54 protein-coding genes, 1 riboswitch and 1 other annotated feature are annotated in these 57,671 nt (G+C 48.4%); of the genes, 27 read left to right on the forward strand and 27 right to left on the reverse strand.

The window, feature by feature from the left end:
• Nucleotides 1-599 precede the first annotated feature (599 nt).
• The 3 genes from ACXAJH_RS18480 to ACXAJH_RS18490 form a co-directional block, all read right to left on the reverse strand.
• A complete protein-coding gene (locus ACXAJH_RS18480) occupies nt 600-1,400 on the reverse strand; it encodes an SDR family NAD(P)-dependent oxidoreductase (RefSeq protein WP_474970326.1) in 801 nt (266 codons plus the stop codon).
• Nucleotides 1,401-1,590: 190 nt separating this feature from the next.
• Nucleotides 1,591-1,746, reverse strand: coding sequence for a hypothetical protein (locus tag ACXAJH_RS18485; protein WP_169516172.1), 156 nt, complete (start codon nt 1,744-1,746; stop codon nt 1,591-1,593).
• Between the two features lie 250 nt (nt 1,747-1,996).
• Nucleotides 1,997-2,776 (reverse strand): 3D domain-containing protein, encoded by a 780-nt coding sequence (locus ACXAJH_RS18490; RefSeq protein WP_474970474.1) that lies wholly within the window; start codon nt 2,774-2,776, stop codon nt 1,997-1,999.
• 261 nt (nt 2,777-3,037) lie between these two features.
• Here ACXAJH_RS18490 and ACXAJH_RS18495 point away from each other — a divergent pair, with 261 nt between their 5' ends.
• The gene (locus ACXAJH_RS18495) at nt 3,038-4,090 is read left to right on the forward strand and encodes a class I SAM-dependent methyltransferase (RefSeq protein WP_474994896.1); all 1,053 of its coding nucleotides are present in this window, start codon (nt 3,038-3,040) and stop codon (nt 4,088-4,090) included.
• Nucleotides 4,091-4,132: 42 nt separating this feature from the next.
• Here ACXAJH_RS18495 and ACXAJH_RS18500 read toward each other — a convergent pair whose 3' ends face one another.
• Nucleotides 4,133-4,897, reverse strand: coding sequence for a MerR family transcriptional regulator (locus ACXAJH_RS18500; RefSeq protein ID WP_474994898.1), 765 nt, complete (start codon nt 4,895-4,897; stop codon nt 4,133-4,135).
• Nucleotides 4,898-5,085: 188 nt separating this feature from the next.
• On the opposite strand from ACXAJH_RS18500, the gene ACXAJH_RS18505 reads away from it, so the two are divergent.
• Complete coding sequence (locus ACXAJH_RS18505; protein WP_027953246.1) at nt 5,086-5,556, forward strand: DinB family protein; 471 nt, start codon at nt 5,086-5,088, stop codon at nt 5,554-5,556.
• A 222-nt stretch (nt 5,557-5,778) separates the two neighbouring features.
• Here the strand turns inward: ACXAJH_RS18505 and ACXAJH_RS18510 are convergent, their stop codons facing one another.
• Nucleotides 5,779-6,684, reverse strand: a complete 906-nt coding sequence (locus ACXAJH_RS18510; protein WP_474970323.1) for a formate/nitrite transporter family protein — start codon at nt 6,682-6,684, stop codon at nt 5,779-5,781.
• Nucleotides 6,685-6,804: 120 nt separating this feature from the next.
• On the opposite strand from ACXAJH_RS18510, the gene ACXAJH_RS18515 reads away from it, so the two are divergent.
• Complete coding sequence (locus ACXAJH_RS18515; protein WP_474970476.1) at nt 6,805-6,981, forward strand: hypothetical protein; 177 nt, start codon at nt 6,805-6,807, stop codon at nt 6,979-6,981.
• Nucleotides 6,982-7,011: 30 nt separating this feature from the next.
• On the opposite strand, the gene ACXAJH_RS18520 is transcribed toward ACXAJH_RS18515, so the two are convergent.
• From ACXAJH_RS18520 to ACXAJH_RS18530, 3 genes are read right to left on the reverse strand one after another with little or no spacing between them, the layout of a single operon-like run.
• Nucleotides 7,012-7,458 (reverse strand): DUF4064 domain-containing protein, encoded by a 447-nt coding sequence (locus ACXAJH_RS18520; protein ID WP_474970322.1) that lies wholly within the window; start codon nt 7,456-7,458, stop codon nt 7,012-7,014.
• 18 nt (nt 7,459-7,476) lie between these two features.
• Nucleotides 7,477-8,427, reverse strand: a complete 951-nt coding sequence (locus ACXAJH_RS18525; protein ID WP_474970321.1) for an ABC transporter permease — start codon at nt 8,425-8,427, stop codon at nt 7,477-7,479.
• Entirely contained in the window at nt 8,420-9,337 is a 918-nt protein-coding gene (locus ACXAJH_RS18530; protein ID WP_474970320.1) for an ABC transporter ATP-binding protein, read from the reverse strand. The genes ACXAJH_RS18525 and ACXAJH_RS18530 overlap by 8 nt, the downstream gene beginning before the upstream one ends.
• A gap of 180 nt (nt 9,338-9,517) precedes the next feature.
• Between ACXAJH_RS18530 and ACXAJH_RS18535 the strand changes: the two genes are divergently transcribed.
• Both ACXAJH_RS18535 and ACXAJH_RS18540 read left to right on the forward strand, forming a co-directional pair.
• Nucleotides 9,518-10,657: a conserved virulence factor C family protein gene (locus tag ACXAJH_RS18535; protein WP_474970319.1), complete on the forward strand. Its 1,140-nt coding sequence runs from the start codon at nt 9,518-9,520 to the stop codon at nt 10,655-10,657.
• A gap of 12 nt (nt 10,658-10,669) precedes the next feature.
• Nucleotides 10,670-11,098 carry a BrxA/BrxB family bacilliredoxin gene (locus ACXAJH_RS18540; protein WP_027953252.1) on the forward strand — a complete coding sequence of 143 codons (429 nt, stop codon included), beginning with the start codon at nt 10,670-10,672 and terminating at the stop codon, nt 11,096-11,098.
• A 137-nt stretch (nt 11,099-11,235) separates the two neighbouring features.
• Here the strand turns inward: ACXAJH_RS18540 and ACXAJH_RS18545 are convergent, their stop codons facing one another.
• Nucleotides 11,236-12,414, reverse strand: coding sequence for an MFS transporter (locus tag ACXAJH_RS18545; RefSeq protein ID WP_474970473.1), 1,179 nt, complete (start codon nt 12,412-12,414; stop codon nt 11,236-11,238).
• Between the two features lie 256 nt (nt 12,415-12,670).
• Between ACXAJH_RS18545 and ACXAJH_RS18550 the strand changes: the two genes are divergently transcribed.
• Nucleotides 12,671-12,883: a hypothetical protein gene (locus ACXAJH_RS18550; protein ID WP_474970318.1), complete on the forward strand. Its 213-nt coding sequence runs from the start codon at nt 12,671-12,673 to the stop codon at nt 12,881-12,883.
• Nucleotides 12,884-12,922: 39 nt separating this feature from the next.
• On the opposite strand, the gene mscL is transcribed toward ACXAJH_RS18550, so the two are convergent.
• Entirely contained in the window at nt 12,923-13,414 is a 492-nt protein-coding gene (gene mscL, locus ACXAJH_RS18555; protein WP_474970317.1) for a large conductance mechanosensitive channel protein MscL, read from the reverse strand.
• Nucleotides 13,415-13,471: 57 nt separating this feature from the next.
• Nucleotides 13,472-14,596 (reverse strand): IscS subfamily cysteine desulfurase, encoded by a 1,125-nt coding sequence (locus ACXAJH_RS18560; protein WP_474970316.1) that lies wholly within the window; start codon nt 14,594-14,596, stop codon nt 13,472-13,474.
• 98 nt (nt 14,597-14,694) lie between these two features.
• Here ACXAJH_RS18560 and nadB point away from each other — a divergent pair, with 98 nt between their 5' ends.
• The 5 genes from nadB (at nt 14,695) to ACXAJH_RS18585 (ending at nt 19,094) form a co-directional block, all read left to right on the forward strand.
• Nucleotides 14,695-16,251, forward strand: coding sequence for an L-aspartate oxidase (gene nadB / locus ACXAJH_RS18565; protein WP_474994900.1), 1,557 nt, complete (start codon nt 14,695-14,697; stop codon nt 16,249-16,251).
• Nucleotides 16,226-17,077 carry a carboxylating nicotinate-nucleotide diphosphorylase gene (gene nadC / locus ACXAJH_RS18570; RefSeq protein WP_474970314.1) on the forward strand — a complete coding sequence of 284 codons (852 nt, stop codon included), beginning with the start codon at nt 16,226-16,228 and terminating at the stop codon, nt 17,075-17,077. The genes nadB and nadC overlap by 26 nt, the downstream gene beginning before the upstream one ends.
• Nucleotides 17,074-18,180: a quinolinate synthase NadA gene (nadA, locus tag ACXAJH_RS18575; protein WP_474994902.1), complete on the forward strand. Its 1,107-nt coding sequence runs from the start codon at nt 17,074-17,076 to the stop codon at nt 18,178-18,180. The genes nadC and nadA overlap by 4 nt, the downstream gene beginning before the upstream one ends.
• A gap of 74 nt (nt 18,181-18,254) precedes the next feature.
• The gene (locus ACXAJH_RS18580; protein WP_474994904.1) at nt 18,255-18,851 is read left to right on the forward strand and encodes a TetR/AcrR family transcriptional regulator; all 597 of its coding nucleotides are present in this window, start codon (nt 18,255-18,257) and stop codon (nt 18,849-18,851) included.
• Nucleotides 18,852-18,908: 57 nt separating this feature from the next.
• Nucleotides 18,909-19,094 (forward strand): H-type small acid-soluble spore protein, encoded by a 186-nt coding sequence (locus ACXAJH_RS18585; protein WP_474970311.1) that lies wholly within the window; start codon nt 18,909-18,911, stop codon nt 19,092-19,094.
• Between the two features lie 113 nt (nt 19,095-19,207).
• Here ACXAJH_RS18585 and ACXAJH_RS18590 read toward each other — a convergent pair whose 3' ends face one another.
• From ACXAJH_RS18590 to ileS, 4 genes are all read right to left on the reverse strand, one after another.
• The gene (locus ACXAJH_RS18590) at nt 19,208-19,822 is read right to left on the reverse strand and encodes a PH domain-containing protein (RefSeq protein WP_474970310.1); all 615 of its coding nucleotides are present in this window, start codon (nt 19,820-19,822) and stop codon (nt 19,208-19,210) included.
• Between the two features lie 119 nt (nt 19,823-19,941).
• Nucleotides 19,942-20,652 carry a nitroreductase family protein gene (locus tag ACXAJH_RS18595; protein WP_474970309.1) on the reverse strand — a complete coding sequence of 237 codons (711 nt, stop codon included), beginning with the start codon at nt 20,650-20,652 and terminating at the stop codon, nt 19,942-19,944.
• Between the two features lie 360 nt (nt 20,653-21,012).
• The gene (locus ACXAJH_RS18600) at nt 21,013-21,432 is read right to left on the reverse strand and encodes an RrF2 family transcriptional regulator (RefSeq protein WP_474970308.1); all 420 of its coding nucleotides are present in this window, start codon (nt 21,430-21,432) and stop codon (nt 21,013-21,015) included.
• A gap of 103 nt (nt 21,433-21,535) precedes the next feature.
• Nucleotides 21,536-24,625: an isoleucine--tRNA ligase gene (gene ileS / locus ACXAJH_RS18605; protein ID WP_474994906.1), complete on the reverse strand. Its 3,090-nt coding sequence runs from the start codon at nt 24,623-24,625 to the stop codon at nt 21,536-21,538.
• A 100-nt stretch (nt 24,626-24,725) separates the two neighbouring features.
• Nucleotides 24,726-24,954: a binding site (T-box leader), on the reverse strand.
• A 248-nt stretch (nt 24,955-25,202) separates the two neighbouring features.
• Here ileS and ACXAJH_RS18610 point away from each other — a divergent pair.
• The 9 genes from ACXAJH_RS18610 to metH all read left to right on the forward strand — a co-directional run bounded on the left by ACXAJH_RS18610 (nt 25,203) and on the right by metH (nt 37,838).
• Nucleotides 25,203-25,979 (forward strand): class I SAM-dependent methyltransferase, encoded by a 777-nt coding sequence (locus ACXAJH_RS18610; RefSeq protein ID WP_474994927.1) that lies wholly within the window; start codon nt 25,203-25,205, stop codon nt 25,977-25,979.
• 70 nt (nt 25,980-26,049) lie between these two features.
• Nucleotides 26,050-27,375 carry a cytochrome ubiquinol oxidase subunit I gene (locus ACXAJH_RS18615; protein WP_474970306.1) on the forward strand — a complete coding sequence of 442 codons (1,326 nt, stop codon included), beginning with the start codon at nt 26,050-26,052 and terminating at the stop codon, nt 27,373-27,375.
• A 24-nt stretch (nt 27,376-27,399) separates the two neighbouring features.
• Complete coding sequence (locus tag ACXAJH_RS18620) at nt 27,400-28,425, forward strand: cytochrome d ubiquinol oxidase subunit II (protein ID WP_474970305.1); 1,026 nt, start codon at nt 27,400-27,402, stop codon at nt 28,423-28,425.
• Nucleotides 28,426-28,519: 94 nt separating this feature from the next.
• A complete protein-coding gene (gene glsA / locus ACXAJH_RS18625; protein WP_474970304.1) occupies nt 28,520-29,488 on the forward strand; it encodes a glutaminase A in 969 nt (322 codons plus the stop codon).
• Nucleotides 29,478-29,924 (forward strand): DUF4385 domain-containing protein, encoded by a 447-nt coding sequence (locus ACXAJH_RS18630; RefSeq protein ID WP_474970303.1) that lies wholly within the window; start codon nt 29,478-29,480, stop codon nt 29,922-29,924. Before glsA ends, ACXAJH_RS18630 begins: the two co-directional genes overlap by 11 nt.
• A 108-nt stretch (nt 29,925-30,032) precedes the next feature.
• Nucleotides 30,033-30,143: riboswitch (SAM riboswitch) on the forward strand.
• A gap of 103 nt (nt 30,144-30,246) precedes the next feature.
• Nucleotides 30,247-31,362, forward strand: coding sequence for a methionine biosynthesis PLP-dependent protein (locus ACXAJH_RS18635; RefSeq protein ID WP_474994908.1), 1,116 nt, complete (start codon nt 30,247-30,249; stop codon nt 31,360-31,362).
• Nucleotides 31,359-32,540 carry a cystathionine beta-lyase gene (gene metC / locus ACXAJH_RS18640; RefSeq protein WP_474994910.1) on the forward strand — a complete coding sequence of 394 codons (1,182 nt, stop codon included), beginning with the start codon at nt 31,359-31,361 and terminating at the stop codon, nt 32,538-32,540. The genes ACXAJH_RS18635 and metC overlap by 4 nt, the downstream gene beginning before the upstream one ends.
• Entirely contained in the window at nt 32,537-34,396 is a 1,860-nt protein-coding gene (locus tag ACXAJH_RS18645; RefSeq protein WP_474994912.1) for a bifunctional homocysteine S-methyltransferase/methylenetetrahydrofolate reductase, read from the forward strand. Before metC ends, ACXAJH_RS18645 begins: the two co-directional genes overlap by 4 nt.
• On the forward strand, nt 34,377-37,838 hold the full coding sequence (gene metH / locus ACXAJH_RS18650) for a methionine synthase (RefSeq protein WP_474994914.1): 3,462 nt from the start codon (nt 34,377-34,379) through the stop codon (nt 37,836-37,838). Before ACXAJH_RS18645 ends, metH begins: the two co-directional genes overlap by 20 nt.
• Nucleotides 37,839-37,978: 140 nt before the next feature.
• On the opposite strand, the gene ACXAJH_RS18655 is transcribed toward metH, so the two are convergent.
• On the reverse strand, nt 37,979-38,965 hold the full coding sequence (locus ACXAJH_RS18655) for an NAD(P)/FAD-dependent oxidoreductase (RefSeq protein WP_474970589.1): 987 nt from the start codon (nt 38,963-38,965) through the stop codon (nt 37,979-37,981).
• Between the two features lie 174 nt (nt 38,966-39,139).
• Between ACXAJH_RS18655 and ACXAJH_RS18660 the strand changes: the two genes are divergently transcribed.
• The 5 genes from ACXAJH_RS18660 to ACXAJH_RS18680 all read left to right on the forward strand — a co-directional run bounded on the left by ACXAJH_RS18660 (nt 39,140) and on the right by ACXAJH_RS18680 (nt 45,785).
• Nucleotides 39,140-39,478 (forward strand): PadR family transcriptional regulator, encoded by a 339-nt coding sequence (locus ACXAJH_RS18660; protein WP_474990797.1) that lies wholly within the window; start codon nt 39,140-39,142, stop codon nt 39,476-39,478.
• On the forward strand, nt 39,456-40,637 hold the full coding sequence (gene chrA / locus ACXAJH_RS18665) for a chromate efflux transporter (RefSeq protein WP_474994916.1): 1,182 nt from the start codon (nt 39,456-39,458) through the stop codon (nt 40,635-40,637). Before ACXAJH_RS18660 ends, chrA begins: the two co-directional genes overlap by 23 nt.
• Nucleotides 40,638-40,767: 130 nt before the next feature.
• Nucleotides 40,768-43,581 carry a sensor domain-containing phosphodiesterase gene (locus ACXAJH_RS18670; protein ID WP_474970295.1) on the forward strand — a complete coding sequence of 938 codons (2,814 nt, stop codon included), beginning with the start codon at nt 40,768-40,770 and terminating at the stop codon, nt 43,579-43,581.
• 4 nt (nt 43,582-43,585) lie between these two features.
• Complete coding sequence (locus ACXAJH_RS18675; RefSeq protein ID WP_474970294.1) at nt 43,586-45,217, forward strand: thiamine pyrophosphate-binding protein; 1,632 nt, start codon at nt 43,586-43,588, stop codon at nt 45,215-45,217.
• A gap of 94 nt (nt 45,218-45,311) precedes the next feature.
• A complete protein-coding gene (locus ACXAJH_RS18680) occupies nt 45,312-45,785 on the forward strand; it encodes a PCYCGC motif-containing (lipo)protein (RefSeq protein WP_474970293.1) in 474 nt (157 codons plus the stop codon).
• Nucleotides 45,786-45,970: 185 nt separating this feature from the next.
• Here the strand turns inward: ACXAJH_RS18680 and ACXAJH_RS18685 are convergent, their stop codons facing one another.
• From ACXAJH_RS18685 to ACXAJH_RS18705, 5 genes are all read right to left on the reverse strand, one after another.
• Nucleotides 45,971-46,489 (reverse strand): RNA polymerase sigma factor, encoded by a 519-nt coding sequence (locus ACXAJH_RS18685; RefSeq protein ID WP_474970292.1) that lies wholly within the window; start codon nt 46,487-46,489, stop codon nt 45,971-45,973.
• A 13-nt stretch (nt 46,490-46,502) separates the two neighbouring features.
• Nucleotides 46,503-48,515, reverse strand: coding sequence for a DUF6449 domain-containing protein (locus ACXAJH_RS18690; RefSeq protein ID WP_474970291.1), 2,013 nt, complete (start codon nt 48,513-48,515; stop codon nt 46,503-46,505).
• Nucleotides 48,490-49,389, reverse strand: a complete 900-nt coding sequence (locus tag ACXAJH_RS18695) for an ABC transporter ATP-binding protein (protein ID WP_474994918.1) — start codon at nt 49,387-49,389, stop codon at nt 48,490-48,492. The genes ACXAJH_RS18690 and ACXAJH_RS18695 overlap by 26 nt, the downstream gene beginning before the upstream one ends.
• Nucleotides 49,382-49,759 carry a GntR family transcriptional regulator gene (locus ACXAJH_RS18700; RefSeq protein ID WP_474970289.1) on the reverse strand — a complete coding sequence of 126 codons (378 nt, stop codon included), beginning with the start codon at nt 49,757-49,759 and terminating at the stop codon, nt 49,382-49,384. The genes ACXAJH_RS18695 and ACXAJH_RS18700 overlap by 8 nt, the downstream gene beginning before the upstream one ends.
• Before the next feature lie 177 nt (nt 49,760-49,936).
• Nucleotides 49,937-50,527 carry a flavin reductase family protein gene (locus tag ACXAJH_RS18705; RefSeq protein ID WP_474970288.1) on the reverse strand — a complete coding sequence of 197 codons (591 nt, stop codon included), beginning with the start codon at nt 50,525-50,527 and terminating at the stop codon, nt 49,937-49,939.
• 136 nt (nt 50,528-50,663) lie between these two features.
• Here ACXAJH_RS18705 and ACXAJH_RS18710 point away from each other — a divergent pair, with 136 nt between their 5' ends.
• The gene (locus ACXAJH_RS18710) at nt 50,664-52,079 is read left to right on the forward strand and encodes an alanine/glycine:cation symporter family protein (RefSeq protein ID WP_474970287.1); all 1,416 of its coding nucleotides are present in this window, start codon (nt 50,664-50,666) and stop codon (nt 52,077-52,079) included.
• A 189-nt stretch (nt 52,080-52,268) separates the two neighbouring features.
• A complete protein-coding gene (locus ACXAJH_RS18715) occupies nt 52,269-52,850 on the forward strand; it encodes a CDP-alcohol phosphatidyltransferase family protein (RefSeq protein ID WP_474970471.1) in 582 nt (193 codons plus the stop codon).
• A gap of 186 nt (nt 52,851-53,036) precedes the next feature.
• Here ACXAJH_RS18715 and uvsE read toward each other — a convergent pair whose 3' ends face one another.
• From uvsE to ACXAJH_RS18745, 6 genes are all read right to left on the reverse strand, one after another.
• The gene (gene uvsE / locus ACXAJH_RS18720) at nt 53,037-53,993 is read right to left on the reverse strand and encodes a UV DNA damage repair endonuclease UvsE (protein ID WP_474970470.1); all 957 of its coding nucleotides are present in this window, start codon (nt 53,991-53,993) and stop codon (nt 53,037-53,039) included.
• 134 nt (nt 53,994-54,127) lie between these two features.
• Nucleotides 54,128-54,952: an aldo/keto reductase gene (locus tag ACXAJH_RS18725; protein WP_474970286.1), complete on the reverse strand. Its 825-nt coding sequence runs from the start codon at nt 54,950-54,952 to the stop codon at nt 54,128-54,130.
• A 75-nt stretch (nt 54,953-55,027) separates the two neighbouring features.
• Entirely contained in the window at nt 55,028-55,864 is an 837-nt protein-coding gene (locus ACXAJH_RS18730) for an SAM hydrolase/SAM-dependent halogenase family protein (RefSeq protein ID WP_474994920.1), read from the reverse strand.
• Between the two features lie 79 nt (nt 55,865-55,943).
• Nucleotides 55,944-56,432, reverse strand: a complete 489-nt coding sequence (locus tag ACXAJH_RS18735) for a DUF1189 family protein (RefSeq protein WP_474970593.1) — start codon at nt 56,430-56,432, stop codon at nt 55,944-55,946.
• A 14-nt stretch (nt 56,433-56,446) separates the two neighbouring features.
• Nucleotides 56,447-56,695 (reverse strand): YuzB family protein, encoded by a 249-nt coding sequence (locus ACXAJH_RS18740; protein WP_027953290.1) that lies wholly within the window; start codon nt 56,693-56,695, stop codon nt 56,447-56,449.
• Between the two features lie 25 nt (nt 56,696-56,720).
• Complete coding sequence (locus ACXAJH_RS18745; RefSeq protein WP_474994921.1) at nt 56,721-57,659, reverse strand: bifunctional riboflavin kinase/FAD synthetase; 939 nt, start codon at nt 57,657-57,659, stop codon at nt 56,721-56,723.
• Between the last annotated feature and the right edge of the window lie 12 nt (nt 57,660-57,671).

Here is a 57,671-nt window from a genome sequence, read left to right on the forward strand (position 1 = left end):
CGAATGTGCTTGTTTCAAATTTCTTCATTAAAGAAGAAATGTTTTGACGTACTGGTTGGTTCGTTCAGTTTTCAAAGATCAAATGTTGTCGGCCGTTTGAAAACAGCGACTCAATCATCTTAACATGTGTTGTTTTTCGTGTCAACAACTTTTTTCATTAAGTTGAGAAAGCGTTTGGCTGTCGTTTTCGGCGACAAATACTAATTTAACACGCATGGTCATTGAAGTCAACAACTATTTTTGTGTTTTTCACGGCGTATTTCTTTCCGTTGAGTCGCTCTTAATGCGACGTTTAATAATATACCATGGCTGTCCTTTATTACACAAGTGGTATTTTCATATTTTTTAAGATTAGGATGAAGAATACCGTATACATGGTGATCTTCCTACAAAAAAACGCGCTGGTATCAGCACGTTTTAATATCTTCCTTTTCTTTTTCTCATAAACTTCTTAATCAGTGGATAGACAATGGGTCCATACTTGGCTACTTTTCGAATCAACCGTCCCATCGAAATCACTCCTTTCCTTATAGAATAGGCGAATAGTTATCTTTTCCCTGTTTGAGTCTTTGGAAAACAAAAGAGTGGGAAACCGTTCCTTATCTCATGACCGTCCCACCTGAAACTTTCAATGATTCTCCAACAATGTTTTCTGAAGCAGAAGAGAGCAAGTAAACGATTGAACGTGCGACTTCTTCCGGGCTGCTTAACCTCCCAGACGGGATGCCCTCTTCAGCGAGTGCCCGCTGCTCCTCGTAGCTTCTTCCTTCCCTCTCTCCTTTTGTACGGATGGCTTCCTGCCCCATTGCTGTATCCACGTACCCCGGGCAGACCGCATTTACACGGATCCCATGTTCAATGGCCTCAAACGCAAAAGACTGTGTAAAGCCGGTGATCGCGAACTTCGAGGCACTGTAAGCTGTATTGCTGTGCGTTCCTCGCAGACCAGAAAGTGAAGACAAATTTACGATCGAACCTTTCCCGTGTGCCTTCATCATTTGAAAAGCTTCCTGAGTAAAAAGAACCGTGGAAAAATAGTTCAATTCCATGACCTTCCGCATCTCCTCCTCTGTGAGGTCTTCCAGCGGCCCGCCGCCAATGATCCCCGCAGAGTTGACAACTCCGGTAACGGGCCCGATGGCCTGTGCTGCATCGTGGACAATTTTCTTTCGGTCCTCCGTCTTGTTCAGATCCGCTACACTTACATAAATCTGTGCCGCCCCATTGATGCTGGCGCAATCCTCTCTCAATGAAGAAAGCTTTTCCTCGTTCCGGCCGGTAATGGTTACATGTCCTCCTGCACGGACAATTTCCTTCGCTGCTTCATATCCAATTCCACCTGTTGCTCCCGTTACGATGATATGTTCGCCCTTCAGAGCTTCTTTAGAAAAAATGGTCATCCTTGTCCGCCTCCTTGTGACTACACCATTACCGCAACGAGGACGACCTAAACCTTTGCATAAAAAAATCAGCGCCTATTGACTGATTCCGTCAAATAAGCGCTGATCCATGGGACTCTATTTTTTAAATAGTCGGCCATGTTTATTCGTCTCATATTTCTTCTCATAGCTGGCTTCACCACGTCTAAAGTTATTTACGTTTGTTATTCTGCTTACGGAAAGAGAAAAGAACCTTTCCACTCCGTGTGCGTTTTACCCCTTTACCTTTTTCCTGTGCCTGACCTTCAGGGCTGTTTTTGTAGTCCTGATCGAACAACTCACGGGCTTTTGAATAGAGCAGAGTCATCGTGGTGTCCTCCTTTTCTTTTTAGGATATGAAATGATTCCTCTTGATATTATTAGTAAAACGACGTTAATGCAAGCAAAATTTATGTTTTATAGCATTTTTTCTATTACATCCTTTTATATCAGGAATCATCCTTACTCAACGGTTTCCGCTGTGTTTGATTTTTAAACGTATTTTCGTTAATTGGAGAGCATTTCTCAAACAAATGTAAAAAAAGACGGCCCCGGATCAGGGCCGTCTTTCTTCTATATTATTCATAAACTTTTACTTCTACAGATTTACGTCCGAAATCAAGCGCGTCAGAACGGTCTTCCATATAAACATCAATACGGTTCCCTTGGATCGCACCACCAATATCGCCGGCTACAGCCTTGCCGTAACCTTCAACATAAACTTCTGTACCTAGCGGAATCACATCAGGGTCGACAGCGATCACTTTCTGGTCCGGGTTGGCTCTAAGGTCAATACCGGTTGCTGTCGTACCGGAGCAGCCTTCACAAAACGCTGTATAAGCTGTCGCTTCCATTGTCATTGTTTTAACGGCTTCGTCCCCACCGGCAGGATTTGCTGATGTCTGTTCAGCTTCTGCCTCTTGATCAGATGAATGGCTTTCAGGAGCGCTCTGCTCTGTAGACGTTTCTACAGCCGAGCCTTGAAGAGAAAGCTCTTCGCCAGGGTAGATTAAATGGGAATCAATGTTGTTCCAGGCCTGAAGCTGTTCTACACTCACGCCATTGTCTTGACCAATACTGAATAGTGTGTCGCCGGAAACGACTTTGTGGACATCGCTGGATGAGGAAGCTTGTCCATTATTGTTGCCTCCGTTTACGGTCAGCGTTTGATTCGGGAAAATTAAGTTAGAGTTTAATCCGTTGTTATTTTTTATATCTTGCACAGACACATTATGGTTTTGAGCAATGCCCCAAAGTGTGTCTCCTTTATTCACTGTTACTTCTTCTGCACTTACTGCTGTTGCTGTTACTGCCGAAACCGATGCGACCGCCGCCAAAGAAACGATAGTTTTTTTCATCATGATTCAATTTCCTCCTTGGTAAACAGTCTCGCTCAGCTCTCGGCTAAGCGCTGCTTTAAAATCACAAGACCTACTCTAACATGTACAGCGAGGATTCCAATAACAGAAGAGCAACAAATACGTTTCATACATTACAAGGACTTTACCAGTCTGTAATATATAGAAGAAAGAAGGATGCCCATATAATGAAGCGAAATATTGTAAACGTTTACAAAAATAAGTATAGTGAACCTAATAAAGGAAAAGGTGGGATCGTTGATGAAGGAAGCCGTACTCGAAAACCAGTCATCCAAACCTTACCGTGAAGAGGATGTCGGAAATACAGTTGTCCTCCCCCGGCATCGCGTTGACCTCAGGAAATATTCGGAAAAGGAATACAATAAGTTCGTCCGCGTCAATACGGTGTCCGACTGGTCACTGTTGTCCTGGAAAGACGTCGGAAAACCTTTCGAAGTAAAAAGGTACGCCAAAGAACGGAAGGAATGGGAACAATCCAACGAAGTAACGATGGATCCTCACACCTCATGGACCTATTTCAACAGAGCCTTTCATGAGTGGTTCATGAAAGATGTACCCGAGGAAAAAGACCGGACCAAACAGGAATTCCTGAGCAGTCTTCGTTCGTTTCAATCGTCTGAAGTAAATCAGGCACTCGGAAACCTTGTACGACTGCACTTATGGAACTACGTGCACCGAATCCAGGACGGCATTTGGGATCCACGGGGAAAAAGAGCCCTGTTCCAGGGACTGCTCGTCCACCGCCCCCGTATTCTTTTTCTCGGAGCTGCGGAAGGATATGAAGCCATGCAGCTCGCTGCCATGTACCCCGGTGCAGAAATTGTCATGGTTGATTACGATGAATACTGCAAAACGACACGTTTTGCTGAGTTTCCGGAAAGCTACCCTTTTCTCGGACACAACCCAAAAACTGGCCAGGATAAAATCGTCTACAAGGATGACTTGAACATTGAATATGTGGTGAACGATATCCGGAACCTTCCTTATGGGAAAGAATTCGACATCGTACTTTCGGTAGGTCTGCTGGAGCATTTCCCTGATGAGTATAAACAGGAAGCGGTAGACTGGCACAGGCGTTTTTTGAAGGACAACGGCTATGCCGTTCTTACAACTCCGAGGAACCAGCTCCGGTCCCGCCTGTATTACCATGTAATGGCTGATGTGATGAATCATACTTACAGAGAACTGATGACCGTTGAACAGATGGGTTTATATATGTATGAGAACGGCTTTGATATCCTCAGGCACGGTTATATCAAAGTTCATAACGGACTGATCTGCCGCCCGCGGTAAAAAAAGATGGAGGCCGCCCATACGGGCCGCCTCCACCTTTTTTCACGAGGACACTCGGTCACAATAAATGTCGATGGCTTCATGAAGAAAAGCGGCATACCCTTCTCCCCACTGCTCCAGATTTTTCTTGAATCGCGGATCGTGCACATACATGCTTCCCAGTCCCCTGAATATTTCCAGTGTACACGGATAAAAATGATCGGTTATATGTCTGCGCTTTTCACCAATCAACCGCTGCACCTCTGAATTAGCGGGTCCATCCTTCATTCTCGCCGAGAGGCTCCGGTCAATAGCCATGCTTTCTTCCTGGATTTTTTTCCAGTCCTCGTCTTTATACTGATCTGTTCTTCTCTTCGACTCTTTGTAGGCATAAGTATGCCCCCACCGCTCCTCTACCTCAGCAGTATACTGCTGCTGGTGCTTTTCGATTTCCTCTTTGTTAAAGGGCGTGAATCTGTCTTCATGTGTCATCTCTTTTCCTCCTTGCAGGGACTGAAGGGATTGATCGACAGACGAGATCAGTTTTTCCAGTCGTTCTTTTTTCTTCATGAGCACCGTTCTATGCTGGGACAGGGCTTCCGCTTCATTGAAATCCGGATTTTCGATAATCTGCTGAATCCTGGCAAGCGGTAAGTCCATCTCTTTGAAAAAAAGAATCTGTTGAAGTTTTTTCACTTCATCCTCTCCGTAAAACCGATAGCCTTTCTCGTTTGTCCATTTGGGCGTGAGCAGGCCGATCTCATCATAATGATGGAGCGCCCGGATACTGGTGCCGGCAAGTTCCGCCATTTCCTTCACTTTGTACATCGATCATCACCTCCTCTTTAACCATAAGCGCTCACGCAGCGTAAGGGTCAATCCTTTTTCACGAAACAGGGCATTGAAAAAAAACACTTATTTCGTCGTTCTATGTAGTTTTTCACCTCAAAAAGGAATTCAGACAGAATCCGCAGAAGTAAAACATGAAATACCATTATAAATGAGGTTGTGTTCTTATGAATATGTATTGCCAAAGTGCGTTTCATCAGTTGGAAGTAGTCATCGCCTCCCTTTCTGAAATTATTGGTCAGCTGACAGAAGAAGATATGCAGTTAAGGCCGACCCGGGGCAAATACTCCATCGGCGAACTGCTGGCCCATATGGCCACTATTCCGGCGGCCGACGGATACATAACAGAAGGGGCCTCAAAAGAAAAGATGGAGAGGTTCTATGAAACGGTCAACATGAAAACGAAAGAGGAAATTCTCGATCATCTTTTTCATAACTTTGCCCAGTTGAAAGCCCAGTTTGAATATTATACAGAAGAAGAACTCCAGGAAGAGACGACCTCCTGGTGGGACGTACGCTACACCCGGTATGAATGGCTCGTCCAGATCGTTGCTCATATGTACCATCACCGCGGGCAGCTGCAGGCTATGCTGGTGCATTCCTACAACAAAGACCTTGAAGTGCTGCTGTTTGAATGAAAATAGAGACCTGTTTTCATAGTCATCATCACCAAGCGCCTCTAAACATCGAAGTCTCCACGGAAAAAAGTCCGTGTTATCCAGGTAGAGTTGGCCGTATGTCGTATGGAGGGGCACGTTCTGCTTATCAGTGGATGCCTAAGGTACTTTCAAGAAGTGGTGCTCCTGACGGCAAGAAAAAAAGCCTGCGGGGAAACAGGGGTTTCTCCGCAGGCTTTTGTCTTATTTTTTCTTTGAACCATTGGTTCTCCCGAGTGTGGTCTGGATATCTTCCTTATAGGCGTAGGAAAACAGCAGGGAAACGAGAATCCCTCCTCCAATCAAGTTCCCGATACTGGCGGGAAGCAGATTAAGAAGGATGTATTCATACCATGTGTATTGATCTGAAATTAGAAAACCCATGCTGAAATAGCCCATATTTGCTGCACTGTGCTGGAAGTTACCAGCAACAAACAGGATAACCGGCAGCATCGTTCCCAGTATTTTCCCTGTAATATCGCGGGCAGCCGTTGTCAGGAACGCGGCCATACCAATCAGCCAGTTGGCCAGCACCCCGGAAATCAGAATCTGGAACCAACCTTTCCATCCATGATCAAGAAATTTCATTTTGTGATCCAGATACATGGATAGTTCAGTATTGAACGTAGTGGATAAAGAGCCGGACATATAAATGAGTACAGCTACCATAAAGGCACCAAGAATGTTACCTACATAAGAGGACAGCCAGAATTTATAAATATTCCTGCTCATTAATCCCTGCTTGTTAAATAAGTAGGAGGGCAGAAGAACGTTGACTTCTGTAAACAAAACCGCTCCCGAAATGAACACCATCGAATACCCGGCGGCGAATCCGAGGCCGGATAGCAGATGGTAAAGTCCTTTCGTCTCCACTCCAACAGCAAGAAGGATGGAGAACACCGCCCCGAAGGTCATAAAGGAGCCCGCTGTCAAAGCCAGCAGAAACTGGGCCCTGAACGGTTTATTTAAGTGATCTCTTCCCTTTTCCCCGAATTCGTCGACGATCTGGGATGGAATATAAAACTGCCGGCCGGGCCGGTCTATTTTTTTTCCGTTTTTTATCTCTTCATGCTCTTCCTGTTCTTCCACGTAATCCTCTTCCCTGCTCATGACTCATCCCTCCAATGATTACTGCATTCCCCGTTCTGAAAAAACATAATCCCTGCATAACAAATTCTCCCTGTGAAAAAGTAAGAGCAGGAAAGCAGGAGAAAGGAAGGATGGATCTGAGTGATGACACAGGACAAATTGTGCCTCGCCTGTAACGGCGAAGGATTATTAATGGACGATGAGGCATGGCGTTACACGTGCCGGATTTGTGGAGGGAGTGGATTCCAACCCCAGTACGGGCGTGTGTATGACCGCCAGGCTGCCGAAGTGGACGAGCAGAACCGCTACATGGATTAAAAAAAGCACAGCCGCGGCTGTGCTTTTTCCTTAATAATCGATTGTGCCTCCATCTTCTACGGTAGATTTCTTCTTACGAACAAGAGCGACGATTCCTGCAATCAGGAAGGCTGCCGCTCCGAAAAGACCCATGCCGAAGGTGGCAAAGGTGAAGATGACAGCGGTAATGATCAGAATGATACCCGCGGCTTTCGGCTTTTTATCCCCTTTAAGGAAGACGATTGCCAGTATTCCCAAGCCGATGGCAATCAGCGAAGCGATGAGGACAAACATTGCAAAAGATCCCATAGCGTCTACAATTTGATTGATGTTCATTTGACCTTCCATCTGCATTTCCGGAGAATTCATAAAGCTCTCTAGTTCCTGACGCACCTGCGGATTATCCTTTGCATTCAAAAGGACCCCGCTCAAAATAACAGGCAGTCCAAACAAGACAATACCGATAACCGTAAGTACAATTTCTGCTGTTCGTTTCATATCCAATTCCTCCTTTAATTATGATCCAGCGATGTCGCGCTTCGTGAAAAATACCCAGGATAATAGCAGGAATACTATATAATATACCGCTAAAACCGTTACAGAAAACCCAAGAGTCAGATCGGGAATGATCGGTGATCCCTCGAAAAACTGGTTCAAGTTCGTGTTAGCGAAAAGAATAAACTTCGCCCATTCCTTTTCAATAAGGAAGAAAATGATGGAACTTCCGGCCATCATCAAGAAAATGCTTAAACCGATGGCAAGCGATGTGTTCCGGAATATAGCAGCAATCATGAATGCAAAAGTCGTCATAATGGTTAATTCTATAAAGCTCAAACCATATTTCAACAATGAAAAAGAAAACAACCCTGTGTTTTGATAGTCACCATTCTGTTGATAGACGTAAGTTTCTGAAAAACCTTCGAGACCGAACAGAGCAGCGCCCGTAATCAACGAGAACACATACAAAAACACCATCATGGCCAGCGCGTATGTAAGGACTGTAACGTATTTGGACAATAGAATTTTCAGCCGAGTAATCGGACGGATCAATAACAGCTTGATCGTTCCCCAGCGAAATTCATTTGCAACAATTCCCGCACCTACAATAATAGCAAACAAGCCGACAAGTGCAGAGAGTCCCAGATTATCTCCGACAAAGTCCCAGCCGTTATATGCGGTCGGTGCAAGATCGTTATCAATCCGATACTGGTTCTCCTCCATATTCCGGTAGTTCGGATATTCTACTTCTCCTGTGGGATCCTCCATCAATTGTTCGTTCTGCTCCTGCAATTCCTGCTTCCAGTTATCCCCGCTCGGCACGTCGCCGTTCGTAAAGGCTGCATCCACTTTAAAAAGGATGCCCGCCCCTAAAACCAGCACGGCCAGGATTACCATCATAATCCAGGTGGATTTCTGATGGAGCAGCTTCATCCATTCATTTTTGACTAATTGAAAAAAATTACTCAATGGCTCCCTCTCCAATCAAATCTAAGAATTTATCCTCGAGTGTGGAGCGGTGGATATTTACTCCATAAATCCGGATCCCTTTTTGAACGAGCCCGGAAACGACGTCAGGGATCGCCTCTTTTGTCATCTGGACGGTCAATGTCTCTTCCCCGGCCTCTACGTCTTTACCCGTCAACTCTTTCAAGGCTGCGGCACTCTGACCGACCGGTGATGCCGTGAATACGACTTCGACATCCTCGCTCTGGTGTGCTTCGTGAACCATCTGGATGGAAATCAGCTCGCCATTTTTAATCACGCCCATCCGGTCACACATCATTTCCATCTCGGAAAGGATGTGACTGGATACGATGACGGCCACTCCTTCTTCTTCCGCAAGTTTTCTTATGTAGGCACGGATTTCCCTGATACCTGATGGATCCAGTCCGTTGGTCGGCTCATCCAGAATCAATACGGATGGATTATGGAGAAGGGCCTGGGCAATACCAAGACGCTGTCTCATGCCGAGGGAATACTTCCCTGCTTTTTCCTTGATCCGATTTTCAAGGCCGACAAGTTTGACCACCTCATGAATTCTCTCTTCTGTAATCCCCGGCATCATTCTTGCATAGTGAACAAGGTTTTTCCAGCCACTTAGGAACGGGTACATCTCCGGATTTTCAACGATGGCACCAACGTGGCGGACCGCCTGCTTGAATTCTCTGCTTATGCTGTGTCCCTTAATTACAACATCGCCTTCGGTCATTTCAATCAATCCGACCATCATTCGGATTGTAGTTGTTTTTCCAGCCCCGTTCGGACCAAGAAAACCGAAAACCTCTCCAGCATGGATATCAAAATCCAACCCTTTGATGATTTCTTTCCTGCCGATGGTCTTCTTAACATTCTTCAGCTGCATGACTGCTTCCGACATTTCTTTCCCCTCCTTTTTTCTTAGTCTCCAATATACATACGTCTTTATTTCACAAATGGTTTCATTTTTCGTTGTTCCCCCTTCATCCAAATGCCCGAATGGACAGAAGGAGGATTTTTGGATGCTGCTGCTTATCTTTGGTAAAATGAAAAGATAAGGAACGTTTAGGGGGAATGTTGAATGAGAATTGTTTCGATTGAACCAACACCCAGTCCGAACTCCATGAAGATTAACTTAAGTGAGACACTCCCGGACGGCGAAACGCATAACTACAAAAAAGGGGACGACCATGAACAATCCCCGAATTTCATCCAGCAGCTCTTTGCTGTGGAAGGCGTCAAGGGAGCCTATCATGTGACCGACTTCATAGCCCTCGAGAGAAATGCCCGTGTGTCCTGGGAAGCTATTCTTCCCCAAGTACGTGAAGTCTTTGGCGAGGCAGAAGCGGCAGAACAGACGGAAGAACCCGTTCAGCCGGACGAGCATTTCGGCGAAGTACGCGTCTTCATCCAAATGTTCAAAGGACTTCCGATGCAGGTGAAACTCGAAGAAGGGGACGAGGAGACGCGGGTAGGACTTCCTGAACGTTTTATGGAAGCGGCTATGAAAGCCTCTCCTGCCTCTCCAAACATGATTATGGAACGAAAGTGGGTCGAGCAGAGCCCGCGTTACGGTGATGTCCAGGAAATCGGGGAACAGGTAAAAGAAGAGATTTCCGCAAGCTATGATCAAAACCGACTGGAAACGCTCGTTAAACAAGCGTTTGATGAGGAGATTCCTGTCGAAGATAATCAGGAAAAACAAGCCTCCATTACCTTGGAGACTCTGGATCATGACGATTGGAAGGTCCGGTATGCCGCTCTGGATCAAATGGATCCGACAGCTGAGGATTACCGGATTCTCGATAAAGCGCTTGATGACGGGAAAGCTTCGATCCGCAGGCTTGCGACTGCTTATCTCGGCATGATCGAAGAGCTGGAAACCCTTCCTTATTTGTACAAAGCATTGAATGATAAGACAGTCACTGTCCGGCGCACAGCCGGCGACTGCTTATCCGACCTCGGCTTCAAGGAAGCCATGCCCAAAATGATGGAATCTCTAAGTGATTCCAACAAGCTTGTCCGCTGGCGTGCAGCCATGTTCCTTTACGAACTCGGAGATGAATCTGCTCTGCCTGCCTTAAGAAAAGCGGCGGATGACCCGGAATTCGAAGTACGCCTGCAGGTGAATATGGCTATAGAAAGAATTGAAGGCGGAGAAGAAGCCAAAGGATCTGTGTGGCATCAGATGACACAGGCCACTCAGCAAAAACAACAATAGGAGGTCCACCCCATGAACCCATATGAGCAGTATATGAAAGAAATCTCCCAGCCGATGCGTGATGAATTAACGAACGCCGGCTTTACTGAATTAACAACACCGGAAGAAGTCGATACATTCATCGGCGAAACGAAGGGAACATCCCTCGTTGTCGTCAATTCCGTCTGCGGCTGTGCTGCAGGACTTGCGCGCCCATCTGCAAGAGAATCATTGAACAACGAAAAGGCACCGGAACACCTTGTTACCGTATTTGCCGGACAGGACCGCGAAGCGACTGCGCGTATGCGTGATTACTTCGAAGGGTACGAACCCTCCTCTCCTTCCATGGCTTTATTGAAAGACGGACAGGTCGTCCACTTCATTCCAAGAGAAGACATCGAAGATTATGAGGTCGAGGAAATTACCGCGAACCTGACGAAGGCCTACAACGAATACTGCTGAAACCTTTCAGCCTGCAGAGAAAACCGCATGTTTTCCTGCAGGCTTTTTTCATCCTTCCAGAAAGGATGACTTTTAAGGGCGGGGCCGGATGATCTCTATCAAAAAAAGACGGCCGCGAACACTATCGACCGTCTGGTTTATGCTGTTTTTTGGTTGTCAGGCTGCACAAGCTTCCATACGATGATAAACAACAAAGCCCCTGCTGCCCCTGCCGCCATATAGCTGACGTTCATATATTCTTTCATCAGAAGAGACATCAGCGGAGGACCTGCGGCTACTCCGATAAACCTTGAAGAGCTGTAAAACGAGGTGATGGTCCCCCTTTCCTCCTTCTCAATCCCTTCTGTAATCAAAGCATCCAGCGTAGGCAGCATCGCCCCGATAGACGTGCCGAGGATACTTGTTACGACAAGCAGCCATACCAGCCGCTCATGCATATAGCCTGTAAATACGACACTACCAGCGGCCGTCAGCAGAGAAAAAAGGAGCACCTTTTTCATGACGTCAGTATCTCCCTTAATCTTTCTCCCTGTGATGAAAGCAGACATACACAAGGTGAATAAAGGAATGGCCAGCACAAATCCTTTTTTTACTCCTTTAATATCATGGACCTTCTCCAGCATATCCGACATAAAAAACAAGACGGCAAATAAAACGAGCATGGCATAGGCACCAATAAGAAAAACAGGATATAACCATGCCCCCTCCCGCTTAAAAATTTCTTTCGTTTTTTTAATAAACTGCTTAAAAGGCCGGGGTTTTTCTTCCCCGCCTTTTGGCACCTGAATAAAGAAAAAGACTAAAACAATTGAGATGAGGCTGAAAAAAGAGATCGAGAAAAATGGTAAAAACCATAAGACGGCTGCAAAAGCTGCTCCCAAAATAGGACTGAGCACTTTCCCGAACGTATTGGATGTTTCAATGATCCCCAGGCATGAGCTTGCCTTTGCATCATCATCCTTGTACAAATCCCCCACAAGCGGAAGGATAATGGGCGTTGCTCCCGCTGCTCCCATTCCCTGAAGGACGCGGCCGATGGTGATCCATAGAAACGGCTCCTCCAGCTTCCAGGATGCAAAACCAGCAATCAAACCCCCGATAAAAGCCAGTACGAGACTGGGCAGGATGATCATCTTCCTCCCGAAGCGGTCCGATAAATAACCGGCAATAGGGATGAGAATAATAGCAGCAATGGAATAGCTGGTAATGATCGTACTGGACTGGAAAGACGTAATGCCTACCTTCTTTTCAAAAATCGGAAGTACAGGAATCAACATGGAATTGCCAAGCGTCATCACAAGAGGTATAGAAGCCATACTGACGAGACACCAGCCGCTGACTTTGTTATCCAAAGCGGCACCTCCTACATCTTCATAGTTGTAGGATGTCCCAAATCATTGAATCTCTCCCTCCACTCCTCAGGAAATAAATCCCTCCTAAAGTCACCCGACCAATGAACCAAATCTTTTTAAATTATCAGACTTTACCATAATATAACAAGTTATTCAATTTATCTTAACAATGAGGAGGTATCTTGTGGACGTACCTCAATTTTGAAAGGGGAGTTTATTGATGTTGAAGAAATGGTTACTGGCTTTAGGTATGGTTTCTGTTTTAACACTGGCAGCATGCGGCGGAGAAAGTGAAGAGGAAGGCAACACAGAGGAAGAGCAGACAGAAGAGCAGGAATCCGGTGATACAGAATCAGAGGATTCCTCTGAAATGGAAGGCGAAGATTCCGAAGAGGGTTCTGAAGAAGAATCTGAGGAAGAATCAGCTGAATAACGCACATAACCAAAGGCGCAGTGTCATCACTGCGCCTTTTTATTTGATTCTCCACGTCGTGCCATGTGTCCGGGAGGAAATTTTCTGCTCTTCCAGCGAGGATGAACAATGCGGACAGATGACTGCCCGGGGCGGAATAGGAAGACAACAGTACGGACACTCTTTTTTTGTCAGGCCGTCCAGCGGGTGCTGGTGTGGTTTCTTCCAACGATTCATCTGCCTTACAACGAGGAAGACAGCAAATAGAATAATGACGAAACGGATGAAAGCGGTAAGAAAAAGTCCATAATTGATGGTTGCCGCTCCTGCTTCCTTCGCTGCCGCGAGGGAAGGGTAAAACAAGCCGTCCAGACTGATGAACATATTTTCGAAATTCATACTGGAATACAGAACACCGATGGGAGGAAGAAGCAGGTCGGTGACGAGGGAGTCGATAAAACCGCTGAATGCAGCTCCAAGCACCATTCCAACCCCCATATCGACAGCGCTTCCCCGGATGGTGAACTGTTTGAATTCATGAAAAATCCCCATCCTATCCCCCCTTTCCCTCATTGTATGAAAGAAAAATAGGAAGCATGTCCCTGCCTTTCAAACGTGCTCCCGAGGCAGATACTGATTCAGATGATGGGCAAGATCGAGGATATCCGTTTTTGAATGGTGATGGCTGAAGGATATCCGAATAAAAGACTTCGCGTCTTCTTCTTTCACCCCCATGGCGCTTAACGTATACGATGGCTGCTGCGTATGGGTGCGGCAGGCGCTGCCCGTCGAAAAGAAGTACCCTTTCCGGCTGCCTTCCAGCATCATCCACTGCCCCTGATGGTTATCGATCATCAGACCTATGATGGGCACAGGCTGATGTTCGGTGTCTCCGGCCAGCTGCCAATATCCAGTTGTTAACTCCTCAAGAAAAGATGTTTTTAATTGTTGATGATAAGCAGCACGTACAGGGAGGTGCTTGACTGCTTTTTCCGCAGCCGTAACGAATCCGGCGGCCCCCGGTACATCCACGGTTCCCGGGCGTACCCCTTTTTCATGGGTCACGTTTGGGGTAAGAGGCTGAAAGGAAAGATCAGGACGTATGTATACAGCCCCTGTCCCCTTGGGCCCGGACACTTTGTGGCTGGAAACCGATAAACTGTCCACAATGGATCCGATGGTGCTTAAGGAAATTTTCCCAAAGGACTGTACGCAGTCACAGTGGAGCAGAGATCCATACTTCCTTGCCGTATGGACAGCTTCTTCCACTGGCTGAATGGACCCGATTTCTCCATTGACATGGTGAAGAGCGACGACAGCAGGTTCATCATACAGGGCTTTTTCCAGTTTTGTAAGATCGACCTGCCCATTTGGATGCAGCGGGATGATCGTCACTCGGATGCCCTGTCCTTTCATCCGCTCTGCCAGATTGTGAATGGAAGAATGTTCCCCTCCGGAAATGACAAGATGCTGACTGTTAAGTGCCCTTATTAATGCCGATACAGCCAGTTCATTACTTTCTGTTCCTCCACTCGTAAAAGCAATTCCTTCATACGGGACGTGAAGGAGTTCCCCAAGCTTCTTCCGGCAGTGTTCCAATAATGAGGAAGCTTTTGTTCCTGCATCGTGGAGACTTTGCGTATTTCCATAGTAGTGAGTGGCAGCATGGACATAAGCCTCCAATGCCTCTGGATCCACCGGACTTGTGGCCGCATAATCAAAATATCGATTCATGATCGATCCCCCTGTTCAACAAACGCTTGCCTTCAGTTTAAATTTATGTGAACATTAGTGTCAATACATATGTATATATATTAACAGGAGGGAACGACATGGATGCAGATGTTTTGATCATTGGAAGCGGCGCTTCTGCTTTACAGCTTGCCAGACACCTTCGTCCGACAATGAATGTGATATTACTCACAAAGTCTACATTACAACACAGCAATTCTTTCTTGGCGCAGGGCGGAGTTGCGGCAGCACTTGGCGGGGATGACAGCCCTTCCTCCCATTACAACGACACCGTTAAAGCCGGCCGCTTTACCAATGCATCGCGGCCCCTTCACATTATGATCCGGGAAGCGAACTCCGTCATCCATGATCTGGCTTCTATCGGCTGCGCATTCGATAAAGATTCACTGGGACAGTTTCAGCTGGGACGGGAAGGCGCCCATGGACAAAGCCGCATTGTCCACGGAGGGGGAGATCAAACCGGCAGGAGGCTTGTGGAATGCTTGGCAGATGTGCTGCCGCCAAACGTAACTGTTCTGGAAAATCAGTTCGTTTTTGAATTACTTATCAACGATCAGAGAGAATGTTTTGGTGCACGAAGTAAGGATGCATACGGGAAGATCCATACCTTCCTTTCTCCCCATACCGTCCTCGCTGCAGGAGGGTGCGGCCAGGTGTATGCCTGTACTTCCAATGCAGCATCCGCTGAAGGGGACGGCATCGCTCTTGCTTTTGAGGCTGGAGCGGAGTTGATTGATATGGAGTATATCCAGTTTCACCCCACCCTTCTTTACATTAACGGGCAGGGCGCCGGGTTAATTTCCGAAGCTGTACGAGGAGAGGGAGCTGTGCTTGTCGATGAGACCGGCAGAAGAATCATGAAAGGGATCCACCCGATGGAAGATCTTGCCCCGCGCCATGTGACGGCTCAGACCATCTTTCACCACCGTCAAAAAGGCCGGCCGGTCTTTTTGGACATCCGGCACGTGCCTCGTTTTCAGGAACGGTTTCCTTCCATCACCGCCCTCTGCCTGAAGCATCAGGTCGACCTTCAGCAAGGTCTGATTCCTGTGGCACCTGGGTGTCATTTTATTATGGGAGGGGTCAAAACAGATGACAGGGGCAGGACGAACGTTCCCGGATTATATGCTGTTGGAGAAAACGCCTGTACAGGAGTCCATGGTGCCAGCCGACTGGCGAGCAATTCCCTGTTGGAAGGCCTCGTTTTCGGCAGAAGAGCCGCACGGTTTTTGAACTCCCTGTCATCCTCTCTCCCCTCGCAGCGACGGAAAAAAAGTCCGCCGCCTGCCGTTCCCCTTCATCTCCCTGAACGGCAGGTTATTCAGAAGCGGACGATGGAAGCAGCAGGAATTGTAAGAAACCATAAGGATCTGCATGCCCATAAAAAATGGCTGGACTCTTTCCCAACGGGTCATGGTTTTGATAAAGGGATGTTGACGAAGGAGCAGGTAACGGTTTTATTCCTGCTCCATACAGCCCGGTTGATTACGACCGCTGCTTTGGAACGAAAGGAAAGCCGAGGCAGTCATTTTCGTTCTGACTATCCCGAAGAACAGGCAGAGTGGAAGGACCAGACCATCCTGCTTCAATCCCACACAAAGGAGACGAATGATGAACCGCATCAAACGCTTGGATAAACTGAAGGATTTCTTAATCGAGGATATTGGAGATTACGATGTCAGTACGGATCTGCTGTTTCCTGCCGATCAGCACGGCATGCTGCGCATCACCGCTAAAGAAAAAGGAATATTCTGCGGAGGATGGGTGGTTACAGACAGCTACCATCTCCTCAACGAAAAGGTTAGAACAAAGGTGCTTGTCCAGGACGGAGACGAATTCCAGCCGGGCACCTGTCTGGCTGAGGTTTACGGACCGATGACGGATCTTCTGAAAGGGGAAAGGGTCGTCCTTAACTGCATTCAGCGGCTGAGCGGCATCGCCACTCTGACCAGGAAAGCTGTCCGGACCCTCGGGAATCCAAAGATCCGTCTTTGTGACACGAGGAAAACGACGCCGGGGCTGCGGATGTTTGAAAAGGAAGCCGTCCGCGCCGGTGGCGGATACAATCACCGCTTCGGACTATATGATGCTGTCCTGTTAAAAGACAACCACATCGCTTTTTATGGATCTCTTACAAACGCCGTCCAGCATATCAAAGCAAAAACCGGCCATATGGTGAACATCGAAGTGGAAACCGAGACAGACGAACAGGTGCTGGAAGCGGTGGATGCGGGGGTGGACGTCCTTATGTTTGATAACCGTCTTCCTGAAGACATTGAACGGATGCTTCCTTCTATTCCAGAGACCATCACGACCGAAGTTTCCGGCGGCATCCATCTGGACAACCTTTCCACTTACCGCCATTTGAACGTGGACTACATTTCCCTCGGCTTTTTAACCCACAGCGTCCGATCGCTTGATTTCAGCGCCCGGGCGGTTTTAATGAAGGAGGAGATGTTATGAACCTTTTTGAAACTTTGAATTCGACACGCCCCTCCCTGCCTGAACGGTACAAGAGGATGGCTGATGAAGAGCTTGAAGAGATGATTATACGAGTGAAACAAGAATGGGGTCCTCGGTTATTCATTCCCGGACACCACTACCAAAAAGATGAAGTCATCCAATTTGCTGATGCCCGCGGAGATTCGTTAAAGCTTGCCCAACTATCCGCCACTCAGCACGAGGCGGAAGCCATCGTTTTTTGTGGTGTTCACTTTATGGCGGAAACGGCGGACCTTTTAACAAGAGAAGATCAGCACGTCTTCCTCCCCGATATGCGGGCAGGGTGTTCCATGGCTGACATGGCTGATATCCGCCAAACGGAACGGGCATGGGAGCAGTTGACGGCTTTGTTTGGAGACACGATTCTTCCTCTCACCTATGTAAATTCCACAGCTGCGATTAAATCGTTCGTCGGGGAACATGGTGGGGCGACAGTCACGTCATCGAATGCAGCGGATATGGTGACGTGGGCGTTCAACCAAAAACCGCGCCTGTTATTCCTCCCTGATCAACATCTGGGCAGGAATACAGCCTTCGAGCTTGGAATTCCTCTAGAAAAAATGGCCGTATGGGATCCGGTTCAGGAAGAGCTGGTGGGCAGCGGCCCCATGGATGAGGTCCAGGTTATCTTATGGAAAGGACACTGCTCTGTTCATGAAAATTTCACCACCGTGAATGTGGATCACATTCGTGCGGAATATCCGGATATGAAGATCATCGTCCACCCGGAGTGCTCAAGAGAGGTTGTCGAAGCGTCTGACATTTCCGGATCCACTAATATGATTATCCAGTCTATCGAACAGTCTCCTCCGGGCAGCGCATGGGCAATCGGAACGGAAATGAACCTCGTAAACCGGATCATCCAGGAGCACCCGGACAAGCATATCCTTTCACTTAACCCAAGGATGTGTCCATGCTTGACGATGAATCGGATTGACCTCCCCCATTTGGCATGGGCTCTCGAAACGCTGGCTGAAGGCCAACCTCCGAACCGGATCAAAGTGGCCGAACAAGTGGCCGGGCCGGCACGTCTTGCCTTGAACCGGATGTTGGATCACGCTTAGATTCCGTTGCATTTCCTGCAAAAGAGCGTACACTCAAAAGGAGAGTACTTACTGTTTTGAAGGAGCTGATCCCTATGCACATGAACGAAGAAGAACAGCAGCGGATGCTGAAGGCGGCCTACAGCCTCTTTTCCACCAAAGGATTCAGTGGAACGAGCGTAAAGGAAATCGCCGGACAAGCGGAAGTTTCTGAAGTGTCAGCTGCCCGTACCTACCCATCCCTGATGGATTTGTTTATTGATTCCTTTTCTGAAAGCTTTATTCAGCAGCTGGAGACCACCTCTGTAGAGGTCCATCCATCGACGAATCAAGAGCCGGCGGAAATGATTTATATGTACTTATGGAACCGGATGAAGGAGTTCACGTCGATGGATAAATCCGTGTTCAAAGAAATGATGAACAGCCTCTTCCCCGTGATGGAAGGCGACGCCGAAAATCGCAGAAAAATGATCGGTATCGACTTCATGCTGGTGGACGAAATGATCGTTCTTTTGAATGAGATGAAGGAAAAAGAGCTGCTGCCCGCGGATTTTAACGCCAATCAGGCTGCCGAAATCATGTACAGTTCCCTGGCTTTCGAGTTTCTATTGTACGTGTATGAAGAGGAAGTTTCCCTGGAGATGTTTTTGAACGGAATCAAAAGAAAGCTCGATTTCATTATCGGGCGGTGATGCATATAAACCGTCGTGGAGGCAGACAGTAAACGTAAACGACAGGAGGTCTCCATGATGAACAAAGAACGCGCCAAAGAAATCTTTCATTCCCCTGATAGGATCCAGGTCCATCATAAGGACCGGGAAATTTATATTGAAGAAGTGATAGAACGCAGTGAAATGGCGAGGATTCACCCGACGGATCAGCCGAATATCGTTCAGAAAGTTCCGTTGTACGAACTCAAAGAACTGGATCAGTGAACGGGATGAATAACTAAATATACAAAAAGCCTGTAAAGACACGATGTCTTTACAGGCTTTTTTATAACCAGGATCATCAGAGGACGGCCCTCTTATTATACTGCGCAGAGAACTTAATTCTGGATGTACTTTTCGAAGATCTCCCTGAAATCCTTGCGTGTATGCTCGGTGTGCTTTTGAGCGAGCCAATCATAGGTGAACGTTACGGATTCCTTAAACTCAGAGGAGACTTGATTGTCATGGAACCTGTTTTCGCGCAGAAGATCACGGGCAGCCTCCAGACTTTCTCTCGCATATTCCGCATGGAGCTGATGGTCTTCCTGAATCTGAGAAATCGCTGTAAGGGATTTATAAAGATCGGCAATGGCCTCGCCTTCATCTTTAGCAATATCAATACTCATGGACTGACTGCCGATGGCAAATTTGATTTCCAGATCAAGGTCGATGGTTCCTGCGGTTTCTATGGTTACGTTTCGAATCGGATTTTTGTAATAGTCGTAGCGCAGAATATTCCGTTTGCTGCTGGAGGCTTTCTCCCCGTCCAGGTGAATGAGGGCCCGGTTGGTAAAGCAGTACTCATCACTTTTTGATTTGATCAGAAAGTGGATCTTTTCTCCATCTTCCGTCAGGACAAAATCATCCGACTGGGTCTTATCAAAATCTTCTTTAGAAATAATTCTCCCGATATCACTCAACCCGAGGGCATCACTGGCCAGCTTTTTAAACATAGGGAAACCTCCTTTAAATTCTTCTTCTACATCATTCGACAGACAACGTCCATTCCCTTCCGTGGATAGAAAATTCCCGAAAAGAAAAGCCGTCCCCATATCGGAACGGCATGCTTTATTTATTCGTAACGGTTCCACTGCACCACTTCGTCCAATGGAAGACGGGTCTTTTGAAAACCAGCTTTTGTACCTTTTCCAAGGGAAATCAGCATAACAGCTTCATAGTTTTCAGGAACATTGAAAGTTTCCAGGAACTGCGCTTCATCATAACCGCCCATCGGTACGGTGTCATAGCCTTTCGCTTTTGCTGCAAGCATCAGCTGGTTGGCCACGATTCCGCCATCAATGTGAGCGATTTTCGCAAGACGCTCTGTCGGGAAGTTTCCATAGTTATCAAAAATGCTGTTGACATACATGTTTTTCACATCTTCAGGCATGTTGCCTTTTTCAGCAATCTGGCTGTAAATCTGGTCTGCGTTTTTATAGGCCTCACGGTCACCAAGAACAGCCACAACGACGGATGCATCGACGATCTGCTGCTGATTGCTGGCGATAGGTAGAAGCTTTTCTTTTTCCGCCTGATCTTCGATGACAAGGAATCTCCACGATTGAAGGTTACTGGAAGATGGAGCCAGAACAGCTGTTTCCAGAATCTCACGGATTTCACTTTCTTCCATTTTGAATTCAGGATCATACTGGCGGACAGAGCGGCGTTCTTTGGCTACGGTTAGAAAATCCGTATCCTCCAGCTGCTTCGGTGCTTCTTTCGTTGTATCGATTTCTTTTACTTTATTTAGGTATTCTTCTTTACTCATTGTATTTTGAGACATGATGATGCTCCTTTAAACTGTATTTATCACAAGAACAGTATATGATTTAACTGTTCCTTTGTCAACTACAGTTTATGATAACCCAAGAAAAGCCCGGCATAACGTTTCGCTTCCATCCGTTTCTGTTCATAAGACCCTTTTTACGAATGGAATGGCGAGATCAACTCCAGCTTTCCGTAGTGACGCCTGTGGGAAAAAGATCCACCGATAAGCGGAACGTGACCTTACTAATCATGAGCTGAATTTGAGGGTGCCCTTTGTTGAATAAAAGGTCGTCCATTTTCCATACAAAAAACATCTCGGATTTTACAGAAAAAAAGGACTGCCGAGAATTCTCTCGACAGTCCGTCTAAAACAACATTACGATTCCTTTTGAATCAGGTCGGCAATGGTTTTCTCTTCAAGCCCGGCTACAACCCAGCTTTCCATATCATTACGGAGTTCAATCAAGGATTCCCTTGTAGAAGGCGCAAAGCATTCTTTGCCTCCGACATTAAAGAAACCCTTCGGAAAAGTTTCCGCTCTCATTGCTTCATAGACTTCTGACAGCTTTATATCTTCGGGGTCTTTCACTAAGGAATAGCCCCCTTCTCTACCTTCTTTGGCGTGAATCAATCCCGCCTTCACTAAGTGACGGAGGATCTTTCTTAAGAACACAGATTTGGATTCCAGCTTTTCGGCAAGCTTTCCACTCGGGCAGAGTCCTTCATTTTCAGCAAGGACGACAAGGGCCTGAACAGCCATCCCAAACCATCGTGTGCTTGATACCTTTTCTGCCATGATTTCACCTCTTCATCTGCTTCTTATTTTGGGACATCCTGCAAAAAAAGTCAAAACACCGGAACGGCAAAAAAGCCCCGGCCGGAGCCGGGACTTTCCATCCTTACTGTGTAAGAGCCAGTTTCAGTGTATGATCACCAACGGTATACTCTTTCATTTCCTCTTTTTCGCCGACCGTGAGCTCCTTAACGAGGACATTCTCACGAATCAGCTGTTCGTTCTGCTTAATGGCTTCCTGTACTTCTTCATCACCGGCAAGAGCGATGTCGACACGAAGATCGATCGGCAGGTCCTGCTGCTTCCGCTCATCCTGAATCACACGAATCACTTCACGGGCAAGGCCCTCAAGGCGGAGCTCTTCTGTGATGGATGTATCAAGAACGACGTGGAAGTCCTGGTTGGACCCCATGGACAGGCCGGCGTCGGCCACACGTTCCACGTTCAACAGATCCATCGGTACTTCAACCTCACCATCGGCTGTTGGCACGACTGCTTTTTCATTTTGGACAACGGTTGCGGCTTCTTCTTCCGACAGCTTTTCCAGATAGCCTTTGACGAGACCGACATTCTTACCAAGTACCGGGCCGGCTGCGCGGAAGTTCAGCTTCACTTCATAACGGACAAGATCCTCGGAAGACTGCTTAACAACAACTTCTTTGACGTTGATCTCATCACGGATGATGCTGCTGTATTCCTCCAGCGCCTTGCCCAGATCCGGGTTGACCGGAATGACGACAAGCTCAGAGAGCGGCTGTTTCGTCTTGATCGCTTCTGTATTACGCACACCACGGGCAAGCTCGACCACCTGCAGGACAGCGTCCATATCTTTTTCCAGCTGTTTATTGACGACAGCATCGTCCACTTTCGGGAAGTGGGCCAGGTGCACACTTTCACCCGTCAAGTTCTGGTAGATATCCTCAGCCAGGAACGGTGTGAACGGAGCCATCAACTGGCTCAGCTGCGTCAGCACTTCATGAAGCGTATGGTAGGCCGCTTTTTTGGACTCGGTCATGCCTTCTTCCCAGAAACGGTCACGGGAGCGGCGGATGTACCAGTTACTCACTTCATCGATATATTTCTCAAGAGCCTTCGCTCCTTTGGTGAAGTCGTAATCCTCAAGGGCTTCTTCCACGACAGCTGTCACACTGTTCAAACGGGAAAGGACCCAGCGGTCAAGCAGCGTCTTCTCCCCGGTTTCATCCTTATTGAACGTGTAGCCGTCGATATTCGCGTACAGCGTATAGAAACCGTGCGTGTTCACAAGGGTATCAATGACTTTGGACTTGGCTTCAATCACGACACGCTCAGAGAAACGTTTGTTGTTCCAAGGGGCACTGTCCGCAAGAAGCGCCCAGCGGAACGGATCGGCACCGAACTTATTGACGATGTCTGTCGGATTAAGGGCATTTCCCTTACTCTTCGACATTTTACGGCCTTCTTCATCAAGAATGTGGCCGGTGGAAAGGACGCGCTTATACGGTGCTTTGCCTGTGAACAGCGTAGAAACCGCAAGCAGGCTGTAGAACCAGCCACGTGTCTGGTCAATTCCTTCACAGATCACATCAGCCGGGAACTGCTTTTCAAACTGCTCCTGGTTTTCGAACGGGTAATGCTGCTGGGCAAACGGCATGGAACCGGAATCGAACCAGACGTCAATGACTTCCGGCACACGGTCCATCGTGCCGCCACATTTTTCACAGGAAACCTGAACACGGTCGACGTAAGGCTTGTGCAGCTCAACGTCTCCGATATCTCCGATCGCTTTTTCCTGAAGGTCCGCTTTACTGTGCGGAGCGTATTGGTGGTCACAGGAATTACACATCCAGATCGGCAGCGGTGTTCCCCAGAAACGGTTCCGACCGATGTTCCAGTCGACCATATTCTCGAGGAAGTTTCCGAAGCGTCCGTCTTTGATGTGATCCGGATGCCAGTCGACCTGCTGGTTGTTGGCAAGGAATTGATCCTTCAGCTCTGTCGTTTTGATGAACCAGCTTTCGATTGCGTAATAAAGCAGTGGTGAATCACAGCGCCAGCAGTGTGGATAGCTGTGCTCATATTTTTCTTTATGGAAAAGAAGACCTTCATTAGCCAGGTACTTCACGATATCTACATCACAGTCTTTCACGAAACGGCCTTCGAATGGAGGGATATCTGCTGTGTAGCGTCCCTGTCCGTCTACAACGTTAAAGAAGGAAAGATTGTGTTCTTTTACGAGGTTGTAGTCATCTTCCCCGTAGGCAGGTGCGATGTGAACAACACCCGTACCGCTTTCGGCGTTGACGAAATCTGCTTCGACAACGAAATGACCACGCTCAGGCTTTACAAACGGGAATGGTGCTTCATAGGATACACCGCTGAACTCGCTTCCTTTATGCTTGGATACGACCGTATAATCTTCGCCAAGATTTTTCTCAGCAAGAGCTTCAGCAACGATGTAAACTTCGCCGTCTTTTTCTGCTTTGATGTAATCGAGATCTGCATGGACAGCCAGGGTAACGTTGGCCGGCAGTGTCCAAGGCGTCGTCGTCCAGCCAAGGAAGAACTCATTCTCTGTCCCTTTGACCTTGAACTTCGCTGTCGCGGACAAGTCTTTCACATCTTCATAGCCTTGAGCCACTTCGTGGGAGCTCAAGGTTGTCTGACAGCTCGGGCAGTACGGAGTAACCCGGTGACCCTTGGATAGCAGGTTGCGCTTATGAAGGTCACTCAGGATGTACCAGACGCTTTCAATATAACGGTCCTGAAGCGTTACATACGGATCATCCATATCGAGCCAGTACCCGATGGATTCCGTGAATTCACGCCACTCTTTTTCATAGTTGAAGACACTTTCCTTACACTTCTCGATGAACTTCTCTACACCATATTCCTCGATCTGCTGCTTTCCGGAAATGCCGAGCTGCTTTTCAACTTCCAGTTCAACCGGAAGACCATGGGTATCCCAGCCGCCCTTACGCAGCACCTGATAGCCCTGCATCGTTTTGTAACGGCCCACAAAGTCCTTGATGACCCGGCCGAGGACGTGACCCGCGTGCGGAAGTCCGTTCGCTGTCGGAGGTCCTTCATAAAAAACGAAAGTTTCTGCGCCTTCGCGCTCATTCATGGAGCGTCGGAAGACATCTTCTTGTTTCCAGTAATCTTTGACACGATTCTCGCGGTCTAAAGCCACTTCCTTCGTATTGACACTGCGCATTTCTTCCACCTCTTACCCTTTTATTTTGTATAGATAATCACATGGGACACAACTGGATACAGTTCCCCTGAAAAAAACAAAAAATCCGCCCCTGTATGAAAACAGGGACGGATGTTCATTCCGCGGTACCACCCATATTCCGTGCAGGTTCAGCCGCACGGCACTCGGTAAAAAACGGATAACGGACGTCAGCCGGTTCCACCTACTCTCAATCATTTCAGCAGAACTTCTCAGGGATGATCTTCAACCGATTCCGCCGTCGCTTTCCACCAGCCAGCGACTCTCTACAGGTCAGGTGATCGATTTACTCTTCCCGTCAATGAAACTATACGTATCTTCTCTAATCGTACAATGGAACGTCAGGGATGTCAAAAAGTTTCTTACCCCCATCTTCGCCCATTCCCTCTCGGATTATACGTGTGGATTTCACTTTACACCCCCACTGATTTTCTGTCACTTTTTACGATTGGATCTTTGATTTGTTCTGGTGATCACGGCAGATCAAAGATTGGTATTATCCAAAACCAAAGCTTCGGATTACACTATAAACAACTCCATTGAAGGAAGGGTGTCTGTGATGAAAAACGAACAGAAACGGCGTGTACAGGAAACTTTCTCAAAAAACAAAGAGGCCTATGTCCAATGCACCACCCATAACAACCCTGATGATTTGAGACTGTTGGTCGAATGGCTGAAGCCGGAAAAACACTGGAGGGTGCTGGATACAGCTACAGGCGGCGGTCATGTGGCCAAGGCCGTGCAGCCGTTCGTGAACCGTGTCTACGCGGCGGATCTGACAAAGGAAATGCTTCAGAACACAGCCGCCCATCTTCCCGGCATGGCCAATATCGCGTTCATTATAGCGGATGCTGAAGAGCTTCCTTTTCTTGACGATTACTTCGATGCGGTCACCTGCCGGATTGCTCCCCACCACTTTCCTGAACCCGATACCTTTGTATCGGAAGTCTCCCGCGTCCTGAAACCTGGCGGCCGCTTCCTCATGATCGATAACACAGCCCCTGAAGATGATCGGCTTGACCATTTTTACAACGCTCTTGAAAAAAGGAGGGACCCCAGCCACGTCCGCGCCTTGAAGGTATCGGAATGGGAAGCCTTATTCAACGACCAATCGCTGATTGTGAAGAAACACTTGAAACGACAGAAGACCCTCCCCTTTTCGTCGTGGGTGGCCCGCACCCAGCCTTCTCCAGCAGAACAGCACGCCATAGAACAGGATTTATTATCGGCCGACAGCCATACGAAAGCCTACTTTTCGATTACATCATCAGATTCAGGTATTGAACACTTTTCCATCGACGAGTATATGGTTCTTGTAGAAAAAGGTTCCTGCTAACGAATAATCCTCCACCTCATAGGAAGAATAACCAAAGGATATTGAAACTTGTTGTGAGGTGGGAAATCAAATGGATATCGTCGTCATGGCCCGTGCCCTTTTCGGAACTTCCCTGGGCTTCCATATCATCTACGCCACTATCGGTGTAGGGCTTCCCGTGATGATCATTATTGCGGAAGTTATGTATTTCATTAAAAAAGACAGCGATTATGCCCTGCTGGCGCGAAGATGGACGAAGGCTTTCGCCATCCTGCTTGCTGTATCGATCGCATCCGGAACAATTGTCGGCGTAATGATTTCCCTGCTGTTTCCTGATTTCATGGAAATCGTCGGCCAAGTCATCGCCCTGCCGTTCCAGATGGAGATTTTCGCTTTCCTGATTGAAGCGGTTTTCATGTCGATTTATTTATATGCGGCGGACCGCCTGCCGCCGACGCTCCGTCTTGTGAGCATCATCTCTGTTGCTCTTGGAGCGACTGCGTCGGCCATACTGATTACGGATGTGCATGCCTGGATGAACACCCCGGCGGGATTCCGGATGCTGCCGGACGGGGAGATTACAGACATCGATACGTGGGCGGCCTTTTTCAACCCGAGCTTCGGCGTCACCGCCATTCACGTTACCCTTTCCGCCTACATGACGGTGGCTTTTCTTGTGGCTTCCGTAGCCGCCCTCCGCTTGATGAAATCAAAAATCACTGATCAGGAGCGGGCCTACCATAAAAAAGCGTTGATGATCGCCCTTTATTTCGGCGCGTTGATGTCTTTGGGAACAGCGATCAACGGCCACGAAACCGCTCAAATGCTGCATGAATACAACCCAAGAAAACTGGCAGCTGCCGAAGGGCTGTTCGAAACTCAGCGTTATGCCCCGCTTTCTGTCGGAGGCTACACATCCCTCGAGGACCAGCGGGTGAAGTACGCCATTGAAATTCCATACGGACTGAGCTTCCTTGCTGGTGACCGGTTTGATACCGAAGTGATCGGTCTGAATGAATACCCGCAGGAGCTGTGGCCGCCCTTGTATGTCCATATTCTGTTCAATGTCATGGTCGGCATCGGTACCGTCCTGATTGCCGTCGCTTTTGCCGCCTTGTTCTGGAAACTTGTTCTTAAAAAAGAGTTTCCCGGATGGATTCTCGCCATCCTTGTCGTCAGCGGCCCGCTGGCTCTGCTGGCGATTGAAGCCGGCTGGTGCTTCAGCTGTATCGGGCGTCAGCCGTGGACGATTACAGATGTCCTGAGAACAGGGGAAGCTGCAACAAAATCCAAAAGTGTCGGTTTTCTCTTTTACTTGTTCATGGGTTTGTACATCACTCTGTTGTTCGTCACAGGATTCGTCCTCCGGTTCTATTTCAAGAGAAACCCTGTCAGCCGGGACTTGAGCTCTCAATAAAGGCAGAGAAAGGAAGAACATTTCATGGAAGCTTCAACACTGGCCGTCACCATTTTGTGGAGCCTGCTGTTCATTTACGCAATGCTTGGCTCTCTTGATTTTGGAGCAGGGTTCTGGGGGATGATTTATGGAAAAAGTGAAGAGAAAAGCGCCTCCCAGATTGCGAACCGCTTTTTATCTCCGACGTGGGAGGTCACCAATGTATTCCTCGTCATCTTCGTCGTATCTGTGGTCACGTTTTTCCCTTATGCAACGACGCTTCTGAGCAGTGTCCTGCTTGTTCCTGTCGCGCTCGGACTGCTGCTCCTGACGATCCGCACCACCTTTATGGTGTTCCAGCACTATGCTGGGAAATTTGTCGGACTCCTTCGTGTCACCTCCGGGGTCACAGGGCTGATCATTCCTGCCCTGCTCGTTAGTATTCTCCCGATCACCCTCGGTGGGTTCATCAGTTTCGAAGATGATTATCCACGGTTGGAATACGGAGATCTTCTGACCCATCCGACGCTGTACATGCACGTATTGTTCGGCCTTTCGACAGAACTGTTCATTTCTTCCGTCTTCTTAATGGATTATGCCAAGGAAGCCGAAGATTGGGACGCGTATGATACCTTCCGGAAACATGCTCTTTGGCTCGGACCTGTCAGCATCGCCGTCGCTATGCTGACCATTGGAACGTTTCCTGAAGAAGCTGGTTGGATCGTTGATAATATTGAGCAGAACTGGCTCATCTTCGGTCTTTCCTTATTGTTTTTCCTGATCGGCTATGTTCTTTTGTTTTTGAAAAAACCGGACGGAAGAAAGGGACGGGCCCGACCTGCCGTCATCATGATCGTGCTGCAGTACGGATTCGCTATTTATGCCTACGGATCCGCCCACCTGCCGTACTTGATTTACCCGGATTTAACAGTCAGCGATGGGTTCACCAACGCGTCCACCTTCTATCCGATGCTGATCGTTTACGCCGTCGGGTTCGGAATTTTGATTCCAGCCTTCTATTTATTCTGGAGGTTGTTCCTGAAAGACCGGCGCTACTTAAAGCAGCAGTAAGCACATGCAGCCACTTCCCTGCGGGGATGGCTGCTCTTTTTTGTTTACCCACTTTCTGTAAAAGGGTACTGAACTACAAAAAAGGAGAAACGCTATGACAGAACTATCGAACTCCTATTTGGAAGAAGCCATTGAAGACAGCCGTCCCTATGCTTCTCAAGGAAAGGTGAATATGAACCTTCCTGATTACGGGGAGGCAAATAAAGACTACCTCGGCGTCAGCATCATCACGACAGACGGCTCGAGTTACAGCGCCGGGGATCATGATAAATACATTCCGATGCAGAGTACCTCAAAAGTCATCAGCTTGATGCTTGCTCTCCAGGACTTCGGAAAGGACCGTGTTTTTCAAACTGTAGGAATGGAGCCGATGGGAGATTTCTTCAATTCCATCAGCCAGCTGGAATCCTATGACACAAGCAAGCCTTTCAATCCGATGATTAACGCGGGCGCCATCGCTACAGCTTCCCTTATTAAAGGACAGAGCGTGGAAAACCGGTTCGACCGCTACATGAATTTCTTAAAGAAAATCACCAGCAACGATCATCTAGAAATGAGCGGTGAGATGTACGAAGCAGAAAAGGCGAACGGCTCGCGCAACCGTTCCCTCGCCTACTTTATGCACAGCACAGGAACCCTTGTGACCGATGTGGAAGAAGCGCTGGATTTATACTATCGTATGAATTCAGTCATGATGTGCTGTCATGACTTTGCCCGGGTCGGCTTGTTCCTTGCTAAAGGCGGTCTCGATCCAGATACGGAAGAAAGCTTGATTCCTGCCCACCACCTAAGAACCGTAAAAGCCATCATGATGACCTCCGGGATGTACAACTCCTCCGGTCACTACGCAGTCGAAGCTGGATTCCCGTGTAAAAGCGGAGTATCCGGGAGCATCATCGGTACGGTTCCTGGAAGAATGGGCATCGGTGTCGTCGGCCCTGCCATTGATGAAAAGGGAAACAGTACAGCCGGCGGCGCTTTGATCAAAAAAATGTCCAGGGACCTGAAATTAAATATGTTCGGCATAGAAAATACAGAAAGGACGAAGGACCATGCCTTTTGATTACGATCTGGATTTTGATTCCATTGATTTCAGAGAAGAACCCGGAAAATACCGCGTCGGGCGCGGAGAACAGGGGGTGCTTCTCGTCGAGCCCTACAAAAGTGAAATTCTGCAGCACTGGCGCTTCAAAACACCTGAGATCGCAAAAGAGTCGTCAGAAAAAATCTACGCCATGTTCGAAGAGTATAAGAAAAACGATGATTTTGTCGGCATGGATATGGCCCGTAAATTCCTCCAGATGGGGTATACACGCTCGCGACGGTACGCCAATTATAAAGGCGGAAAAAAATACGATGACGATGGAGATATCAATGACCGGGATATAGATGAGGAAAAAGCAGAATCAGCCCGGATTTTCGAAGAGAAATGGATCAAAGTCCGCGAAGATGAAGAATACCTTGAGAAAAAACGGGCCCACCAAAAGGAATACGGATAAAATCAGGACGTTCCGATTAAAAATTGGAAAATCTTCCGCATGCATATTGTCAAAACTTTCTGAGTAGTGTAGAGTAGTCATCAACATTTACATGAACTTACAATTATATTCTTATCAAGAGAGGCAGAGGGACTGGCCCTGTGAAGCCTCAGCAACCCCTGGTATCGACCAGAAGGGTGCTAACTCCAGCAAGTTGTTGATCAACTTGAAAGATAAGAAGAAGCCTTGGATATCCAGGACGCCTTCTTCTTAGAGAAGGCGTCCTTTTTGTTTTCACACTGCTTCCTCTCTTGATCGGTTCATAAACGAAAGGAGTATTTTTATGTGTCACACGGAAACAAAATTCGTCCAGACAGGAAACCAGCGGAACGAACCGTATGGAGCGATCAACCCACCGGTTTACTTTTCCACCCCTTACCGGCACCCAGGGCTCGGGGAATCTACAGGGTTTGATTATACGCGGACGGGCAACCCGACAAGAAAAATCCTGGAAGCCTCCATCGCCGATATCGAAGAAGGTGATGCAGGTTTTGCCTTCAGTTCCGGAATGTCCGCCATCCAGACCGTCCTCTCTCTTTTCCGCGAAGGAGATGAAATTCTCGTATCCGAAGATTTATATGGAGGGACCTACCGCTTATTTGAACATATGAAGGAGCGTTACCGTCTGCAGTTTACCTACCTGGAAAACGAAAAGCTGAATGACCTGCCTTCTTATGTGACCGAACGTACGAAAGCCGTTTACATTGAAACTCCGACAAATCCGCTCATGCACCAAACCGACATCAGGCAGATGGCCGGACTAGCAGAAAAACAAGACCTCCTGCTGATAGTCGACAACACCCTTTATACACCAGTTCTCCAGCAGCCGCTGAAGGAAGGAGCGGACGTCGTCATTCACAGCGCGACGAAATACCTGGCCGGACATAACGATGTTCTGGCCGGACTGCTTGTCAGTAAAGGCGCAGACATCAGCGAAAAGCTCGCTTTTCATCAAAATACATCCGGAGCTGTCCTGTCGCCGTTTGACTCCTGGCTCGTCATGCGCGGCATGAAAACCCTGCCTCTACGAATGAGGCAGCATGAAGGCAACGCGAAAGCCGTCGTTCAATTCCTGGAGGATCATCCATGTGTGAGTGATATTTTCTACCCAGGAAAAGGCGGCATGGTGTCCTTCCGACTAAAGGAAGAAGCCTGGATCGATCCTTTTCTAAGAGGATTGAATTTAATCACTTTCGCGGAAAGTCTCGGAGGTGTGGAAAGCTTCATCACCTACCCCGCCACCCAGACCCACGCCGATATCCCTGAAGAAGAACGCGTCCGCTACGGCGTGTGCAATAAACTGCTCCGTTTTTCCGTAGGCGTGGAGCACATCGATGATCTTTTGAGAGATCTTCAATCTACTTTGAGTCAATTACCTAAGGAGGAATCCGTCCAATGAATACCCATTCCCTGCAGACCCGCCTGCTTCACAACGACCAGAAGTTCGATCCGCAGACCGGAGCGGTGAGTGTCCCGATCCAACAGGCCTCAACCTTTCACCAACAGGATTTTGACACACCGGGGGATTACGACTACAGCCGGTCGGGAAACCCGACAAGAACAGCGTTGGAAGAGACGATCGCCGGCCTTGAAAACGGCACGAAAGGCTTTGCTTTCGCCTCCGGAATGGCAGCGATTTCCACAGCGTTCATGCTTTTATCCAAAGGGGATCACATCGTTATAACCAAGGACGTATACGGGGGGACTTTCCGAATGATCCACGATGTTCTCCACCGCTTTGGAATCGATCACACCTTTGTTGACATGACCGATCTTCATGAAGTGGCTACAGCCATAAAGCCGAATACGAAGCTGTTATATATTGAAACTCCTTCCAATCCAACACTTGAAATCACTGATATAAGGGCAGTGGCAAAACTCGCCAAAGCGAACAACTGCCTCACCTTTGTCGATAACACCTTTATGACACCAGCCCTGCAGCGTCCGCTCGACCTTGGCGCCGATCTTGTCCTCCATAGTGCAACGAAGTTCATTGCCGGACACAGTGATGTCGTTGCCGGCTTAGCTGTGACCAACAGGGAAGATGTCGCAGAGGCTCTTTCTTTTCTACAGAATTCTTTCGGATCTATTCTGGGCGCACACGATTGCTGGCTCGTGCTCCGCGGCCTGAAGACACTCCACTGCCGAATCACCCAATCATCTCAATCAGCGGCAAAAGTCGCAGAAGCTTTATCCAGTCACCCTCTGGTCGAGCACGTGTACTACCCAGGCTTCCGCTGTCATCCGGGGAATTCCACCCACACGTATCAATCCGACGGGTATGGAGCCGTTCTATCGTTCCGCCTCCGTGACGAGGAGGCGGTCCGCCAATTCACAAAAGCGGTCGAAATTCCGGTGTATGCCGTAAGTCTTGGAGCTGTCGAGTCGATCTTATCGTACCCGGCGCGGATGTCCCATGCCTCCATGCCTAAGGAGGAACGGGCCAAACGCGGCATCACGGACGGACTGCTGCGTTTATCGGTCGGATTGGAAAAGCCGGAGGACCTGATCGCAGACTTTTCGCAGGCTTTGAACCAAATCGAACGGACTACTGAAGACAAGAGGGTGAGTATATGACATTACGTGAAGCCCTCCATAGACAAACACTGGTCGGAGACGGGGCGATGGGAACTCTTCTTTATTCCTACGGGGTCGACCAGTGTTTCGAGGAACTGAACCTTTCGCATCCAGAAGAAGTGAAAAGCGTTCATGACGCTTACGTCCAGGCAGGAGCCGATTTGATTCAAACCAATACGTACGGCGCCAATTACATCAAGCTTGGCCGTTACGGCCTCGAGGATCACGTGAAGGAGATCAATACAGCCGCTGTCCAGCTCGCAAGACATGCCGCCGGCGACAAGGCGTATGTACTCGGAACGGTCGGCGGCATCCGGGGGGTTCAGAAACAAGCTGTTTCTCTTGAGGAAATAAAACGAAGCTTCCGCGAACAACTCTACTGTCTTTTGTTTGAACAAGTGGACGGCCTTCTTTTTGAAACCTTCTATGATCTAGAGGAACTCTCCACCATTCTGTCGATCGCCCGGAAGGAAACAGACCTTCCTCTGATTGCCCAGGTATCGATGCATGAACCCGGGGTGCTGCAGGATGGTACACCACTCCCTGACGCGCTCACTCATCTGGAAAAAATCGGAGCGGACGTGACAGGCATCAACTGCCGTCTCGGCCCGTACCATATGATCCAGTCCTTAGAAGAAGTGCCCTTACCCGAAAAAGCTTTTCTATCGGTCTATCCGAATGCCAGTCTGCCGGCCTTTCAGGATGGCAGACTGGTTTATGCGACAGATCCCTCCTACTTTCAAAAAAGCGCCCGGGCGCTTTACGACCAAGGGGCGCGGATCATCGGCGGGTGCTGCGGCACAACACCGGAGCACATTGAAGCCATCGCATCCAAAGTAAAAGGAAAAGCACCGATCAAAGAAAAGATTGTAGTTGTCCGACAAAAGACCGAAACAGCCGTCCAATCCACTAAAGATCAACGACCACACCTCCATGAAGCGGCGAAGAAAGGCCGGTCCATCATTGTCGAACTGGATCCCCCGAAAAAGTTGAACATCGATCGTTTTCTTAAAGGGTCCAAAGCGCTTCAGGAAGCTGGTGTTAACTCGATCACCCTTGCGGATAACTCCCTAGCCTCTCCACGAATCAGCAACTCTGTCATGGCTTCGATCATTAAAGAAAAATATGATGTCGATCCACTCGTCCATATCGCCTGCCGGGACCGCAATCTTCTCGGTCTGCAGTCCCACTTGATGGGTCTTCATACACAAGGCATCCGCCAAGTCCTGGCGGTCACCGGCGATCCCACGAAGATCGGGGATTTTCCTGGAGCGACGTCTGTCTATGATTTGTCATCTTTGGATCTCATTCACTATATTAAGCAGATGAACAGAGGCATTTCTTTTTCCGGAAATTCTCTCGGGAACCAAACATCATTCTCAGTCGCTGCAGCCTTTAATCCGAATGTAAGAAATTTGAACCGTGCCGTCGGAAGAATGAAGAAGAAAATTACCTCCGGCGCCGATTACTTTATCAGTCAGCCTGTGTTTAACGAAGAGCAGCTTCTCGAAGTCTATGAAGCGACAAAACAAGTGGAAGCCCCTCTTTACATCGGCATCATGCCGTTGACAAGCGCACGCAATGCTGAATTCCTTCACAATGAAGTGCCCGGCATCACCCTGTCTCCTTCCATACTGGAAAAAATGGAAAAAGCCGGACAGGACCGGAAACAAGCACAGGCCGAGGGCATCAGCATAGCAAAGTCCCTCATCGATACAGCGGTTGACCTGTTTAACGGCATTTACTTGATCACCCCGTTCCTCCGCTACGAGATGACGGTGGAACTAACGAAGTACATTAAACAGAAAACAAAGGAACAGGAAAGGAAGATGTCCGATGGCATCCACATGGTTTGACGAACAACTGAAAAAGAGGATTCTCATTTTGGACGGAGCCATGGGGACGATGCTTCAGGAAGCCGGCCTGAGCCCTGAGGATTTTGGCGGCGAGGACTACGACGGATGCAATGAATATTTGAACCTCACCTGCCCGGAGTTGATTGATACCATCCACACCCGGTATATGGAAGCGGGAGCGGACATTATCGAAACCAACACGTTTGGTGCGACGAGCCTTGTCCTCGATGAATACAATCTCGGTCACCTGGCTGAGGAAATCAATATCAAAGCAGCACAAATCGCTAAAACGGCTGCAGAACGAATGAGCACAGAACATCACCCCCGCTTTGTTGCAGGAGCGATGGGGCCGACGACGAAAACCTTATCCGTCACCGGTGGGACGACATTCGAGCAGCTGGCGGACACCTATGAGGAACAGGCACGCGGATTAATGAGGGGAAACGTCGACCTTCTGTTGTTGGAAACGTCCCAGGATATGCTGAATGTCAAAGCGGCCTATCTCGGGATTACACGAGCCGGTCATGCACTCGGAATCGAGCTGCCCCTTATGATTTCCGGTACGATTGAGCCGATGGGAACGACCCTTGCCGGACAAAGCATAGAAGCCTTTTATTTATCGCTGGAACATATGAATCCGGCTGTCGTCGGGTTGAACTGCGCCACAGGGCCGGAGTTTATGCGGGATCACCTGCGCTCTCTTTCGGATCTTGCTGCCACCTCCGTCAGCTGCTACCCCAATGCAGGACTGCCCGATGAAGAAGGACATTATCATGAAACCCCGGCTTCTCTCGCATCTAAAGTGGCAGGTTTTGCTGAAAAAGGATGGTTGAATATTGTCGGCGGCTGCTGTGGCACGACGCCGGATCACATTCGTGCCATAGCGGAAGCCGTCAAAGAGTACACTCCAAGAACCGCCCCGGAAGACCATGCCCACGCACTAGCCGGAATCGAGCCGTTGATTTATGATGACCCCGCTGACCGCCCGATCCTTGTAGGGGAGCGGACGAACGTAATCGGGTCCAGAAAGTTCAAACGGTTGATTGCAGAAGAAAAATACGAGGAAGCGTCGGAAATTGCCCGCGCCCAAGTGAAAAAAGGAGCACAGGTCATCGATATCTGTCTCGCCGACCCGGACCGGGAGGAAATCAAGGATATGGAAGCCTTCATGAAGCAGGTCGTCAATAAGGTGAAGGTGCCTCTGGTAATCGACTCCACGGATTATCACGTCATCCGGAAAGCACTTACCTTTTCCCAGGGGAAAGTGATCATTAACTCCATCAACCTGGAGGATGGTGTAGAGCGCTTCAAAGAGGTGCTTCCCCTAGCTAAGCAGTTCGGAGCGGCACTTGTTGTCGGGACGATTGATGAAACGGGGATGGCCGTTACGGCAGAGCGGAAACTGGAAATCGCCGAACGTTCCTTTGATATTCTCGTAAACGAATACGAAATCAACCCACGTGATATTATTTTTGACCCTCTCGTCTTCCCCGTCGGTACCGGAGATGCGCAGTATATCGGGTCAGCAGAAGCGACAATTGAAGGCATCCGGTTGATGAAGCAGCACCTTCCTCTCTGCCAGACTGTCCTCGGGGTGAGTAATGTATCTTTCGGGCTTCCTCCAGTCGGCCGGGAAGTGCTGAACGCTGTCTATTTGTATCACTGTACAAAAGCGGGTCTCGATTACGCGATTGTGAATACGGAAAAGCTCGAGCGGTACGCCTCGATCGGCGGGGATGAAATCTCCCTCGCCGATGAACTGCTGTTTCATACCAATGACGCAACACTGGCAGATTTCACAGCTTTTTACCGCGGAAAGAAAAAGGAATCCAAAACGCCGACATCAACCATGACTCTTGAGGAGCGGCTCGCTCATTATGTTGTGGAAGGTACGAAGGAAGGGCTGATCCCTGATTTGAACCTCGCCCTCCAACAGTATGACACACCTCTTTCGATTATTAACGGTCCATTAATGACCGGCATGGCTGAAGTCGGCCGCTTGTTCAATGATAACCAGCTGATTGTCGCTGAGGTTCTGCAGAGTGCCGAAGTCATGAAGGCTTCCGTCGCCTACCTTGAGCCGCATATGAAAAAAGGGGATGCTTCCAATAAAAAAGGCAAGGTTCTGCTTGCGACAGTCAAAGGAGATGTTCATGACATCGGCAAAAACCTGGTCGAAATCATCTTAAGCAACAATGGTTTTGAAGTCGTCGACCTCGGAATCAAAGTGACACCCGCAGAGCTGATTCAGCAGATACAGCAAGAAAAACCGAGCATTGTCGGACTCTCCGGTCTTCTTGTGAAGTCTGCCCAGCAGATGGTATTAACCGCTCAGGACTTGAAACAGCAGAACATCCACCTGCCGATTCTTGTCGGCGGCGCTGCCCTGTCGCGGAAGTTCACCCATACAAAAATTTCACCGGAATATGGAGGGCCTGTCTTATATGCCAAGGATGCCATGGACGGGCTGGCTATATCCAATCAATTAAGCAGTGAAGACTCCAGGGAACAGTTTCTGAGTGAACAGGCTGAAAGACAGGCAGCTGCAGTCGAGCGATCGAACCGTCCAGCCCCGGAAAAAAACAGAGGCGGAGGCACAACCACGGCTGTCCGCCCAGTCTCAACGGTTGCTGCAAATGGACCCGTCTACCAGCCACATGACTTTCAGCGGCATTTGATTAGCCGACACCCAGTCGCACACGTTGAACCGTATATCAATAAGCAGATGTTGATTGGACACCACCTCGGATTAAAGGGTAGATTCGAGAAGCTGCTGGCAGAAGGAAATCAAAAAGCCGTCCATTTAAACGAAGTCGTCAATCAACTGCTGACGCAGGCCAAACAAAACAATTGGATCGAACCTTCTGCCTTATACCAGTTTTTCCCCGCGCAGTCCGACGGCGATGATGTCCTGATCTACGACCCCCGGGATCAAACCCGTCTCATGGAACGCTTTACGTTTCCAAGGCAGCAGAAAGAACCGTTCCTCTGCCTGGCAGACTATGTAAGATCCGTTTCAAGCGGAGAGATGGATTATGTCGGTTTTTTTTCAGTTACCGCAGGCAAAGGAATCAGACAGCGGTCCGTGGAACTGAAAAATAACGGCCGGTACCTGGAGAGCCATGCGCTGCAGGCACTGGCTCTGGAGACAGCCGAAGCGCTGGCTGAAAAGATTCACCAGGAAATGCGTGACCGCTGGGGATTCCCGGATGCGACAGACTTTACAATGCAGGAACGATTTTCAGCCAAATATCAGGGACAGCGGTATTCTTTCGGCTACCCGGCGTGTCCAGAGCTTGAAGATCAGAAGAAGCTGTTCCGACTTCTTCAACCAGAGGATATTGGTATTGATCTGACAGAGGAATGCATGATGGAACCGGAAGCTTCCGTAACAGCGATGGTCTTTGCCCATCCGGAAGCCCGTTACTTCAACGTTCATTAAAACGAAGCGGAAAAGCTCTATACCGATATAAAACCCGTACAGAGACCAAGATTTCTGAGTCACTGTACGGGTTTATCCTTTGATTGCCGCGCTCGTCCACGAATGGCCGTTTTTACAGAACAAAAGACCTGTGACGCGACTTATTTGTCATCGCGGTATTTATAAATGACGGTACTGTATACCTGCGTCTTCGCTTTAGGATCCAGGAAAATGGCAGCGCTGTTGATGGCAGCCATTGCTTCATTGAATCCGGAAGCAATCAGCATCGTTTTACTCGGATAGACCACCGCATCCCCTGCTGCGAATACTCCGGGAATATTGGTACACATGTCCGTTTCTACAGGAATCCGTCCTTTATCGGTATGGATTCCCCACTGATCATACACACTTTTCTCCATCTGCAGCCCTTCATAAACGAGAAGGTGATCAAGAGAAAGCTCTGTACCATCGCTCAGAATCACCCCTGTCATCTGTCCGTCTGCCTCTTTCAACTGCTGAACAGTCCGGCCGTACTGGACGTGGACAGAAGATGCCAGCAGTTTTTCCTCATCCTTTTCATAAACAGCTTTAAAGGCGCTCCCCCTATTGATCAGCGTCACTTCATCAGCGGATTCTTCCAGCGCAAGCGCCCAGTCGATTCCGACACGGTTTTCTGATACAACAGCGGTTTTCAGTCCTTTGTACTGTTCCTTATTTTTTATCGTGTAGTGGATCTGTGTGCCATCATAAGCAGCGGCGCCATTCACCTGGAGAGGCTGCATTTGGAAAGTCCCCAGTCCGGAAGCGATCAGGACGGTCCTTGTATAATGAGCGGACCCATCATGGGTCACGAGAAGAAACGTCCCATCTTCCTGTTTCTGAAGGTCTTTTACTTTCGTCCCTGTCACAAGAGCCGGTTGAATGCTCTGTGCTTGTTTTTCCACATTTGCCGCAAGTTTCTCTCCCGAAATCCCGGGAAAACCGCCGACATCATAAATTAGTTTCTCCGGATAAAAGAACGAAACCTTGCCACCTGTTTCCGGCTGGTCTTCCATCACCTTCGTCTTCAACCCTCTCATCCCACTATAAAAAGCGGCGTACATCCCCGTCGTACCTCCGCCGATAATGGTTACATCATACATTTCCATCTCTGTCACCTTCTCCGCTTCATATATGTTCGTACACGTGTTTACCTCCCATTGTACGGAGGGCGGAAATAGAATGCAAAAGTAAATCTTTTGTAAAGGTTACAGGTATTCCATTGCTTTCTCCAGACCGTTATCGTATTATGATATCGGATTTTGATAATGGAGGTGATCGATGTGCTGAGAGATTTTTTTCTTGGTTCGATTAAGATCCATATCCTCTATCACGCCAGTATAGAACCGATATACGGCGCGTTTCTTATGGAGGAGCTTGCTTCCCACGGTTATGACATCAGCCCGGGGACCCTCTACCCTACGCTCAAGCAGCTGCACAAGGATGAGCTGCTGGAAAAATACGAGGAGAAGGTAGAAGGGAAAATCCGCAAATACTATGTCATTACAAGTAAGGGGCAGCAGGTGCTGAAAGAAGGAAAACAGCAGGTCCAGGAACTTGCTGAAGAAATCTTAGGAAAAGATTGGAGGAAAATTTCAGATGAGTCCATCAAAGAAAAGTAACTGGCTGGAAATTCTGCGCACGTCGACAAAACTCGGCTTCACGTCCTTCGGCGGTCCTATCGCGCACCTTGCCTATTTTAAGGACGAATACATCGATCGTAAAAAGTGGCTCGATGATAAAACCTATGCTGATATCATTGCCCTCTGCCAATTTCTCCCCGGCCCGGCAAGCAGTCAGGTAGGGATTGCCATAGGTATGCTGCGCGGAGGGTTCATTGGAGGATTGATTTCCTGGTTCGGTTTTACGATGCCGTCCATTCTGGTTCTTATTCTATTCGCTATGCTTTATCAATCCTTTGACTTGGCAGATGCCGGTTTCATCCACAGCCTTAAAGTCGTTGCCGCAGCTGTCGTCCTGCATGCATTGATGGGCCTTGGTAAAAAGCTGACCCCGGACAAGCCGAGAATTGCGATGGCCCTGGCAGCCGCCTTGATTCTGCTGCTTTATCCATCCGCCTGGATGCAGCTGGTCATCATATTCGCTGCGGGCGTCTTCGGATGGAAGATGTTTTCCGGATTGAATCCATCTAAAATTCAGCCGTTTCCTGTCACCTTTTCTAAAAAAGCAGGAATCGCGTCCCTCAGCATTCTTGTCGGCCTGCTTATTTTCCTGCCTGTGCTGGCCAGGAATACAGACAATCTGTTCATCCAGCTGTTTGATACATTCTTCCGGGTCGGGTCTCTTGTTTTCGGGGGTGGTCATGTCGTCCTTCCGATGCTGGAACGGGAAGTTGTTCCGACCGGGCTTTTATTTGCCAGTGATTTTCTGGCCGGATATGGAATGGCCCAGGCTGTTCCCGGACCTTTGTTCACGTTTTCAAGCTATCTCGGTACGATGATTCAGGGAATACCTGGAGCTGTCGCCGCGACGGCAGGGATTTTCCTTCCGTCTTTCCTGTTTCTTGTAGCCGCGCTCCCGTTCTTGAACGAACTTAGAAAGCGGCCGGCTTTCCAAGGGGTTCTAACAGGCGTCAACGCCAGCGTCGTCGGCATCCTGCTGGCTGCCTTTTATGATCCGGTCCTTAAGAGCTCGATTTTAAGCGGAGAAGATTTCGCTCTCGCCGCCATCCTGTTCTCCCTGCTTCATTTCTTTAAAGTCCCGGCATGGGCCATCGTTATCATCGGGGTTGCTGCCGGAGCTGTGCTCAATATGTTATAGAAACCAGGCACAAAAGACTTTCTTTTGTGCCTTTTATTTTCGATCTTATTCAAAAAACTTTGGATCTTATGCAGGAAGTTCACTATAATAGTCGAACTTTATCAAAAGATGAAACTATGGAGGGAAACGCATGGCTGAAGAGCAAACCAGATATTCGCGACTAGCTCAAATTACCAAGCTGATCAACACCAAGCTGGATTTGCGCGAAGTATTAGAGCATGTAGTAACAGCCATATCAGAAGAAATCATGCGGTGCGATTCCGTGGGGATTTATCTGCCGCGGGAAGACGGCACGTACCAGGGGTATGTAGGAAAACCCAATACCATTAACGGCATGACATTGGATATGCACATTGTCGATCCGGAACAGGATCTGTTAGCCAAAGAAGTGATTGAAACACGGGAAGCAATTTATATTCCAGACACTTCCAAGGATGACCGCCCGGACCAGCGGGCGGTCCAGGCGTTTAAAATCAAATCGCTGCTTGTCGCTCCCATCTCCTATGAAGATGAATTGTATGGACTCGTCTTCTTGTTTGACTACGGGATCCCCATGGATTTGACGGACTCTGAGATTGAAAGTGTCAAAGCCTATATTCACATGGCCGCTGTAGCGCTGCGAAATGCCAACAACCTGACAAGAAAAGAAAAACTGATTTCAGAAAAGCAGCTTCTCCTTAACGTGACACGCGATTTATCTTTGTGCTCTTCGCTGCAGGAAGCTCTTGATAAATGTTTTTATTACCTTGGGGAAGTCCTTGGAAACCAGAACATCGGCGCCCATTTTATCGATCCTGTAGCAGAAGACCGCCTGAAGCCTGCGAGCCTGAACAAAAATAGTGATTGGACCGAGGAAGACTGGATCGCCACTCACCGAAAGACACGGTTCGATCATAAGGAAGACCTGATCTTTCAGGAAGTGATTGAAACGAAAAAGTCCGTGCTTGTCCCGGATGTGTATGAAGATGACCGCGTCAACAAGCACATTTGCAGGGAGTTTGGAATTAAAGGACTGTATATGATTCCTCTTGTATCACTTGGAGAAGTCCTTGGAGCCATCGCCATCGTCAATCTGACTGAAACGAACTTCCGTTTCACCCCCTCTGTCCGCCAGCTCGCTGAATCCATCGTGGATACCACAGCCCCCGTTTTATTCAATCTATTGTATATAGAAAAGCAGGAGGTTATCATCCAGGACCGCACCTCTGAATTAATAGAGAAAAACCGGGAACTGGAGGAAGCTTTCATAGAATTGAAGCAGATCAGCCGCGAAAAGGATTTGATCTTGAATTCAGCGGGCGAAGGGATTTTCGGCATCGATCTTGATGGAAATATCACCTTTGCGAACCCTTCTGCCACCAGTCTGCTCGGTTACGCCGATGAAACCGATGTAGTAGGCTTGTCCTACGCACGGATTTTCAAGTGGGAAGATCCGAGTGTGGACATCCACTCCTTCAAGGATCTCTATCTCTGGAAGGAAACTTACAGCGGGCAGGAGCACTTTTTCATAAAAAAAGACGGCGGATCGTTTCCTGTCGAATATGTCATTACACCTAAGCAGGAAAACGATGAGACCATCGGGTACGTAGTGACCTTCAAAGATGTGACATCACGCAAGCAGATGGAGGAAAAGATCAAGTACCATGCCTATTACGATGTCGTCACCAATATTCCGAACCGTGTCCTGTTCAGAGACAGGCTGAAGCAGGCGCTCAGCTATGCAGAATTAACAGGAAAATCGCTGGCCATTCTGTTTCTGGACCTCGACCGATTCAAGAAAATCAATGATACGTTCGGACACAGCTTCGGGGATATGGTGCTCCAGCAGGCCGCCCAGCGTCTGGAGCATGCCATTCCGAAGGAGGCGACGGTTTCCAGACAGGGAGGCGACGAATTCATCATCCTTCTTCCTAAAATCGACCGGACAGAAGATGCTGTCGCATGCGCAGAGCGGGTACTGGCTTCTTTCGATACGCCCTTTACGATTCAATCCCAGGAAGTAAGCATAAAAACCAGCATCGGTATCAGCTTATATCCGGAGAATGGGGACAATGTCGAATCGCTGATCAAACATGCCGATGTAGCGATGTATAAGGCGAAAGATTACGCAGGTAATCGGTATCAGCTTTTTTCCAATGATATCGAAGAACGTTCGGTTGAACAGATCAAGCTGGAGAATGACTTATTCAAAGCCCTCCAGCGCGGGGAAGAGTTTGAACTGTATTATCAGCCCAAATTCGACGTCCGCTCCGATGAATTGATCGGCACGGAAACACTGATCCGATGGAATCATCCGGAATTCGGTCTGCTTTCCCCCGGCCGGTTCATTCCGCTGGCGGAAGAAACCGGGTTGATTACTGCCCTTGGGGAATGGGTCATCAAAGAATCCTGCCGTCAGATGAAAAAATGGTACGACAAAGGGTGCACGCAGCTCGCCGTCTCCGCCAACCTGTCGCCGCAGCAGTTCCAGCAGACCGATCTTGCGTCCAAGGTAGCTGCTATTCTTAAAGAGACCGGTCTTCCACCACAGCTGCTGGAATTGGAGCTGACCGAAAATTTAATCGTCAACAATACCAATCAAACCCTTAAAACGATCCGGGAACTGAAGGACCTGGGTGTGCAGATATCTATTGATGATTTTGGCACGGGGTATTCCTCTCTCGGCTATTTGAAGGATTTCCCGGTGGATACACTTAAGATTGATAAATCCTTTATTGATCATATGACAACGAATGCGAACAATGCCGCCATCATCAAAACGATCATCACTCTGGCTGACAGTCTGAAACTGAACGTCATTGCAGAAGGGGTCGAGAGCAGAGATCAGGCTGATTTCCTTGCCCGGCACGGGTGCTACTGGATTCAAGGATATTTATACAGCCGCCCTCTTCCTGTATCTGAATTTGAGAAACGGTATGTCCCATCACAATCACAAAGGAGCTAACGAAATGAAATCTGTTCGAGCTGTACTGGATTATTTAGTTTCAGGAAATGTCTCTTATATTTTCGGAATTCCGGCTGGATCGGTGAATGCCTTTTTTGATGAGCTTTATGATACGCCTTCCATTACACCTGTAATTGCTAAGCATGAAGGAGCAGCCTCCTATATGGCCGCAGCCTATGCTAAGTATTCCGGTTCGCTGAGTGTGTGCATCGGAAGCAGTGGACCCGGAGGGACAAACCTGGTGACAGGAGCGGCGAATGCGATGCGGGAGCACCTACCTGTCCTGTTTCTCACCGGAGCTGTCCCTGTGGATACGGTCGGATTGAACGCGTCCCAGGAACTGCATGCGGACCCTCTGTATCAGTCGGTTACAAAATACAGCCAGCGTGTGGACCGGGCAGAGGACCTGCTTCCAGAAATTCATAAAGCGGTGGAAATTGCCCTGACCGGTGTTCCAGGCCCTGTGCATATCGCTATGCCGATCGACGTTCAGCTTTCATCCGTTATGCCCCCCGCTCTTCCGGCTTTTCCTGAACGCGTCCCCCTTCTTCCCGATGATGATAAAATCCAGGAAACGGCTGAAAAACTCGCCGGAACGAGTGGATTCATCTTCGCCGGCCAAGGGATCCGAGGGGCTGTCGAAGACGTACTGGAACTGGCTGAAACACTGGAATGGCCGATTATCACGACCCCTCAGGCGAAGGGATTCATCCCGGATGATCATCCGCTTCTGAAAGGGATATTCGGATTTGCCGGGCACGAAGAGGCTTCCGCATTCATTCATTCGAATGCAGCTGAAACCATCCTTGTGCTTGGGTCGAGCCTCGGAGAAACGGCTACGAACAACTGGAATCCCAATCTGGCCGCCAACCGTACGCTTATCCAGGTTGATTACGATGCTACGGTTTTCAACCGGAAGTATCCGGTAGACATGGCTGTACACGGGGATATCAATGTGACGGTATCTTCTTTGATTACAGCTTTGAACCAGCTTGGACACAGGCAGAAACGAATGCCTGCCTTCCCACAGCGCTCACAGGAAATCACATCGGAGTATAACTCCCGGAACGTGCTGCTCTCCCTGCAGAAGCTCCTCCCTTTGAATACGCGCTATACAGTGGATATCGGAGAATTCATGGCTTATGTCGTTCACTATATGAACGTCCGTTCCACAGATTCTTTTGATATCAATGTCCATTTCGGAGCAATGGGAAGCGGCATCGGCAGTGCCATCGGTGCCAAGCTTGCAGAGCCGGAAAGACCTGTAGTAAGCCTTACCGGAGATGGCTGCTTCTTCATGCACGGGATGGAACTGCTGACAGCCAAAGAATACCACATCCCCGTATTGTTTATCGTGATGAATAATGCACGGCTCGGCATGGTCCATCACGGGCATACGCTGCAGTATAAGCGTGCGCATGAGCGGTTTGGTCAGGAAGCGGTCAATATTACGGCTATGGCCGCTTCTCTTGGTGTGCCGTCCGTTTCCGTCCATTCCATGGAAGATGTGAATGAAGAAACACTCGGAGAGGTTTTGAACAGCAGCGGACCAGCTGTTCTTGAGATTTCCCTTGTGGATGACAATGTCCCGCCTATGGGCGATAGAGTCAAATTCCTTTCTTCTTTCGGAAAATAAATCTATAAACGTCTGTCATTTTTTTGAAAACGATTGAATCTTTCCTGCGCCCTCTTTATGATAGAGATAATCTATATAAAGAGGGTGCTTTGTTTTGCTGAAAAATGTACTCATCGTGGGTATACTCGTATCCGGACTGTCCCTCACAGGATGTGGAGCATCGGAAAGTGAAGAGAGTCATGTTGAACATGCGAACGGAGATCTACGTGAAGAAACGGCTTCAGCGGATGTCCTCCCAGACTTCATGGACGGAAAACCTGAAAATGTCCAGAACATCTACCTGGCTGCTGCCCAGCACCGCGATCTGCTTGAAAACATCCCTTGTTACTGTGGCTGCGGAGAAAGCGCCGGCCATAAAGATAATTACGACTGCTTCGTTCATGAAAATCATGACGACGGCAAGATCATGTGGGATGACCACGGAACGAAATGCGGGGTCTGCCTTGAAATTGCTGCCTCTTCCATCAACGATTATCAGCAGGGGAAATCAATCAAGGACATCCGTGCAGATATTGATGAAGCATATGAAAACGGGTATGCAGAACCTACTCCAACCCCTGCTCTTTAATCAGATCGTTTTAAAATGAACGACAAAGGCCGCCCCGGAAACCGGGGCGGCCTTTGTTTATTCAGAAACAGCATATGGTACTCAGAGAGCGTCCGAGGTCACCCAATGATCCGGACTTATGGGGATAATAGAAAAGCACAGGTTCCTCTACAAGCTGAAGGGAGTCCATCTTCAGAACAAATCTTTCATGCCGTCTTTTCCACCGGCTTCTTCTGTTCGAATTTCTGTTTTAACTGTTTACGACCGCGGTGCAGTCTCGACTTCACCGCGCTCTGGGTTATGTTCAGAAGGTCCGCAATTTCCTTCTCCTTCATGCTGTACTGAAAGCTTAACTGAAGAACCTCCCTTATTTTAGGGGATAATAAGCCGATGGATGATAGGATCTCCTCCTCAAGCTGATGCCGTTCACACGTTGCTTCAACGAGAGAGCCCTGTTGACATAAAGAATCGGGCAGCGGGAAATGTTCAAGCGATACTACAACGGCACGCCGCTCTTTTCTCAGCAGATCGACCGCTTTTCTTGCGGCAATCGTCGACAACCAGGCCCCTGCTTTTTCCTCATCCGTCAGTTCATCCAGTTTGTGATAGGCTTTCAAGTACGTTTCCTGCACCACATCTTCAGCAAGGCTGTAGTTATTCACCACTTTATATGCAGAGAAAAAGACCCGCCGGTGATAACGCTCATAAAGTTCATAAATATCCATCCGGATCTCCCCCTTACTCAAAATGCTGACGAACGAAATCGGGAGCATTTTCTTTGGTGAACGTCACAATTTCATTATAGTCTTTGTTGGTATCATCATAGTAAAGGGCGACTATATAGGCGCCCTCATCCTGATTGTGTCCGCCTTGAAGCAGAGGCTCTATTTTCTCTTTCCCTTCCACGGCCAGTGGCTCCACGCCCTGTTCCAATAAACGATCAAAGATAAATCTCGGGTAATCCTCGGCGAACTGTTCCTCCGGCCATTCAAACACTTCCGCTTCGGCAATGTCCTCGGGTCCGACCATGAAGTCCTCATATAACCCTTCCTTTTTAAGCCAGGCCGTCGTTTGTTCATATCCTTCATATACGGTCGTTTGATAAGGATTGGTTATGATTTCATTGGATTCGTCCCTCACACGGAAGGAAATCCATGAATACATGCCGCTTGGATGGGCCATCTCTTCATAAGACTGGCTGCGCAGATCTTCTTTCAAAGCCTTCAACAAGCCGGTCACTTTCTCCTCATCCACGATTGTATGCGGACTTCCTTTCCCATTAGGATCAAGATGGATGCGGTCCACCTGTCCACTCTCCAGCGTTATAGCTGGATAACGGATGTTTCTACCTTCATCTGTTTCATAAACCGCCTGCCGGGCGGCTTCGATTCTTCGATCACCCGTCTGGTACTGCCGCTGGACCTTCCGACCGTTTTCCAGTTCATAGTTGATAAAGTAATAGTCTTCTCCCATCTCCATAGGTTCACTGTATTCGACAAGGGCTTCATGTAAATTCAGCACCGACTCAATTCCTTCTCCGGAAGTGATAGAAGGGATCGGCGTTTCGGCGTTCTGGTACTGCTCGTATTCACCATACCCCTCACTGATATAAGCTTTCACAACCTTTTCCTGCTCCGGAATGTAAGCTTCGTAGCTCTGCCAGCCTAACGGAAGGAGAGCCAGGACAGCACCTGCGCTTCCTGTATAGATGAGCCAGTTTTTCATGAGACGGATATGGAAGACACGCCATGTCTTTTCCAACAGCATAGCTGCTGCCATATATCCGAAGGTTCCGCCCAATACCCAGCCAAACACCATCCAGCCGTACAAACTCAGGCTGAGACCGAAATACATCCCTCCAAGCAGCGCGGTGCAGAAGGTGACACCAAACTTGAAGACAGGGCGCAGCGCTGGTACAGTCACAGCTTTTGTGGCCGTTTCCAACGCACGCCTTTGGTAAATGACATAAGAAAGGCCATACATGACGACAGATGCCAAACCGTACGTCCATAAAGAAACTTGGGATAATGGAAGATTGGAGACTTCACCACCGGAAGAGGACGCCGTCAGCACATCTGTGATTGGTGATAAATGCTGGATCGTTTCTTCCTGAGCGATGACGCCTGAAAAACCATTGACTGTCATGTCCAGGTAATAGCTGATCAATAAGTACATCCCGGCAGGAAATAGCAGGAAAATATACGTAATTACTGCATGGACAGCGGATAAACCGGTCAGCGTCCCTACAAAGACACCGGTCATAAATAAAAGGATGGACATGACACAGAAAACAGCGAGCCAGTAGGCGGCATTTCCGATCGTGAAATAACCCGATACGTCCGCGACCCGTGAAGTTACAACTAGAATGATGAAATTCAAGAGAACCGGGACGAGCAGCAGAACAATCCCTGACACCAGATGATGGTTCAAGAGCCTGCCGCGGCTGATCGGTAAGCTATGAGCAAAGTCCGAGGCATCCTTCGTTTGGAGATACCGGAATAAAAAGACAGCCATCAAGACAGGCAGAATCAATAGAAAAACGGCTTGAAGTACAAAGGCGAACATCGAACCGAAGAGCCCTCCGTCATTATCCACCGGTGAAGCCATAGGAGCGGCTGTATTCAAATCCATAAACAACGGCAGCGGAACGAGAAAGAAAAGTCCAAGAAAATAGACGATGCTGATCCACCCTACAGCTCTGAAATCCTGCTTGAATATTTCCTTATTAAACAAGGATGTTTTCGAACGCATATCCGGCACCTCCCATTTCATAAATGAAAATTTCCTCAAGCGTTAACGGCAGGCGGTCATAAACCACAGGATGCCATGACTGAATTTCCTGTGCCACTTCCTTCTCTGTGCCGCGGACGATAAGAACATATACGCTTCCCCGTTTTTCTACATGAAGGACGTCAAGATCTGTTTCATCAGGATCGAACGCATCCTCCTTGAAGGCGGCCTGAATTTTATGCACGTCTTCCTTCAAGTCGTCCAAATCACGTTCCAGCAGGATCTCGCCCTTATGCAGGATGCCGACGTGGTCGCAGATATCCTCCACTTCCTTCAGGTTATGAGAAGAAATCAAAACCGTCATTTCACGTTCAGCCACATCCTGGATAATCAAGTTTCTGATTTTCTGTCTCATGACAGCATCCAGGCCGTCAAACGGCTCATCAAGAATCAATACATCCGGCACGGTGGACAATGCGAGCCAGAACGCTGCCTGTCTATGCATCCCTTTTGAAAAACGGCTGAGCTTCTGCTTGTCGTCCAGCTTAAACAGCGTTCTCAGCTTTTCGTACCGCTCTTCATCCCAGCCGGGAAACAAGGATCGATAATAGTCCCCCATCTGCCGAATGGTATATTGAGGAAGGAAATACAGGTGGTCCGGCAGAAAAATGAGCCGCTGCTTTGTTTTCGTATTTTCATAAATTCCAGCATTGTCAATATGGACCTGACCGTCGTCCTGCCGCAGGATTCCTGCGAGCATCCGCATCATCGTCGTTTTACCGGCCCCGTTGGACCCAAGCAGCCCGTAGATCGATCCCTTGTTCACATGAAAGCTGACATTGGTTAAAATCTGTTGTTTATCGAACGATTTATCGACGTTTCTCACATCAATCATGACGTTCTCCCCCTTCCACATCCTTTAAAAGTTCAGCAATCTCTTCCCGGCTCATACCTAAATACATCGCTTCTGCAAATAATTTCTTCAACTCTTCCCTCACTTTTTCCAGCTCCTCTTTCCGTCCGTTTTTACTTGAAGGATGAACAAAGCTTCCTTTCCCTTTCAACGAGTAAATGTAGCCCTGGGACTCGAGCTCCCGGTATGCCTTTTGAATCGTATTCGGGTTGATCGTCAACTGCTGCGCCAGTTCCCTCACAGAAGGCAGCTTTTCATCCTCCTTAAGCACATCGTGAATAATCAGCTGCTTCAGTTTGTCGATCAGCTGCTCGTAAATCGGCTTACGGCTCCTGATATCCAGCTCAAACATAGATCCACCTCCGCCTCTTCTGTATTAACTGTATTATTACTACTAATACAGTAGTATACACGTCACTCCATATTTTGAGAAGTCCCGGTTTGAAAAAATAACAACTTCCCACTTTTAGCTGCCGGATCATAAAAAAAGACGGCCGGGTGAAATCCCGGCCGTCTCGATGTTTGTCCATTATTCTCCGTGGGTGGGCAGGGAATAAAACTCCCGGACGTATGTATAATCTCCTGCCATCCTTCCAACAGGTTTCAGTTTATGGGGATCGATCTTATCCACGTCCACATAGACATCGTCCTTCACATGATAACCAACAAGACGGCCGAGCACTAAATGACCGGACCCCACCTCTACAACCTGTGACAGCGCACACTCCATATGCACAGGAGATTCCTTCACTCTCGGAACATTTACAAAATCTCCGGGTTCCGACTCCACGCCGGCGGCATGGAACTCATCTACATCCGGGCTGTGATTTTTACTGCTCTCGTGCATTTGGTCAGCCAGTTGTTCTGTCACAAGATTAATAATGAAGGTTTCGGTTTCCCTTATGTTGACAAGAGTATCCTTCTCCCGTGCTCCATCACCAATGGAAAAACAAAGCGTGACCGGGTCCATGGAAGCCACTGTAAAAAAACTGAACGGAGCCAGATTGGCCACACCATCAGAGCTGAGAGAAGACACCCATGCGATGGGACGAGGGACGACGGCCCCTTTCACCAGCTTACTCATACGATGCTCATGAAACTGATTTTCTCCGATTTTCATCCTGCTTCTCCTCCTTTTCTTTTCATTGTACTAGAATCCATGTTCTTCCACATCATGTAGAGTAATTCACCGTTTAACAGTAAATGGTAAAGGGAATGTATGATTAACATTTAAAAATAGGAAGGAGTTTCTTTTATTGGGAGATTTATGGAGTGCCTTTAAAGATGCATTAGCCACTGTATCCAACTTTTTATGGACATACCCTCTTGCTATTATTTTAATTCTCGGCGGGATCTTCCTCACGTTCCGCATCAAGTTTTTTCAATTCCGCTTCTTCGGCCATGTTCTCCATCAAACCGTGGGCCAGATTTTCAAGAAAAACAAACAGAAAGGAAGCATCACTCCTTTCCAGGCGTTCACATCAGCCCTTGCCTCAACAGCGGGCGCCACAAATATCGTAGGGGTTCCGGTAGCCATATCGCTCGGTGGGCCGGGGGCACTTTTCTGGATGTGGGTGGTAGCGCTTATTGGAATGGCAACAAAATACAGCGAGATTCTTCTCGGGGTGAAATACAGGGAAAAGAATGAAAAGAACGTATGGGTCGGCGGCCCGCAGTATTACATAAAAAAAGCACTCGGCTGGAAATGGGTCTCCACCGCCTTTGCCTTTCTCCTTATGATTGAACTGATACCAAGTGTCATGGTCCAGTCCAATTCCATTGCCACCCAGACCGAAGGAGCCTTTGGGTGGCCGGTGGAAGTTACCGGCGCCATCATGTGCGTGGCTATTGCCCTCGTGGTATTTGGTGGCATTCAGCGCATCGCCAAAGTCACCGATAAAATGGTGCCGGGGATGGTGCTGATTTACCTTGCTGTCTGTTTTTACGTCATCTTTGCCAACATGGGTGAAATCCCTGCCGTCTTTGCTCTTATTTTCCAGCACGCCTTCACCCCTGTTTCCGCTACGGGCGGATTTGCCGGGGCCGCCGTAGCCCAGGCGCTCCGCTGGGGAATTGCGCGCGGTCTTTACTCCAACGAAGCAGGACTCGGGACAGCTTCGATCGCCCATTCTGCTGCTCAGACCGATCACCCTTCCCGCCAGGCGCTGTGGGGGATCTTCAGCGTTTTCGTAGATACGATTCTGATCTGTACCGTTTCCGGCCTTGTCGTGCTCGTTACAGGGGCCTGGACAGAAGTCGATGGCAGCGACGCCTCCAACATGATCAACGTCGCCATCGGCAGTGAGTTCGGCGACGCGTTCGGAGGAAGCTTCATCAGTGTCTTCCTGCTCTTTTTCGTCATTACAACGATTGGAATTCTTGTATTCTACGGAGAGAAGCAGGCGGAATACTTATATGGGCTGAAAGCGGCCAAAGGGATGAGAATCGTTTATATTCTAGCCGTCTTCGTCGGAGCTCTCGGAGGCCTTCAGTTTGTATGGCAGTTCCTTGATCTGCTTCTAGCCCTTGTCCTTCTTGCGAATATCATCCCGCTCCTGTTCCTGCACAAGGAAATCGCGGCACTGACCGATGACTACGTAAACCGGGTGTATAAAAAGAAAACCTCCAAACGGAACATCTCCTTGTTTGAGGAAGAGGAAGATGCCAGCTGAACCCTTCCTGTACGGAAGCCGGCTGACGGGGACTTTTCCCGTCAGCTTTTTTTATGGGCTGTCCTCCGATTGTAAGAAAGCTTACACATGGACCTTTTCAATTCTCTTCCCAGCCCTGATTATGCTATCGTCTAAGAGGATAGGATATTGGATAAACACGCAGGAAAACAACGAAAAGCAGGTGTTCACATGCTCGATACCCACGCCAGGAAATATGTACAGCCTTCCATTGATAAAACCGCCCACTATTTATTAAAACAGGGCCGTTCAGCCGATCAAATCACCATCACCGCTCTATTCATCGGTCTGGGCACCAGTATCCTTTACATGCTCGGCCATCCGGTGGCTGCTGTCGTCCTTTTATGGTTTTCCGGATTTCTCGATGCCGTAGATGGGACAATGGCCCGCCACACGAAAACATCCCCCTTCGGCACCGTGATGGATATTACGTTCGACCGGGTCGTCGAAGTCGGAATCATTCTTGCGATCGCCTACGTGCACCCGGACGTGCTGTGGCCGCTTCTTCTTCTTACCGCCTCCATCATTATTTCGATGACGATTTTCCTTGTCGTTGGAGCTGTGTCTGAAAAAGCAGGGGTGAAGTCCTTCTATTATCAGGCAGGGGCGGCCGAACGGACAGAAGGCTTCCTTTTATTCAGCATTATGATGTTGTTTCCGGATTATCTGCTCTGGTCAACGCTGTTGTTCTTTGCCGTAGAACTATTCACAGGCATCCAGCGTTTTGTGGAAGCAGCCAAAATTCTGAAGTAAGAGCCCTCTCCAATACCCGGAGACTTTGACAGAGATAGAGGAGAAAAAGAGATGCTCTTTTGCGAAGCAAAGGAGCATCTCTTTTTTGATTGCGCAGCATGAATGCTTACGAACCGCTTGTCAGTGAATGCTCATCTTAAAAGCAATTCGGTATAAACGGATAGAAGCAGCATGCAAAGGACTGTTTTATAGATCGAGCACGGCCTCTTCTATCCTTTTCACACCTCTGACAGCAGCCATGTCCTCCACCAGTTTCATGAGAGCAAGATCTTTTCCTTTCGCTTCAATCATAAAATCGACCGGCTGGTTCATTGCTTTCAATTCCTTTAGAAGCGGCTGAATAAAATCAGCGTCCACATAATCCGAATGGCTACGGAAAGCATTCTCCGACTTCGGGGAGGAGATGTGGATTTTCGGAGGCACATGCATGCCTTCCCACGTCCGGAAAAAGCGGGGCAGGAGATCCTTCAGTGATTCTTCATCTGTATGATTGGCCCTATAGTGATGATAATCGAACATCATTGGAATGTTGTGTTTTTCGCACACGTCAAGTGTTTCCGATGTGGTGTAGGTTTTATCATCATTTTCAAGCGTCATCTGCTGTTTGACTGGATCCGGGAGCTGCTTGATATTCTCGTGAAAACGGCCGAGTGCTTTAGCTTTATTTCCGTAGGCACCGCCCACGTGAAGGTTGATATGGGCTTCCTCATGCAGGCCCATCGCTTCCAGCATCGCGTAATGATAGGTCATATCCTTGACGGCATTGATCGTGACTTCAGGCCTGTCACTGGTAAACAACGTAAATTGATTGGGGTGGAAACTCGTCCTCATCCGGTGCCTTCTGACAATATCCCCGATTTCCCTGAACAAATACTCAAAGGGTGTAATATAGTCCCACTCCACATCATCATGGGTGGCAAGCGGAATTAAGGAGGAAGACATCCGGTATAGGTGGATCTGCCGGGCCACATTATAGTGGAGAATCCGAATGGTACGGCGCAGATTCATTTCTGCAATCGTATGAAGCTGTTTCAACGCTTCTTCCCGCCCAAGTTTCTCGTAGCGGGCAAAAGTCATCGTTTTTGCAGGCGCGGCCTCCCACAGCGATAGAGCGTGGGATACATAGCCGAAGCGGATGATCATAAACATACTCCTTCTCACAAAATGGTATAGTTCTATCTTCCCCATAATGGAAAAGGTTAATAATGTAATCAACGATCCCTCTGTTTTTCCAATAAAAAAAGGGCCGCCGGCGTCCGGCAGCCCTTTCCTCATGATTATCTTACATTCATTTCTGATGGCTTCGGACCTTTACGCTCTCCACGGTCCAATTTGTTGATGGCCGCCATATCGTCGGCCGTCAATTCAAAGTCAAACACATCAAAGTTCTCTTCGATGCGGGATGGTGTCACGGATTTCGGAATGACAACCGTATCGTTCTGCAGGTGCCAGCGGATGATGACCTGCGCTGGTGTTTTCCCATGCTTTTTGGCAATGGACTGAACATCTTCGTTTTTCAGAACTTCTCCCCCCTGCATGAGAGGGCTCCATGCTTCTACGAGGATACCATGATCACGGCAGAAATCCTTCAGCTCATTCTGTGCAAGATATGGATGGCATTCCACCTGGTTGACTGCAGGCTTCACATCGCATTCATCCAATAGACGCTGCAGATGATCGATGTCGAAGTTACAGACTCCGATAGCTTTTACCTTACCGTCTTTATACAGTTTCTCAAGTGCTTTATAGGTTTCAACGTACTCATCGAATTCCGGTGTCGGCCAGTGGATCAAATAAAGGTCCACATAGTCGAGGCCAAGCTTATCAAGAGAAGTTTCAAAAGCTTTCAATGTATTGTCGTACCCTTGATCTGTATTCCATACCTTTGTCGTAATGAACAATTCATCGCGCGCAACGCCACTCTGGCGGATGGCTTCCCCGACCTGCTTTTCGTTGCCGTAAATGGCTGCTGTATCAATAGAACGATAACCTGTTTCGATGGCTTTTGTTACCGCAGGCACTGCTTCCTTTTCTTCTACCTGCCAAACACCGAAACCGAGCTGAGGCATTTCAATCTGCCTATGTAGCGTAACCGTCTTCATTGTCATTCTCCTTTTCTGCTTAGGGATTTCAAATTGTAGTGTATCATAACGCTTTCATGCGGGCTTCTAATCTGCTCACGGCTTTTTCAATTGTATTTCCCAATTCGATCCTGTCCGAATACCATACGCCTTGGAAAAGGAGCCTTGGTTAATGGCGACGGCCATATGATCGAGCGAATTCACATATAGGAGAGGCTCTCCGATGTGCGTAGCTGCGAAAGAACGGCCGAACGTCACCGTATTGTGATACACCTCCTGGCCATTGTGAGTGATCTGCACGTCCAGTTGACTGCCGTAATCGACGCCTGTCTGAAGGAATAACCGACGGGGAATGTTGGTCCATACATTTCCAAACCGCACATCAAGGATATCCAGGATCCCCGATACAGACCCAGGCTTAAGCACGGGCTCTTTCACCGGGAGCTTCACAAGTTCCGCTGGATCAAGAGGAGGACCGATTTCCTCAAAAGAAATCACTCCGGAAGCCAATCTTGCTCCTGTATAGGCGTAAATGTCCCGGCCATGGAACGTAAACGATTCACCGGAGCGCGGAAGACGGTTGACCCGCTCGTCAATCTCCCTGACCTCGACGATTCTTTCGGCCGCCATTATATGCGTCAACGTTCCGTTGTCCGGTGTAATGACATAATGGCCGGACCCGGTCCGGACCCCGATGCTTCTTCGGGCAGATCCGACGCCAGGATCCACAACAGACACAAAGACTGTTCCTGTTCTCCAATACCCCATCGTCTGCCACAGCCGGTATGAGCCGTCCCATATATGAAAAGGTGGAATGTCATGGGTCAAATCAAAGATGTTCAACGAGTCATCCACTCCATGCGCCACCCCGTGCATGGCACTCACTGCACCATCTCCGAGTCCGAAATCCGATTGAAATACGAGTGCTCCCATTCGCAGAACCTCCATCCTGTTAAATTAGGAACATTCTAAATAATTCATCTAAAAAAAGCAACATAAAAAAGCACCGGTCCTACGAACGGACAGGTGCTTTTGGATAGATGATGATCATCCGGTACATATAAAAGCTGAAAAGAATGAAAAAAATAAGAGCACTGATCACGTTGGGCACCGCTGCATATTTCAGCACGACGCTGAGAATCAACGGCAGTGTGGCAGCATAAGCGGTCAGCTTCCAAAGCAGCTGGTAGCTCAGTTTCCTCTCAAGGGCCTTACAAAGCAGGAGCGCACCTCCAGCCAATATGGAAACCCCGACAAGGATTAAAAAGACAATCAACAGCGGATAAAAGACGAGGAACTGCACGATGTACATTCCTCTGGATACTTCTGTAACGCTCGTCTCCAGATACATAATCGAAAAAACCATATCCGGCAGGAACAAAGCAAACAGAAGCACAAACAAATAACCGATCGTCTGTGTAATGCCTTTTCTATTCAAATGGAACATCGCCTCTTTTTTTGGAAGGCGCAGACTATTCTTCAACGAATCAAAAAACCCCATGAGTCTCTCCTGCCTTATTCAGCGTAAATGGCCAGTTCTTCTTCAATCTTCGTACGGATTTTCTCCAGGGCGTCTTCGGGTGTTTTTGCGAAAACGCGCTGATTATTGACAATGGCATACGGGCGGACGGCACACATGCCGCAGAACGATAAACATTCGTTCATGAGTACAGCGACTTCTGGATATTCGGATTCAATGATGCTTTCGATGTCCAGTTCATTGATCAAGTTGCCGTCACATACTTCAACAACAACGATTCCCATCAGGTGTACTCCTTTCTAAGGTGTATTATTCGGGTAAGCCTAAAATTCGACGGGCCTTCTGCTCATCCTTCTGCATCTGCGTGACAAGGGCATCGACCCCGTCAAAATTCTCCTCGTCTCTCAAGTGCCGTAAAAACTGAACGGTCACTTTCCTGTCGTAGAGATCACCGAAAAAATCCAGAAGGTAAGCTTCGACTTTATAAGAATCACCGTTTACCGTCGGGCGGTAACCGGCACTGATTAATGTGTAATAGTATTCAGGAGAATCCTGTACAAGCTTCACAAGACCGAGGTAGACGCCCGGCTTGGCTTTGATGTAGTCATCGATTCCTCCGACATTCAGGGTCGGATAACCAAGCGTGCGTCCAAGCTGCTCCCCTTTTTCAACGAAACCTGTAACTTCATAAGGGCGCCCGAGCATCGCCTGGGCCGCTTCCATCCTTCCGTTGGATACATGCGTGCGGATATCGGTACTGCTCACTTTAGAATCATGAAGCATCACACCGGGTACAATCGATACCCCGGCTCCGATTTCCCTGCACAGCTCTGCCAGTCCTTCCGCGTCAGAACCACGGCCTTTTCCGAATCGGAAATCTTCTCCTACAATCACATGCTGGATATTCAAGCGGTTCAAATGCTCCAGTACAAATTCATCGGGAGATGTTTTTGCATATTCTTTTGTAAAATGGACGTGATAGTAACGATCTACCCCGAACCGTTCCAGACGGGCCAGTTTATCTTCAAGTGTAGACAACCCATACTTAAAGGATTCCTCGCCGCGCAGCACCCATTTGGGATGATCAGAAAAACCATAAACCGCAATCTTATCTTCCGGACGGGCCAGCTTCTCTGCTTCCTGTAGAAGCGACTGATGCCCCAGGTGTACGCCGTCCATCTTCCCGATAATTAAAACAACGGGCTCTTGATTCTCAGGTGGTCGTCCTTGTACTTCAATCAGTTCCATTAACAAAGCATC

It is taken from the genome of Halobacillus sp. ABD4_316, from assembly GCF_056161385.1.

Coding starts and splice junctions, on each gene's coding strand:
- ACXAJH_RS18480 (WP_474970326.1), bottom strand. CDS start 1,400: ATGACCATTTTTTCTAAAGAAGCTCTGAAGGGCGAACATATCATCGTA.
- ACXAJH_RS18485 (WP_169516172.1), bottom strand. CDS start 1,746: ATGACTCTGCTCTATTCAAAAGCCCGTGAGTTGTTCGATCAGGACTAC.
- ACXAJH_RS18490 (WP_474970474.1), bottom strand. CDS start 2,776: ATGAAAAAAACTATCGTTTCTTTGGCGGCGGTCGCATCGGTTTCGGCA.
- ACXAJH_RS18495 (WP_474994896.1), top strand. CDS start 3,038: ATGAAGGAAGCCGTACTCGAAAACCAGTCATCCAAACCTTACCGTGAA.
- ACXAJH_RS18500 (WP_474994898.1), bottom strand. CDS start 4,897: ATGTACAAAGTGAAGGAAATGGCGGAACTTGCCGGCACCAGTATCCGG.
- ACXAJH_RS18505 (WP_027953246.1), top strand. CDS start 5,086: ATGAATATGTATTGCCAAAGTGCGTTTCATCAGTTGGAAGTAGTCATC.
- ACXAJH_RS18510 (WP_474970323.1), bottom strand. CDS start 6,684: ATGAGCAGGGAAGAGGATTACGTGGAAGAACAGGAAGAGCATGAAGAG.
- ACXAJH_RS18520 (WP_474970322.1), bottom strand. CDS start 7,458: ATGAAACGAACAGCAGAAATTGTACTTACGGTTATCGGTATTGTCTTG.
- ACXAJH_RS18530 (WP_474970320.1), bottom strand. CDS start 9,337: ATGTCGGAAGCAGTCATGCAGCTGAAGAATGTTAAGAAGACCATCGGC.
- ACXAJH_RS18535 (WP_474970319.1), top strand. CDS start 9,518: ATGAGAATTGTTTCGATTGAACCAACACCCAGTCCGAACTCCATGAAG.
- ACXAJH_RS18540 (WP_027953252.1), top strand. CDS start 10,670: ATGAACCCATATGAGCAGTATATGAAAGAAATCTCCCAGCCGATGCGT.
- ACXAJH_RS18545 (WP_474970473.1), bottom strand. CDS start 12,414: ATGGCTTCTATACCTCTTGTGATGACGCTTGGCAATTCCATGTTGATT.
- ACXAJH_RS18550 (WP_474970318.1), top strand. CDS start 12,671: ATGTTGAAGAAATGGTTACTGGCTTTAGGTATGGTTTCTGTTTTAACA.
- mscL (WP_474970317.1), bottom strand. CDS start 13,414: ATGGGGATTTTTCATGAATTCAAACAGTTCACCATCCGGGGAAGCGCT.
- ACXAJH_RS18560 (WP_474970316.1), bottom strand. CDS start 14,596: ATGAATCGATATTTTGATTATGCGGCCACAAGTCCGGTGGATCCAGAG.
- nadB (WP_474994900.1), top strand. CDS start 14,695: ATGGATGCAGATGTTTTGATCATTGGAAGCGGCGCTTCTGCTTTACAG.
- nadC (WP_474970314.1), top strand. CDS start 16,226: ATGAACCGCATCAAACGCTTGGATAAACTGAAGGATTTCTTAATCGAG.
- nadA (WP_474994902.1), top strand. CDS start 17,074: ATGAACCTTTTTGAAACTTTGAATTCGACACGCCCCTCCCTGCCTGAA.
- ACXAJH_RS18580 (WP_474994904.1), top strand. CDS start 18,255: ATGCACATGAACGAAGAAGAACAGCAGCGGATGCTGAAGGCGGCCTAC.
- ACXAJH_RS18585 (WP_474970311.1), top strand. CDS start 18,909: ATGAACAAAGAACGCGCCAAAGAAATCTTTCATTCCCCTGATAGGATC.
- ACXAJH_RS18590 (WP_474970310.1), bottom strand. CDS start 19,822: ATGTTTAAAAAGCTGGCCAGTGATGCCCTCGGGTTGAGTGATATCGGG.
- ACXAJH_RS18595 (WP_474970309.1), bottom strand. CDS start 20,652: ATGTCTCAAAATACAATGAGTAAAGAAGAATACCTAAATAAAGTAAAA.
- ACXAJH_RS18600 (WP_474970308.1), bottom strand. CDS start 21,432: ATGGCAGAAAAGGTATCAAGCACACGATGGTTTGGGATGGCTGTTCAG.
- ileS (WP_474994906.1), bottom strand. CDS start 24,625: ATGCGCAGTGTCAATACGAAGGAAGTGGCTTTAGACCGCGAGAATCGT.
- ACXAJH_RS18610 (WP_474994927.1), top strand. CDS start 25,203: ATGAAAAACGAACAGAAACGGCGTGTACAGGAAACTTTCTCAAAAAAC.
- ACXAJH_RS18615 (WP_474970306.1), top strand. CDS start 26,050: ATGGATATCGTCGTCATGGCCCGTGCCCTTTTCGGAACTTCCCTGGGC.
- ACXAJH_RS18620 (WP_474970305.1), top strand. CDS start 27,400: ATGGAAGCTTCAACACTGGCCGTCACCATTTTGTGGAGCCTGCTGTTC.
- glsA (WP_474970304.1), top strand. CDS start 28,520: ATGACAGAACTATCGAACTCCTATTTGGAAGAAGCCATTGAAGACAGC.
- ACXAJH_RS18630 (WP_474970303.1), top strand. CDS start 29,478: ATGCCTTTTGATTACGATCTGGATTTTGATTCCATTGATTTCAGAGAA.
- ACXAJH_RS18635 (WP_474994908.1), top strand. CDS start 30,247: ATGTGTCACACGGAAACAAAATTCGTCCAGACAGGAAACCAGCGGAAC.
- metC (WP_474994910.1), top strand. CDS start 31,359: ATGAATACCCATTCCCTGCAGACCCGCCTGCTTCACAACGACCAGAAG.
- ACXAJH_RS18645 (WP_474994912.1), top strand. CDS start 32,537: ATGACATTACGTGAAGCCCTCCATAGACAAACACTGGTCGGAGACGGG.
- metH (WP_474994914.1), top strand. CDS start 34,377: ATGGCATCCACATGGTTTGACGAACAACTGAAAAAGAGGATTCTCATT.
- ACXAJH_RS18655 (WP_474970589.1), bottom strand. CDS start 38,965: ATGGAAATGTATGATGTAACCATTATCGGCGGAGGTACGACGGGGATG.
- chrA (WP_474994916.1), top strand. CDS start 39,456: ATGAGTCCATCAAAGAAAAGTAACTGGCTGGAAATTCTGCGCACGTCG.
- ACXAJH_RS18670 (WP_474970295.1), top strand. CDS start 40,768: ATGGCTGAAGAGCAAACCAGATATTCGCGACTAGCTCAAATTACCAAG.
- ACXAJH_RS18675 (WP_474970294.1), top strand. CDS start 43,586: ATGAAATCTGTTCGAGCTGTACTGGATTATTTAGTTTCAGGAAATGTC.
- ACXAJH_RS18685 (WP_474970292.1), bottom strand. CDS start 46,489: ATGGATATTTATGAACTTTATGAGCGTTATCACCGGCGGGTCTTTTTC.
- ACXAJH_RS18690 (WP_474970291.1), bottom strand. CDS start 48,515: ATGCGTTCGAAAACATCCTTGTTTAATAAGGAAATATTCAAGCAGGAT.
- ACXAJH_RS18695 (WP_474994918.1), bottom strand. CDS start 49,389: ATGATTGATGTGAGAAACGTCGATAAATCGTTCGATAAACAACAGATT.
- ACXAJH_RS18700 (WP_474970289.1), bottom strand. CDS start 49,759: ATGTTTGAGCTGGATATCAGGAGCCGTAAGCCGATTTACGAGCAGCTG.
- ACXAJH_RS18705 (WP_474970288.1), bottom strand. CDS start 50,527: ATGAAAATCGGAGAAAATCAGTTTCATGAGCATCGTATGAGTAAGCTG.
- ACXAJH_RS18715 (WP_474970471.1), top strand. CDS start 52,269: ATGCTCGATACCCACGCCAGGAAATATGTACAGCCTTCCATTGATAAA.
- uvsE (WP_474970470.1), bottom strand. CDS start 53,993: ATGATCATCCGCTTCGGCTATGTATCCCACGCTCTATCGCTGTGGGAG.
- ACXAJH_RS18725 (WP_474970286.1), bottom strand. CDS start 54,952: ATGAAGACGGTTACGCTACATAGGCAGATTGAAATGCCTCAGCTCGGT.
- ACXAJH_RS18730 (WP_474994920.1), bottom strand. CDS start 55,864: ATGGGAGCACTCGTATTTCAATCGGATTTCGGACTCGGAGATGGTGCA.
- ACXAJH_RS18735 (WP_474970593.1), bottom strand. CDS start 56,432: ATGGGGTTTTTTGATTCGTTGAAGAATAGTCTGCGCCTTCCAAAAAAA.
- ACXAJH_RS18740 (WP_027953290.1), bottom strand. CDS start 56,695: ATGGGAATCGTTGTTGTTGAAGTATGTGACGGCAACTTGATCAATGAA.
- ACXAJH_RS18745 (WP_474994921.1), bottom strand. CDS start 57,659: ATGGAACTGATTGAAGTACAAGGACGACCACCTGAGAATCAAGAGCCC.